Raw genomic sequence first — 48,623 nt, 5'->3', positions numbered from 1 at the left:
CGGGACTCGAACCCGAGAAGCGCGTGCAGGTCAGAGACATTCGTGCTGGTCAGAGGCCCGACCCGACACGAGCCAATGTGCCCCCAGTACGGCCAGACCATGAAAAGTGTGCCCCCAGGGCACGCCCTGGACTAACCGACCGACCGCAGATCGATCGTCGAGCCGATGAACAACCATGACTTGTTGATCCACGCCGGGACCACGACCTGGAGCGCTTCCGCAACCTCACACACGGTCGAGTCCTGCGCCATGAGCACAGTCGTCTCGTCAGCCTTCTGCACCAACTGGACGTGCGTCCCCGGTGGCAGCTCCGACGTCGCCTCGTAACGGACCTCGATGTCCTGGCCGATGTGCATCCACGACGAGTCGACCCAGTCCCGCACGAGTGGGTCGAGCGCCGCGGCAACCTCAGCCACCGTTGCAGACGCGGACAGTAGGCCCACAGATTCGCACTCGCCCTCGACGATCACCGCTGCCACATCACAGGGCAGTTTGGACGTTGACTCGAACCTGACTCGCACAGACTTTCCTCTCCTTTGAGGGATCTCCGGCGGAGAGTTCCCCCGCCTTTGGATCACCTTGAGGTTAGGGCTCAGGTGTGACATCTGCGGCATCCTTGGTGCGATCGTGACCTTTGCGTGGCGGCAAGTGCACTTTGCCTGCACGCTTCGTTTTCTTGGGTTCACCCTTGAGGGTGGTTATGGGGGCGGGATACTGCGCATTGCCCATCAACTCCTCTGTCTGTAGGTAGCCGGCGTCGGTCAGTGCAGCGTTAAGCACGGTCAGGTATGGGACCCGAGCGAGCGACGCCAAGGCCCTCAGGTTCTCCGGTCGCGGCAACTCCCTGACGCCCGACTCCCAGTTGGTCACGGTCTGCCTGGAGACGTCGAGCTTCTTCGCTACCTGCGCCCGGCTGATGTCCCAGTCCTGGTTGTCCAGGAAGTCCTGGATCAGCTGCCCTAGACGTGTCGTCATGCTGCACCTCCCTTCGTCGTCTCGTTGTGTCCCTGGACTGTCTCCCGCCACTGGACACGACCGCAACACGCCTGGGGACCCGGCCCACACCCCAAGTGGCCCAAACGTGGGGACCCATCCGCATGTCTGCTCATCCCCCGATCCTTGCAGGTCAGCACCATCACGCAGAACTTGACGTCCACCACGGTTGACACACGTGGGGACCTTCGCTTACATTCATGTCCAGAGGTACTGGACATCAGCGAGAGTGAGGACTACTGTGAGAGCAACCCAACCAAGACACCCGCGTAAGGAAGTCTGGATGAAGCTCATCGACCACAAGCGGCTCGCGAAGCTGATGCTGATCCAAGGCATCTCCGCCCGGACACTCGCCTCGGAGGCCGGCTGGAAGTCACACACCTACATGGCGAAGCTGGCCAAGGGGACCGAGAGCACACTCAAGGTCGAGCCCGCCTGCCTCATCGCAGACACGCTCGGCGTCGGCGTCGACGATCTCTTTTTGGTCCAGACGTCCAGTGAGACCGAACACATCGTCAAGCACAACCGACGGAAGGTCGCGGCATGAGCGACATCCCCAACGGTTGGCTCACCCCCGACCAGTTCGCCGCCAGTCTCGAGCGACCAGTTCGCTGGGTGCAGGACCACATCCGCACCGGCGCCATCCCCACCGTCCCCATCGGCCGCTACCGGTACATCACCCCCGCGTGCATCGAGCAGATGGAACGCAACGCCCTCGGTGGCAGCAGCGAGATGGGCGACGACTGGGGCCGCGTCACCCGCGGCACGAAGCGCGGTGCCGCATGAACGTCTACAGCGAGCGCGAGAACGACTACTCCCTGGTGAGCCTCCGCACCGCACAGCGCATCCCCTTCTGGAATCACGTCGACTCGGCCCCGCGCTGGACCCCCGGCTGGGCCAAGGCGCTGGACGACTCCGAGCCGTGGTCCGCCACCCGCGAGGATGACTTCTGTCTGGCGATGAACAGCAACCGGGAGCGGTGCGCGAATCCGTCCGACCAGGGTGCCCCACTTTGCGGGTTCCACACGAAGAGGGCAGTGGAGTGGTTCCTGTCCTACGCCGGCCGGTACGTCCTTGCCAACTGGGAGCGAGGCGTGGAGCAGCTATCGCGCGACGCTGACGCGCTCTTCCGTGCAGTCGAGGCGCTGGAGAAGTCGCAGCACACGGGCCGCGAAGACCGTGTCTACTTCTACCTGCTCCCCGAGTCTGGTCTTGTCAAGATCGGCACCTCTCTGCAGCCCAAGGTTCGAGCCAAGATCTTCGCTCAGGGGAAGGGCTGCACCTGGCCCAAGGGTGCGTCGCCTGAGGGCGGTCACCTTCTCGGCACGATCCCGGGTGGGCGCATCGTCGAGGGTTCGCTGCACCTGGAGTTCCGGGGGTCACGCGTCGCGGGCGAGTGGTTCCGCTACGAGGAAGTACGGCCCGCCATTGACGTCCTCTTGTCTGCCGAGCTGGCCGAGAGCGAGGTCGCGTCATGACCCCCACAGCTACCCGTACGTGTCAGTGCGGTGTCCCGGCTGACTCTCCTGGCCCGTTTGTCATCTGTTCCCACTGTGACGTGCCGCGCCGTTGTCTCGCTGATTGCGGCCCGTGTCGCGTGCTGTCGAAGAAGACGGGTATCGGCCCGCGCCCCTAGTCCGGGTTGCGTCGGCGCGTGAACCGTACCGGCGCACCCGCCCCACCCCCACCGAATAGCCGAGCGGCTGCCAGAGCCCGGAAAGCACGACAGCCGCTCAACCCAACAAGGAGAGTATGACATGTCACATGATTTCAGCCCTACGTTTCCAGCGCTGCTACGTCAAGAGCGTTCGCTGCACGAGGACGGTTCCGACGAGGCGGTCGCGCTAGACCGGATGCTCGCCGAGTCCGATGAGCCCATGCCCACCGGCTGGGTTCTCGAGCACATCGGCGGGCAGTGCAGGCCGGGCTACTCCGGGCCGATCTACCAGCCGCACTGGTATGAGGATGGCTGGCTCTGGCCGGACAACTCTCCGGGGTTCAGCGACAGTAAGAGCAGGGCCAAGAAGGTGGAGCGCGCTGACCTCAAGCGCCTCACCCCCCTCCGCTCCGTGCTCGGCGTCCCCGAGATCGAGGTGCCCGCATGAGCGCCATCCTCAGCGGCGCATCTGAGTCGCCAGCGTCGGCAGTGTTCGCCCTGGCCCTCATTGCGGTGACGTTCCTGTACCCGTGGTTCGCGGCGTCGTATGTCCCGGAGCGTCCGCCGTCGCAGGACGAGGTGGCCCGGTGAGCACCATGAGGAAGTCCACCGCGCTGGCGATCCAAGCGGGCAAGGGCTGGTACTGGCCAACCAACACCCGGAAGGCCCACTACTACCTCGCCGACAACCGCACTGTATGCGGGAAGGGCGTCGTCCTAGTCCTCCCGGAAGACCTGGCGGGGTTCGGCACCTACCCCTCGCCGGATGACTGCGTGGGATGTACCCGAAGGGTCGCAGCCGCCAAGTCGGCTCTCGCGGTCGAGGGCGGTGCGTCATGAGCACCGCCACCCAGCTCGATACCCGTCAGCAGGCGAACCGGTTCCGTACGGCCTTGGATTGGGTTGACGATAACGCGGATTGGTTGCCGCCTGGTTGGTTGATCAGCCGTGAGGGTGAGCTGGTGTGGGGCCGCAAGTCAAACCGCCTCGCTGTCCTCGAGTCCGTGGCCCACCGCCTCGGACCGGCAGAAGGGCGCGCGTCGTCGTCGTACTGGCCGCGTGAGGGTTCCCGGCCCGCGTTGAGCATCCAGTGGGGGCAGCCATGAGCAGCGCGCGGAGGCTCAGGGACGCCGCGAAGGTGCTCCGAAAGGGTGCCGAGAAGGCGACGTGCGGGCCGTGGCGCGTGGTTGGGGCGTTGGTCGGGTCACCCATTGGCGACGTCACCTACTACGCCGACGACTCCGACGCGGTCTACATCGCGACCATGCACCCGGGCGTCGGTCTGGCCCTCGCCGACTGGCTCGACGACGAGTACATGCAACAGAACGGCCCCACCGAACACGCCATCACGATCGCTGACCTCATCTTGGGCGGCAACCAGTGAGCGTCTACTACCACGACGAAAGGGTCACCCTTTACCACGGCGACTGCATCGAGATCCTGCCCAACCTAGACATTGAGGCCGCAGCCCTCCTTACGGACCCGCCCTACTTCAAGGTCAAGCAGGACGAGTGGGACAACCAGTGGGACAAAGCAGGGGAGTTCCTGTCCTGGCTCGGGTCGTTCCTGGACGCGGCGAAACCCCTGCTCGCTGCGAACGCGTCCGTGTGGGTGTTCGCCTCCCCGGCCATGACGCCATCAGTCGAAAGGCTGGTCGCTGACCGGTTCCGCGTGCTCAACAGCATCCGCTGGGTTAAGGAAGCGGGCTGGCACCAGAAAGCCGAACTAGCCGCGATGCGCTCATTCCTGACCCCCTGGGAGGGGATCATCTTCGCCGAGCAGTTCAGTGAGTCCGCCCGGTCAAAGGCGCTCGACGAGGCCAAGGAGGCTTGGGCAGGAATTGGCTCCCGCCTCATGGCCGCACGGCAGTCCGCCGCACTGTCTCGCGAAGATGTGGCGTCTTCGTTTGCTGATGAGCACAAGAATCTCGCTGGAGCGAAGGCTCGAGTCAGTGCGTGGGAGATTGGGAATGAGCGGATCGCGCGCCACGCATTCGACGCCCTATCGGGAATCTGCGACCTCCCCTGGGATTCGCACTCCACACTCGTCTCCGAGTACGAGAGCGCAGACCGGCGGCGCCGGGTCGAACTGGAAAGGACTCGCCGCCCCTTCACCATCGCGGGCCGCGCACAGTCGACCGACGTCTGGTCGTTCCCCACGGTCTCTCCCTACCCAGGCAAGCATCCGTGCGAGAAGCCTGAGACCAAGGCGAGCTCGACTTCGGGAGCGCGTCGTGACTCTCACTGCGATCGCCCACCCGGAGTTGTCGCGGGTCGAGCTAATCGACGCGGCGGGTCGGACGGTCGCCGAGTACACGACTGGCGACGCACTCGACCTCGCCGACCACATCCGCGACGTCGCCTACACCACTGACGACCCCCAAGCACTCGCAGCCGCAACAGGCCGCTACGAAACGAGGACCCCATGAACGACAAGATTGTCCGCCACGAAGACCTGGACGTGCTCCGTGCCCTGCGCAACGGAGAGGCCGTCAACACCCCGGACCTTGACCCCATCCTGGACCGCTACATCCGGGCAGCCGAGGCCGACAAGCCCGCGCTGCCCGAGGGGTGGGTGCTGGTTCGGTTTGAGTCCGGCAACCACGGGGCGTACTGGCACAAGGACGGAAACCTCTACTGCAACGACGGCGCCAAGGTCTATGGGCTGGCCTATGAGGTGGGCGAGACAATCGACCGCGACCTGGTCACCCTCCGACCGTCGATCACCGGCACCGATGTGGCTGCCGCTGTGGACATCCTGCTTGATCGCCAGCCGGATGAGGCGTGCGGCGAACTGGTGCGGGACATGTTCCGTGCTGCCGGGGTCGAGGTGCAGTCATGACCGGCCTCCCACCAACCTGGCACGTCGACGAAGACAACGACGGCATCGCCATCTTCGAAGGCCCCGGCGAATACCGCAAACTCATCCTCCGCCGCTGGCAACACGAAGCCGTGTTCGACGTCCTCCGCGACCTCATCGTTGAGCGCGACGCAACCAGGGGGCGGGCATGAGCGCCACGACTCTCGGGACCGCCGTCATGCTCGGCAGCTCGCCCGACCGCAGCAAGGAGTGGCACGCGATGCGCGCCGGCCGCCTCGGTGGCTCGGAGATCGCGGCAGTCATCGGCCTGTCGAAGTGGGAGTCCCGGTTCTCCCTGTGGCACCGCAAGCGCGGCGAACTCGGGGAGAAGGAAGCGAACCCCGCGATGACCGTCGGACAGTACGTGGAGGCCGCGACCCTCGCGTGGTGGGCCGACCAGCACCCCGAGCTGAACATGCAGTCTGCGAAGGGCACCTGGACCCACAAAGATCGGGACTGGCAGGTCGCCAACCTCGACGCATGGGCGGCCGGCAAGACGAAGCGTGACGCGTCCGTGGTGGAGGCCAAGTTCTCCGTCCGCGACGACGAGTGGGGCGACGAGGGCACCGACGAGATCCCGCCGTACTACCGGGCGCAGGTGCTCTGGTACCTCGACGTCACCGGCCTCGCCCAGGCGTACGTACCCGTCCTGTTCGGCGCGTCCGGCCGGTTCGCGGAGTACGTGGTGAGGACCAGTAGGGCCGAGCAGGCATACCTGCTCTACGAGGGCCGCACGTTCCTGGACGAGGTGGAGCAGGACATCCGCCCGAACCTCGACGCGCACACCGCCACGTACAGCGCCGTCAAGGAGCTCCACCTGGACATCGACGGCGAGACGGTCACCACCGACCCCGAGGTCCGCGACGAGTGGCAGGCCGCGAAGGCCGCCCTCGAAGCGGCCAAGACCGAGGAGCGCCGCACCTCCGCCGTCCTCCTCGACCTCATGGGCGACGCCAAGTTCGCCCAGGTCGACGACGACACCTACGCACGACGCCAACCCACCGGACGCGGCTCCGTCGCGCTCTACCCGGTGACCCCGAAGCCAGCCAAGGAGAAGACAGCATGACCGCCATCCAGAACGCCGTCGCCCGCCAGCAGAACACCCCCGGTGCGATGGTCCAGCAGTACCGCTCCGACTTCGCCGCCGTCCTCCCCTCGCACATCAAGCCCGAGACGTGGGTGCGCGTCGCACAGGGTGCCCTCAAGAAGGGCCGCAAGCAGGGACAGCAGTTCGAGCTGGAGATCGCCGCACAGAACAACCCCGGCGTATTCCTCGCATCCCTCCTCGAGGCCGCCCGGCTGGGGCTCGAGCCAGGTACGGAACAGTTCTACCTCACGCCCCGCAAGGTCAAGGGCCAGCTCGAGATCCTGGGGATCGTCGGATACCAGGGCCACATCGAACTGATGTACCGCGCCGGGGCCGTGTCGTCCGTCGTGGCTGAGGTCGTCCGCGAGCGGGACACGTTCCGCTACCAGCCCGGTCAGGACGCCGTCCCCCACCACGTCATCGACTGGGACAGCGACGACCGGGGCCGCCTGCGCCTCGTCTACGCCTACGCCCGCATGAAGGACGGCGCGACCTCCCGGGTCATCGTCCTCAACCGCGCCCAGATCGAGACGATCAAGGCGTCGTCGCAGGGCGCGAACTCCGACTACTCCCCGTGGCAGAAGCACGAGGAAGCCATGTGGCTGAAGTCTTCCGTGCGCCAGCTCCAGAAGTGGGTGCCGACGTCTGCCGAGTACATCCGCGAGCAGATGCGCGCCGCCCGCGACGTCGCCTCTGAGCCGATCGGGTCCACCTCCCTGCCCACCGCCGAGCCCGAGCCGGCGCACAACCCGGACACGGGCGAAGTGGTCGACGGTGAGGTCATCGACGAGCCCGCCCCCTGGGACGAGCAGGCCGACTGATGGGCCGCCGCTACGTCACCCTCGACTACATCGACCCGCACACGGGCCGCGAACTCACGGTCGACCCGGGCGACTACGAGGACCACGACCAGGGCGTCATCGACCTCTGGTGCCCCGGGTGCCGCACACCCGAGTCCCGCTGCCGACCACCCGGCTGCTGCGACACCTGTGCCGAGCGCGCCACCACCTGCCCCAGCGGCCGCCACCAAGCAGGCTTCGGCGACCTCGACCACGAACGCGGCACCTGCGACTGCCGCACCACCCGCAACGCACACCGGGACGCGTCATGACCTACTTCCTCGCCGCCGCAACCCTCACCCTCCAAGCCGGTCTCATCCTCGGACTCACCGCATTCGCCTACGGGGTGTGGGCGCTACTCACCACGCCCTGGGACGACACCCGCCCCGCACAACACGGCGACACCTCCGTGCTCGACCACCACGCCGGCATCGGAAGAGGTGGACGGTCATGAAGCTCTTGGATCTGTTCAGCTGCCAGGGCATCGGCTCAACCGGGTACCACCGTGCCGGCTGGGAAATGACCGGCGTCGACATCGACCCCACCCACGGCCGCTACTACCCGTACGAGTTCATCCACGCCGACGCCCTCCAGTACCTCATCGACCACGGCCACGAGTACGACGCGATCCACGCTTCGCCCCCTTGCCAGGCGATGACGAGGGGCAACGCGGGCAGGGTCACGAACCACGTGAACCTCATCCCGCAGACGCGCATGGCACTCGTCGCCACCGGCCGACCATTTGTGATCGAAAACGTGGAGCACGCCAAGCGCCACCTCATCGACCCCGTCACGTTGTGCGGGTCCATGTTCGGCCTCACCACCCAAGACGAAGACGGGTGGCCGCTGTGGCTCCCCCGCCACCGCCTGTTCGAGACCAACTGGGGACTCGCCGCACCCCCGCACCCGGCACACAACACCGTCCCCGGCTGGGTCGCGGGCGTCTACAACGGCGGCCGCGCACGCAAGGCCGGCGCCACCGCAGCCGAGCACCGCCACGACTGCAGGTACGTCCGCAAGGGCGGGTACGTGCCCCGCGACCACGACGTCAAGCGCCGCCTCCTCGGGGTCGACTTCCCCACCACCGTCAAGGCGCTCACCGAGTGCATCCCCCCGGCCTACACCGAGTTCATCGGCCACCAGCTGGCCGCCCACGTCAAGGAGAACGCAGCATGAACGACTCGACCGAGCTCATCCGACCAACCTGTGCCTGTGGATGGGAAGGGTCACTCGCACCCACCGAAGCCGAAGCGAACGGGCGAGTCGGCAACCACCAACGGTCCAAGGCATGCCCGTACGCGGACACCAGGGACCTGCCCCCGGCAGGCGACTGGCGGGACGGGCCCGTCGCGTGCCGGCCCATGCTCGACGACCTGTTCTTCCCCGACACGTACTCCACCAAAGCCGAGATCGAGGAGGCGCTGTCAGCGTGCCGCCGCTGCCCCGTCCAACGCGCCTGCCTCGACGAAGCCCTCGCAACACCCGAGGAGCACGACCACGGCATCCTCGGTGGCGCAACGGAGAAGGACCGGCGCCGCATCCGCAAACTCAACCTCACCGGGCAGGCAGCCGCGGACTGGGTTGAGGACCGCCACCCCCCGCTGCTCGTGGACGCATCATGAGCGAGAGCTGCGACTACTGCTACACGTCCGAGAGCGACGCGTTCTACCTGCGGGCGATCGGGTTCACCGAGTACGACGGATACCGATCCCCGCTGGTCAAGGCGTGGTGCGGGAACTGCGAGCCCGACGAGCCGACCGACCCCGAAGCCACCGCCGCCATGTGGAAGGCCGTCAAGGCACAGCGCCGAGGTGCGTCATGAGGTCCCGCCCCGTGTCCGTGCCCACCAAGAGGGTCCGTGCGCACATCGCCCCGTTCATCGACGCCGGCTACTCCCGCAACGTCATCGCCGCCGCCGCAGCAGTCCACCCCAGGACCGTCAACAGCGTCATGGCCCTGAAGCACCGAACAGTCAAGGCAGGCACCGCCCAGGCACTCCTCGCCCTGTCGTGGGGGACCGTCGCGGCACACTCCCACACCGCCGCGTACGTGCCCAGTGTCGGCACCAAGAGGCGTGTCGAAGCTCTCGTGTGGGCTGGTTGGCGACTCGACAAGATCGCCGAACACGCAAGCATCAACCGGACCACGCTCGACCGGGCGATCCACGGCCGCACCCACCGCATCAACGGGGCCAACGCAGCCACGATCGCGGCCACGTTCGACCAGCTGTGGGACAAGAAACCCGTCGGAGTCGACTACAAAGACCGCCGCGCCATCACCCAAGCACGCAACCGGGCACGCCGACTCAACTACCAACCGGCCCTCGCGTGGGACCAAATCGACGACCCCACCGAAACCCCCGACACCGGGGCCGTCGAACCCCGCACAAACGGACGCCCCGCCCACCTCCGCATCGAAGACATCGAATGGGTCCTCAACACCGCCGGCCCCTGGACATGGGACGGGCTAGCCGACCGCCTCGAAACGAAACGGAACACCCTCGAGCGGGCACTCATCCGCCACAACCGGGGCGACCTGTTGCGGCGGATTAGGGCAGAAAGGACGGCGGCGTGAGCAGCCCCAAAACCCGCAGAAAATGGGGGCAAGAATGGTAGAATTTGAGGAGCCGAGAGCCACGAATAGACCCCCGCATCCTGCGGCTAACAGGACCGGGGGCGTGGCCGAACAGGATCGTAAGGAGTTGTTCGACATGCGAAGTCTATCCCAACACAGCTTCCCCCGTGCCACCCCTGGCGGTGCGCCATGAGCGTGCAGGCAGTGGCGTGGGCCATTGACGCCGAGAAGACCGGCCCCCTGTCCGCTGAGGCGCGTTTGGTCCTCGTAGTGATGGCCGACCGTGCCGACAAGGAGGGCCGCAACGTCTACCTGTCCGCCGGTCGTATGGCACGCACGTTGGGGACCACTGACAGGTCCGTCCGCCGACACCTGTCCGCGTTGCGCAAGGCCGGTGTCATCGTCCCGGGCGACCCCGAAGTCATCCCCGACTACTACCGCCACGACCGTCGACCAGTGGTGTACAACCTGCCCATCAACCGGGAGCTGGCGTCCAAGCGTTTTCTCGCGGGCATCGTGCCCCCGGACGACTGGAACGCGGAGGAGGGTGAAGACATTTGGGCGGAGGAAGTCAAGCCTCGCCAGAACATGCCGAGGGAGTGGATGGCGTCGTTCGAAGCCACTGCACGACCTGACAGCAATGTCATCCCGTTGAGGGGTCACGGGGTGACAGCAGTGACCGGACGACCTGACAGCACTGTCCGCCACGGGGTGACAGCAGTGTCACCCAAGACAGTATTTGATCCTCCATCAATCCCAACGTCGCTTTCGTCATCATTCATCCTCACCTGCGTAAGGCGAGCGATCGGAAGCTTGGACTTGGGGAGCCTCCGCAACGACATGATGCCGCTACGCGCAGGGGTGATGGCATGAGTAACCAGCCAGGAACACCGCTCGGCGTCGCAGGCCACCTTCCCAACGTCCCAATGTCGGGCGGGGTGCCCCCGTGGTGCTCGTGCGGCTACCGGTGGGACCGACGCGACCCGTCCAGTGAACTCGTCGGCCAGCACATGGCACGCCTCGCCTCCGAGCTTGGTGTCGAGCAGAACGTGCCGGGGTGGCTCCGATGAACCCGGTCCCGTACTACGCGCAGGGTTCGACCACCTTGCACCACGGGCGCGACCTTGACGTCCTCGAGGCCATGCGCGACGAGTCGGTCGACATCGTGGTCACGTCGCCGCCCTACAACATGGGACTCGTCCCGGGCGGCAACGGGCGCGGCATGTACCGGCCTGGCGCCAGTAACAAGGGCGGCAGGTTCCGCGACGGGTACGGCGAGCACGACGACGCTATGCCGCAGGACGAGTACGACGCGTGGCAGCGGAAGGTGCTCGCTGAGTGCTGGCGCGTGTCCCGGCTGGCCGTGTTCTACAACCACCGTCCCCGCGTCGAGCACGGCGTCCTGCGGGACCCGTTGAGCAACGACTTCGGTGGCATCCCGCTCCGGCAGCGCATCATCTGGAATCGCAAGACCGGCATCGACGTCAACCTCCGCACCTTCTGCACGCGCGGCGAGTACGTCCTGTTCTTCGCCAAGCCAGACATGCGCCTCGCGAGCCACTCCGCGTCGGGCATGGGCGACATCTGGGATCTCGGTATGGAGGTCGGTGTCAAGGACCACCCGGCCCCGTTCCCCATCTCGCTCCCCCTCCGCTGCATCGAAGCGACAGGGGCGGCCAGTGTCCTCGACCCCTACGCCGGGTCCGGGTCAACGCTCGTCGCCGCCCAGCTCGCGGGCATCACCGGCATGGGCATCGAACTCGAGGAGAAGTTCTGCGACCTCGCTATCTCACGCCTCGCACAGGGTGTCTTGGACTTCGGTGAGGCGTCATGAAGCTCACCCAATCCACAGGCAAGGCCCTGGTCCAGCTCGTGGCCCACATGCGCCGCGACTGGCAACCAGCCGGTATCGAGGCCGCCATCCGCAAAGCAGCCGCCGACGCACCGGCCTTCGACGTGTGTGTCGCGGCAGTCAGGGCAGCAGCCGACCCCGAGGCCAAGACGCCCGGCCTGATCCCAGCACCCGGGCCGCACTGGGCCACCACCGCAACCGGGCGGCGGACACCACCAACCATGTGCGGCGTCCACCCCGACCACCGCGCCGCGTTCTGCCCCGACTGCGCCCTGCCAGACGAAGAACGACCAACACCCGAACAGATAGCCGCCATCAGAGGAAAGGCAAGCGCGTGAGCAGCATCACCCTAGAAAAGGTCCACATGACGATGGGCTACTACGAGCCGGACGGGGGCCGCGTCCTAGTCAACACGAGCGGCTATGACGTCGTCGCAGGTTTCACTGCCGACGAGGTTAGGCAGTCCCTGGTGGACAAGGCCACGGACGCACTCGCGGGCCTACTCACCTCTACAGGCACAGAGAACCGCGCCGTCCTCGGCCGAATGGTCGACGTGACTGTTATGACATGGGATTCCGGCGAGAAGTTCTTTGAGTTCTGGATCGACAGGCCGCAGCACGAAGCCCACACCGAGGAGAACCCATGAGCCACATCGCCAAGGCCCGCGAACTGCACAACGCCTACCTAACCGCGAAGCAGCCCGACATCATGTTCGACCGGCTCGAACTGCTGCTCACGGCACTCCCCGACGCGCTGGACGAAGCCGAGGTGCACGAGCGTGGACGCGCCAACGCTGTCCGGCAGCTAGGGGAAGCACTGGACCGTGCCGAGCCCCTAGCGACCGTCTGGCAGGACGGCTACGAAGCCGGCCACCGCGACCGGTCTACGGCCGACGAGATCGACGCCGACTGGGACCCCACACCCAACCCACACGAGGGGGAATCGTGATCGACCGCCTCATGGACTGGCTGGCGCACGTCATCCTCGCGGCCGCCGCACTCGGGGCCGCCATAACCGTCCTCTACGTCCTCGCACTGATCGTCTGGAGGGAACTCGCATGACCACCACCGCCTACGACGCCCTCCGCCTCGAACGCCTCCACACCGCACCCACAGAAGCACAAGACATGCCCGCAAACGAACGCATCGGGGCAGCCATCCGCGAAATCTGCCGCCTCCTCGACGAAGACACCCGCAACCGAGCACAAGCACGACGACACCACGACCGCACACCCAAGGAGACCCAGTGAACTTCCTGCGCGCCACCCTCACCGCGCTCGTGGACCGCCTCATCGAACGTCGCGCCATGAACCACCCCTACTTCGTCGCCGAAGACCAGTTCGGCCAGTTGGCGATCTGGGTTGACCAAGGCACCCGCGCCACCCCGCTCTGGTGGCGAGCCAGCGGCACGCCGTCACAAGTCGAACGACGCGCCCTGTTCGACCACCTCACCGCAACCATGCCCCGCCGCGACCGCCAGGAGAACGCATGAACAACACCCCCATCACCATTGTCGGCAACCTGACGCAGGACCCCGAGCTGCGCTTCACCCCGTCCGGTGCGGCCGTCGCCAACTTCACCGTCGCGTCCACGCCGAAGAAGTTCGACAAGCAGGCGCAGGAGTTCAAGGACGGCGAGACGCTGTTCATGCGCTGCTCGGTGTGGCGTGAGGCTGCCGAGCACACCGCTGAGTCGCTGCACCGTGGTGACCGCGTCGTCGCAACCGGCACCCTCGTCTCCCGATCCTGGGAAAAGGACGGCGAGAACCGCACCGTCATGGAGATGCAGGTCGACGAGATCGGCCCCTCACTCCGGTACGCCACCGCCCAGGTCACCAAGGCCCAGCGCAACGACCAGCGTCCCGCCCAGCCCGCCCAGGCCGGGTGGGGCGGCCAAACCCAGCAGGGCGACCCCTGGGCAGGCGGCGGGAGTGGGCCGGCGAGCAGCAACCCGGCCGACGACAGCCCGCCCTTCGCCGCATGAGCGCCGCCGACGTCAAGGAGTACCGGCGCAGGATCGAGGCGTTGGAGGCCGACTGGAACATGGAGCGAGACCGACGTCAGGCAGCGGAGGCCGCACTGGCGCGGGTTGAGGCGCTGGCTGCTGCGTTTGAGGCACCCGGCGTCGGCTACCGCGGTGTGGCACTCGCCATCCGCGAGGCTATGGGGGGCACGCCATGACCTACACGATGACGCTTGCTGCGGGTATGGACTACCTCAACGCGAATCACCGCACCCACTGGGCGGCGAAGGCGAAACGGACCCGGTACTGGCGGGACCGCGCACGTCTCGAAGCACGACGCGCAGGCATACCGGCACTCGACCGGGCGCACATCACCGTCACCATCCACAAAACCCGCGGCGGGCGCTACGACCCCGGCAACCTCGCCCCCACAGCGAAGGCCATCGTCGACGGCCTAGTCGACGCAGGCGTGTTAGACGACGACGACGCCACGAGGGTCATCGGCCCTGACATGCGGGCCGGCGAGAAACGTGACGTCCGCCAACTCGTCATCACCATCGAAGCACTACCCGAGGAGAAGACCGCATGAGCCAGCACCAAGTCACCGTCACCTACGACTTCACGAGCGTGGAGGTGTTCACGGATCGACTCGACGCGATGATCGACCTCCTCGACGCCCGTCTGCCTGTAACCACCCCGCCTGGCACCCTGGGCGCCCCCGTGGACGACGTGGAGCAGTCCGGCGGGTCCGTGGAAGGTGTAGGCGCCAGCGAGCCTCCTGTGGGCTCTCAGGTGACCGACACGGATGGTGACATCTGGGAGCGGCGTGAGAATGGCTGGCACCTCCTGGACCCCGTCGGCAGCGCATGGGACACCATTCAGCGCCACGGCCCCCTCCGCCACAAGCCGACCCCGCCCCTGCCTGTGGCCCAGGACGACGAGGTCATCGTCAAGCGCACCGACCTGGAGAACGCGCTCTACCGCAACAACGCACCCAGGGCCGAATGGACCCGCACCATCACCAACCTCCGTGCTGCTCTTGACCGGGGGCAGGGCGCATGAGCTGGGACCACGAAGCACGCGAGGTTCTGGTGCAGAGCTTGGACCCGTACAACGTCGACCACACCCGGACGCACGGCGAGCGCCTGGACGACGTACTCGACTCCCTGGCCCCGGTGGTCGCCCGTGAGGTCGCCCGCGCCAAAGCCGAAGCGTGGGACGAGGGGTATAGGGCGGGCGTCAACGACGAGCGCACTTCTAGCGAACTAGGCAGGATCGCTTCACCCAACCGCGCCAACCCTTACGACACCGACACCGAGGCGGGCGGGTCATGAGCGGCACCGAAGTGGCTATCTCTGCGGTGCTCATCCTGGTCGCCTACTTCGCCATCGGCTGGTTCACGGCATGGGAGGTGGCGCGAGCAGGGCTAAGGCTCCGACCCACCTGCCGCCGATGCATGGACGGAGTGCCGACCCACGGATGCAAGCGGGGCGGCAAGGCCACCACATGTGAGAGCTGCAACGAGTACGCGTGCTCAGAGCACAGCACTGGAGGTGTGGAGATCCTTGTTGTGGTGTGGCCCGCTTACCTCATCGCCGGGGCCGTCTTCATCCTCCAGGGTGCAGCAGCTGCGATTTCTCCCACCCGAATAGCGAAGGCGCAGGACGAGAAGTCCCGGATGACGACCCTCATCCCAGGCAAGCACGCGGAGGACTCGTGAGCGCCCACGACCACTGCACCAACTGCCACTCCCCCGACCACCACCTCCCCCTCATCCCCCGCGACGGCGACCACCGACCACCAGCCAACAACGAAACCACCCAGGAGCAGTGATGACCGAGCAGCGCCTAACCGAAGACGAACGCCTAGAGATCGCCTGCGCCTGGAGCGACTTCCGCAAGGACTACGGCGCGAGCTACGACGACGAGACCATGCGCCTCGAGCACCGGGCGTTCAAGGCCGGGTGGGAAGCAGGACGCCACGGAGACCAGAGCGGCGTACTCCGATGAGCGGCCCAACGATCGAGCCCTGCACGCCGGAAGATTTCTGGGGCGACCCGGGACCACTCATCGGCCACACACGACCCCTGCCCGTCACCCAGCCAGCAGCACAGACCGACGCACCCGACCTACTGCAAGCGCTCCTCGACTCACTAAACCGGACACGCACCAAGGAGGGCACATGAGCGAGACCTGGCTGACCAGCGACCTCCACCTCGGCCACGAGAAGGTCGCCCAGATCCGCGGATTCGACAGCACCCGCGACCACGACCGGGCAGTCCTCAACGGACTCACCCGCCGCATCGGACTCAACGACAACGTGTTCCTCCTCGGCGACCTCGCAATGGGCCCTGACAAGGACAGCCACCTCAGGGCCATCCGCGACGCAGCCGGCCACGACGCACACATCACCGTCGTCCTCGGCAACCACGACCGGCCCCACCCCATGCACAACAACGGCCACCGGCAACTGTTCAAGTGGTTGCACCTGCTCGCTGACGCCGTAGTCACCACCGCCACGATCAAGCACGCCGGACAGGTCCACCTCATGTCCCACTTCCCCTACGACGGCGAAGGTGCAACCCGGCCCGACGCAGTAGACCGCGACACCCAGTGGCGGCTCAGAGACGAAGGCACCCCACTCATCCACGGCCACGTCCACGACACCGTCAGGGCACGCACCAGCCGCCTAGGGACGCCCATGTACCACGTCGGCCTAGACGCATGGGACCTCGCGCCCGTCACCATCCACGAACTGACGCAGGAGACCCCGTGACTGACCCGATCGAGCGCGCCCACCTCGTCGCCACCACACGCACCCGCATCCGCCACCAACTCGAAACCGCCCTCGACCAAATCGCCAACCACTGGCACGGCGCCCAGAACCCACCACCCGCAGCAGCAAGCACCGGGTCCAAGAAGCCCAAGCCCGGGTCACGCCTACCCATGCCACTCGACCCAGCCTCAGCAGTCGACGAAGCATGGCGCACCCTCCGCTCATGGGGCCAGCTCGTCATGGAAGAACGCGGCGTCACCGTTGGGCCACGCACCGGACACACACCGTCCTGCAGTCGCGGGTGCACCGAGAAGCACGGTCCGACAGGTAAGCAGATCGCACAGTGGCTCGCCCTCCACGCTGAATGGCTCTCCGCCCACGACGCTGGTGAGTACGCCGCACACGAACTCGCCCGCCACGGCAGACGACTCCGCGACATCGACCTCGGGTACAAATCACGCCGCTTCCAAATCGGCCCCTGCCCCGAAGAAACCATCACCGACGAGATGGGCGTCACCGAGGCCTGCACCGGTGGGCTGTGGGCGCTCATCCGCGAAGAAGACAACATGCTCCCCGACCGAGTCGTCTGCGACCACAACGGAGACCACACCTGGTCACCCAGCCAATGGGCTGCGCTAGGCCGGCGAATGGGCAACCCTAGTGCTGACGAGATGCACCGAGAGATGACACGCATGGCAGGACACACCAGTCAGGAGACAGCATGAACATCACCGAGTTCCTACGGGCACGGCTCGACGAAGACGCGAGCGACAAGTCTCTTTGGGTGGACTACGTACCCATCGGGTCCGACAACGTAGCCACCGACGCCGAGTGGGCCCGCGTCCAAGCCCAACATGAAGCGCTAGAGGAGCGGGTGCGCCGCGAGATTGCGGCCAAGATGGTCGCCTTGCTGTACTACGAGGAGCACGACACCGACAGCCTGGCGGCGATCGTCGAAGCAATGGCGTGCGTCTACTCAGACCACCCCGACTTCAACCCAGCCTGGGCATGAACACCACCTACATCACCGCTGACCTGGCCGCCTCGTGGCTGCGTGTGTCCAGGCGCACCGTGCACCGTTGGGCCAAGCGCGACGGCTGGTCAACCAGGGGCCGCAACCGGCACACCCAGTACCTACTCGACGACGTCTCACGCACCTACGAAACCGAACACACCCAACTCCTACAGGAGAAGTAGCAATGACGCGGTGGATGTGATAAGGTCGCTATGCGAGTGTGATGTATTCACCCACAACCACTCCCCCACGACAGCCCCCGACCATCACTGGCACGGGGGCTTCGTCGTACCCCCACACGTCCCGTTCGGGGCTGTCACCATCACAATCACTATCACCCCCAGGAGTAACCATGTCCAACTACCAGGTTGTTACCGTCGCCGACGAGACAGTCACCGTCGATGCCGACAAGTACACCATCGACGAGCACGGCATCCTGCACCTGTACGTCTCCTCCGGTCCCCGCGCCGCCTTCGCCCCCGGCCGGTGGTCATCCGTGGTTGAGCAGCAGGGCTGACCCAACCCCCCACACGTCCTGCCAGGTGCCGCCCGAGACCACCCAAGGCCACCCACCGTGGTGCGCACACCGCCCGGGCCGAGCACCCCAGGACCACACCAACCCCCTCGCCCAGCCACACACCAACCACCAGGGGCACACGACCATGAGTCGCAGCCACCACCTTGGGTAACGGCGCTGGAGCAGGGGACACGCGGGAGGCGACGGCATGGGTGCATCACGACGGTGCCTCACCCGCCCTGCTGCCCCCGTAGGCAGTAGTGCAGCACCCGTGCGCCCACGCGGACAGGGCCACGCCCTAGCGGCCAGCACGCCGGCCCAGCATCAGCACAAGGTCGCACCAAGCGTCACACACCGTGCGTCACCACCCGTGCGCGCCCACCATGCACCCCGCCGCCCAGCACGCACCACACCCAGCCACCCACGCGCGCACCCAGTCACCACACGGTCGGCACCCGCACCGCATGGACACAGCGCATGACAGGCTGGCAAGGCTGGACCAGACGCAACGAGCTGCCAGCCGACTGGGAAGCACGCCGCGACGCCGTCCGCACCCGCGCAGGCGGCCAGTGCGAGGCCACAGACCCAGCCACGGGCACACGCTGCACCACGACCGGCTGCGAGTGCCATCACGCAGGCCGCAGGGACGACCACAGACTCAGCGCCCTCCAATGGCTATGCACCGAATGTCACGCAGTCATCACCTACGAGCAAGCAGCGACCGTTCGAGGAGCACAGCAAGCGAAACGCGAGCACCCAAACCGTCGAAACCCCGGACTGATCGCATAGTCATACATCACTTCGGATGATTATGCACCCAAGGGTGGCCACCACCCCCCACCCCCGGTGACTCAAAGGACAGTTGGGTCCTGCTGCTCGGGCTGGCTACGGGTCTCCCACTTTTCTGATCCTGCATAAGTATGCAGTCCGCTCCGCCGCCACGGTGGTCTGGACCATCGACACACCCGACATGGGAGGTCACATCATGGCTGGTCGCGGCCCCGCACCGAAGGATTCGAGCCGTCGCGCTCGGGCCAACAAGGACCCGATGGCGCTGCGTGTCATTCACGCCCAGCCGACTGAGCAGCCTGACCTGCCGGACTTCGATGTCCAGGTCGAGGTTGATGGTGAGCTGTCGTCTCGGTCGTTTGTGTGGCCGGCTCGGACTCGCGAGTGGTGGGCGATGTGGGGTGAGTCTCCGCTTGCGGCTGAGTTCACGTCCACGGACTGGGACTACCTGCTCGACACTGCCCTGCTGCACGCTCGGTTTTGGAATGGTGATCACAAGGTTGCCCCGGAGTTGCGGCTGCGTGTCGCGAAGGTTGGCGCGACCCCCGAAGACCGTGCGCGTCTGCGGATCCAGTTCGCTCAGGCTGATGAGGCTGACGAGAAGCGGACCCGCCCATCGGCCCGTAGCCGCCACGCTGGCTTGAAGCTCGCGGAGTAGCCCGGTGCCCTGGAGGCCAGGGTTCCCCGGTGAGCGGCCCACGCTTGGTCATGCTGCGATCGAGTGGCTGGAGGACAACCTTGCGACGCCGGACCGGGTGGACTATGAGCCTCTGGTCTTGACTCGGGAGCAGGCTGAGTTCCTGCTGCGCTTCTATGAACTGGATCCGGTGACGGGCCGGCGTGTTGTCCGTCGTGCTGTCCTTTCGAGGCCGCGTGGTTGGGGCAAGTCGCCGTTCGTCGCTGCGGTCTGCATCCTCGAGGCGCTGGGTGATGTCGTCCCGGATGGTTGGGATGCAGACGGTCGCCCGGTTGGGATGCCGTGGGCTGAGGTTCGGACGCCGTTGGTGCAGATTGCCGCGGTATCTGAGGACCAGGTCATGACGAACACGTGGTCTGCGGTCAAGGAGATGTTGGACGCCGACTTGGCGCCGCCCGTGTTCGACAACTACTACGGCATTGAGCCGTTGGACACGATGGTGAATCTGCCCCGCGGCAAGATCCTGCCGATCACGGCGTCTGGCGCCACCGCAAAGGGTGCCCGGACTGTGTTCTCGGCTTGGGATCAGACGGAGGAGTGGACCCGCACTAATGGCGGGTTCAAGCTGCGCCGGATCCTGGCGGACAATGCGGCGAAGGTCGGCGGTTCGTACATCGAGACGCCTAACGCGTTCACCCCTGGTGAGTCTTCGGTGGCCGAGGAGTCGGCGCAGGCTTGGGCGGCGATCAAGGAAGGCCGCGCACGGGTCGACAAGCGGCTGCTGTACGACCACAGGGAAGCACCACCCGAGACTGACCTGACGGAGCGCGAGTCGCTACTGGAGGGCCTGCGGCACGCCTATGGTGACAGCTCGGCGGATCCCCGCGGGTGCGTCATCCACGACCCGCCGTGTGAGCCTGGGTGGGCTGACCACGAGGAGCACATCGGCCGCATATGGGACCCGGACGCTGACGAGCAGGATTCGCGTGCGAACTTCCTGGGTCAGATCACTCACGCTTCGGACTCTTGGCTGTCGGCCCCGGACTGGGGTGCTTGTTACAGCGAGAAGCAGGACAAGCCGGTGCCGCCATTGTCGGCCCGCGACGTCATCACTCTCGGCTTCGATGGTTCCCGTGGTCGCGCTAAGGGCAAGCCGGATGCGACGGCGCTGATCGGGTGCCGCGTCTCCGATGGTCACATCTTCCAGGTGCAGGTTTGGGAGGCGTCGGACCGCAAGGAGGAGTGGCCTGACTGGACTCCTCCGATCCCGGAGATTGAGGCCGAGATCGAGGCGTGCTTCAAGCGGTACAAGGTCGTCGGGTTCTATGCGGACCCTGGCCGTGACTGGCGGTCTCACGTGAACGCGTGGGAGGCCCGTTGGGGCGGCCAGGTGCCCGACAAGATGAAGGCCACCCGGGATCACCCGTTTGAGTGGTGGATGACTGGCGGTAGGGCCGTGAAGGTGGAGCTGGCTGTTGAGGCGCTTGAGGGTGCCGTGCATAACCAGGACTGCACCCACGATGGTGCCGCTGCATTGACCCGCCACGTTCTGAATAGCCGTCGTCGCTTGTCTCATGGGCGTCTAGCGCTCGCCAAGTCTTCCCCTGCGTCCACACGCAAGATCGACGCTGCCGTGGCTGCGGTGCTGGCGTGGCAGGCCCGTCTCGATGCTCTGGCTGCCGGCTTGGGTCAGGCGCGCAAGAAGTCCACTGTCCGCCGTGTCCGTTAACCACCGAGGGGAGGGCCTACCTGTGACCATCGACGTCAAGACCAAGGACTCCCCCGGCTGGTATCTCAAGCGCCTGTCGGACAAGTTGCATGAGCGTCAGCCGTTGCTCACTGATCTGTTCGACAGGTATGAGGGCAACGCACCGGTCCCGTCGTCGCTGAATAGTGCCCCGGAGTCTGCTCGTGCTTTCTTCAAGGCGAGCCGTACTGCGTTCGCGGAGATGGTCGTTAAGGCGGTCAAGTACCCGTTGAAGCTGCAGGCCGTGACGACCGCCGCCGATGACAACGAGACTGGCGATACAGCTGCGTGGCGGATGCTGGTGCGCTCTGGCATGTTGTCTGAGGCCGACGACGTGGTGCGCACGATGCTTGTCGCGGGCGATGGGTATGCCTTCACTTCGATGCATGAGGGTCAGCCGACGTATACGGCTGAGGATCCGCGTCAGGTCGTGACGATCCACGACCCGGTGGTGCAGGCGAAGATCATCGCGGCGGGCAAGTTCTTCTACCACCCTGAGGATGAGGCGTCTTACGCGTACCTGTACCGCAAGGGCCGGGTGTGGCGTGCTGTTTACCCGGGGCGTCGTACGACTGGCGCGATCCGGTTCGGGCCGTCTTGGTCGTGGGATGAGACCTACGGCGGCGTGGAGGGCACGGCGCTTCCTGACGCGGAACTGATGCCTGTTTTCCGGTACCGCAACGAGGAGGGCGTGGGCGAGTTCAAGCGTCACCGTGACCTGCTCGACCGGATGGACCACATGGTGCTGCAGGGCATGTCGATCGCGACTTACCAGGCGTTCAAGCAGCGTGCGATCAAGATCGACGACGAGGACCTGGAGGACGAGGACGGCGACGAGGTCGACCTGAACGATGTCCTGTCGGCGGATCCTGGCGCAGTGTGGAAGCTTCCTTCGACTGCTGAGCTGTGGGAGTCGGGGAACGTCGATCTGACCCCGGTGTGGACGGGCATGGAGAAGTTCATCCAGCAGCTGTCCGCGGTGACGTTCACTCCTCTGGCGATGTTCTCCCCTGATGGGCAGAATCAGTCCGCTGCGGGTGCTGCATTCGCTCGTGAAGGGCGCACTTTCAAGATTGAGGACAGGCAAGCACGGGTTGGTTTCGTCCACGCCCTCGCCTTGTCTGCGCTGTTCCGCTTGGGTAACGACGCCGATCGCACCCCGGTCGAGGACATTGAGATCGTGTGGCGGCCGGCGGAGCGTTACGGGCTGTCGGAGAAGGCGGACGCGGCGACGAAGTACAAGGCTGCGGGCACGCCGTGGCGGACGATCATGGGCGAGGTGCTGCAGTTCACTCCGCGTCAGATTGTGCGGATGGAGTCGGAGCGGTTGGACGACGAGATGTTGGTGGCGTCGTTGGCGATGTCGGGGGCTGAGCAGGCTGCTGACGATCAGGTGTCCGCTGAGGATGTCGCCGCGATCAAGGCTCGCGCTGACGCACTGGGCACGTTGATTCGTGCCGGAGTGGATCCGGTGCAGGCTGCCCAGCAGGCTGGTTACTCGACTGGGTTGCGCTTCACTGGTCGCCCGGTTGCGCTGCAGAAGACTGACGCGGAGTCCTGATGGATGCCCGGGTTGTTTCCCGGCTGCTCGACGCGCAGGCGACCGCTCAGGCCAGGATCGAGGACCAGGCCGCGCGGGTTGTCCGTGCGGAGTTGCAGCGGTTCACGGGTTGGTACGACGAGGCCGCGGTGACTGCGATCGCCGTCCGTATCGGGCAGCGCGTGATGGCTGCGCAGCGGTCGTCTGCTGCGCTCACTGACGCTTACTTGTCGCGGGTGCTGTCGGAGATGCTGGGTGGCCCCGTGAAGCCTGCTGGGGTGCTCAGGATCACCGGTCCACTTCGCCGGGGTGTCACTGATCACGCGCAGGTGTATTCGCGCCTTGGTGAGACGTACCGGTACTGGCGTTCGGTCGGTTACCCCGACGACGCGGCCTTGTCGCAGGCCATTGACCGGCTTGACGCGATGGCTCGCATGGACGTGGAGCTGGCGCGGCGTGAGCAGACTCACGAGACGTTGGTGTTGCGCGGCGAGGTGACGGGGTATCGGCGGATGATTCGCCCTTACCTGTCGAAGGGTGGTACGTGCGGTCTTTGTGTGGCTGCGTCGAATCGGGTCTATTCGACTGACGAGCTGATGCCGATCCACGACCGGTGCAAGTGCATTGCGCTTCCGGTGACTCGACTGCACGACCCGGGTGTCACGATCAACGACGCTGACCTTGGTGAGTTGTACGAGGCTGCCGGGTCCACTGAGGCTGCACGGTTGAAGGAAGTCCGGGTCCGCGTCGAGGACCACGGGGAGCTTGGCCCTCGCTTGGTGGATGTTCGTCACCGCTCGAAGACGCCTGGCTTGATCCGTGAAGCCCGGGATGCTGCGGGGCTGGACCCGCGACGCCGTCCTGACACTGCCGAGCGTGAGCGCGCCTACCGCGACCTGGCGCGACGCGCCCGCGACAACGCCCTCTGATCCCACCGTCCCGACACGGGCCGGCTTTGTAGACCCCACCACACCCGACACGGGAGACAAGATGAACCGCACCACCCTGCCGACGTCCAGCCCGATCCTGACCGCGATGCACCCCGGCAACCCCCACGGTCTCCGCTACGCAGAGGGCGATGCAGGGGAGGCCGGTGGAGAAGGCGGCAGCCCGACCGGCGAGGCGCCCAAGGCGCCCGCTCTCAACGAGCACGGCTACCCCGACGCCACGCCCGTCAAGGACATGTCCGTCGACCAGCAGCTCGCGTACCACCAGCACCACTCCCGCAAGTGGGAGCAGCGTGCCAAGTCTCGTGAGGACTACGACGACATCAAGGCTGAGCGTGACCGGCTGAAGCAGGCCGGTATGTCCCCGGACGAGAAGGCTCTCGAGGACGCCAAGCGCGCCGCCGCCAATGCCGCCCGGGCTGAGGTCACTGGCACCTACGCCTCCCGGCTTGTCGCCGCCGAGCTGCGCGCCGCACTGGCCGGGAAGGTGCCCGCTGACAAGGTCGCGGGCCAGGTCCAGTTCCTGGACCACAACAAGTTTCTCACCGAGTCCGGTGAGGTGGACGCCGACAAGGTGTCTGCGTACGCCGCTGGGATCACCCCGAGCAGCGAGCAGTGGCCCGACATGGGCCAGGGCAACCGCGGAAGCCACGCCGCAGAGAAGGGCGTGGGTGCAGGTCGAGACCTGTTCCGCGATCGCAACAAGAAGTAACCCCCACCACCAACCCCTTTAGGAGGGATCATGCCGCGTCTCACTACTGAGACCTACGGCGGCGGTGACCAGTCCTGGCTCGGGTCCGCGCATGGTATCGGCAACTGCCGCACCGGCACGCTCGACGTCTCGACTTTCACCGCTGGCACGCACTACCCGGATGGTTACATTCCGTCCGGCACCCCCGTTGACTGCACTGATGAGGGCGCTGTCGCTCCCTGGGCCGGTACCGGCCAGCTCGGGTTCGTCTTCACTGACCAGCGGGTCTCCGGGCCTGCCGACCTGCCTGCGCCGATCTTCCGGCACGGGATCGTCAAGGCCGATCGCATCCCGGGCGACTTCGAGTACCCCGCGACCGGCCACAACTTCACGTTCGTCGGTGGCACTGCCGCCGTTGAGGGAGGCGGTGTCTGATGGCTCTTTGGACTGACGTCATCGACCCGGCCAGCCTGACTGGCTACGCCCGGGAGTCCCTGTCCGACCAGGAGGCCCGTCGCGGCACCCTGGCTCAGTTCCTGCCGAACCGTGAGGTCGCTGACGTGGCCGTGCGGTTCGTTCAGGGCGCGTTTGGCCTGGTGGAGGAGGCGCAGTTCCGCGCTTACGACGCCGAGCCTGAGATCGGTCGTCCCCAGCACGGCAAGCGCGTCATGCTGGAGCTTCCCGCGATCGGGCAGAACATCCCGGTCAGCGAGTACCAGCAGCTCCGCACCCGCGGTGCCGACGACGAGGCTGTGCGGAACGCGATCCTGCGTACCACCGATCAGGTTGTTCGTGCGGTCGCCGACCGTGTCGAGCGTCTGCGCGGCACCGTCCTCGCCACTGGCCGCGCCACCATCGACCAGGACAACTTCAAGACCGACGACGACTTCGGTCGTTCTGCAGGTCACGACGTAACTGCTGCTGACCTGTGGTCCGCTTCCGACGTCGACCGGATGGCGTACCTGGAGACGCTGATGGACACCTACCGTGAGACCAACGGTGAGGACCCGGGTTCCCTGCTGATGAGCACTCGGGTCTTCCGTGCGCTCGCCAGCGGAGACCAGCTGCGCGTTCAGCTCGTCAACGGTGCGTCGCGTCCCGCGACTGCCGCTGATGTGCGGGCGATCGTGACGGGTGCCGGCCTGCCGGACATCACCCTGTACGACCGTCGCACCTCTGGTGGCCGCGTGCTGCCTGATGACACGCTGCTGCTGCTGCCGGCCCCGGTTGGCACTGACGACTGGGCTGGGTCGCAGCTCGGTGCGACGTTCTGGGGTCAGACCCTGACGTCGACCGATGCGCGGTACGGCATCGAGGCGTCGGAGCAGCCGGGAATCGTTGCGGGTGCGTACCGCAACGAGAAGCCGCCGATGATCGCTGAGGTCATCAGCGACGCGATCGCGCTTCCGGTGCTGGCGAACGCGAACCTGAGCCTCGCGGCGAAGGTTCTCTGATGGCTCGGCTCGCTGCGAACGTTGTCCTTCGTGACCCGCTTGGGTCGCCCGTGGTGCTGGTTGCTGGACAGGATCTGCCCGGTTGGGCGGACGGTCTAGTGGGAGCCCACGCGCTGAAGGATGACGTTCGCAGCGAGCCCGCCGAAGCGCAGGCCCCTGACGGTTCTTGGTCGATTGCGCGCCTGCGAGAGGTTGCCGCTGCCCGAGGGGTTGACCTGGGCAAGGCCAAGAAGAAGACCGACATCCTTACCGCGCTCGGCTAGGAGGGCACCGCCATGCAACTCCCCCTTGTCGACCCGGACGATATCCGCCTCGCTGCCTACGGCGTCAGGATTCCCGAGGGCAACGACGTCGACGACCAGCTGGCTGCCCTGATCGCGAAGGCTGGCCGGGAACTTCTCAGTAGGGTACCGAACCTCGCTGACCGGGTCGCGGCTGGCAAGGTCACCGACGAAGACATCAAGGATGTCATCGAGGCGATGGTTGTCCGGGTGATCCGCAACCCGAGCGGTTACCGGCAGGTCGGCATTGACGACTTCCAGGCCACGATCGACACGACTCTGTCTGCAGGCGGGTTGTACCTCTCGGACGACGAGAGGGAGAAGCTGGCTGGTCGACGCAAGGCGCGACGGTTCGGCACGGCTCGGCTGTCGCTCCCCCCTTGGCGGATCCCGAATGTTTGATGTGGAGGGAATCCGAGACCGCGCACGGCATGCCGCTGAGCAGCGCCTGTTGGACGTGGTTGAGGTTACCGTCGACAACCCGCACCCGGGTGAGCCGGTGCGAGACCCGGTGACCGGTGAGGTCACTTACCCGTCACCGCGAGTCATCATCTACGGCCCCACCGTTGAGCCCCACCGCGGCAAGGCGAGGGTTCGCATGGCGAACGCTTCGGCTTCTGTGATGCAAGGACCTGACGGGCAGGTCGCGCTCACCCTGTCGAGCGTTGTTGTGCCGGCCGATGTCGTCCTCAGGAAGGGCGCTGACGTGCGCGTCGTCGTCTCAGACAACCCGGCTGCGGTCGGTGTGTCTCGCACGATCCGTGCAGTGCACACCGGCTCTCAGCAGTCCACCAACCGGTACGGCTTCGAGGAGGTCAACTGATGGACAAGGTGACCTTCGACACGACTGAGCTGGACGCCTGGGCCGACCACCTTGTGAAGCACAACAGCATCGTCCGCAACGAGACCACGGCCATTCTGCGCCGTGCTGGTCGCGCGGCCGTGCGTGACTCGAAGAAGTGGGTGAACACGTCCGGGCGGTACACGAAGCACTACCGGCGTGCTATCACGATGACGGAGATGCCTGGTGGCCTCGCGGTCGAGTACGGACCGGAGATCGGCTACAAGCAGTCGTTCCTCGGCAAGATACTCGAGTTGGGGACGGTCAACAACCCGCCCCACCCGCACATGATCCCTGCTGGTGAGACTCAGGCGCCGATCATCGAGGGCGCCGTGGCGCGCGCGGTCCTGCGCGCGTTGAAGGGCTGACGTGGACGCCGCTGACCGGGTCCTGACGCTCGTGCGCGAGGCGGTCCCGACGCTGACTGTCTTCGACAGCAAGGTTCCATCGGTGGATCAGCGTCCCAGCCGTTTCGTGGTGGTCTACATTCCGCCTGGCCTGCGGGAGGCGGGCAACGTTGGTGGTGTCGCTGACCGTCGCCGTGTGACATGGCAGGTGACTTCGCTCGCGACTGGCGACGACCCGGGGAAGATCAACGACTTGGCTTGGCAGGCACGTTGGGCCGCGACCAAGATCCGTGACCATCTCGTCGCTAACAGGATCACCCCTTCCGGGTCGTTGATCGGGCACACCCTCTCAACGCGGCAGGGCGACGACGACCAGCTCGTGACGACGCAGGCCGTCGGGATGGTCGATCAGTACGAAGCCCTCGCCTGACCCACACGCCCCCGACCGGAGGAGATCCCGTCATGCCGTCTAACCCGAAGCTCGTCAAGGTCTACCGCAAGTCGACCGGGCAGAGGCTCAAGCATCCGATGAACCCCGCGGACTTGCGGTACAACCCTGACCTGGCTGTCGTCCCGTCACACCGCGACGCAGCAGCGGCCGCCGCACCCGACGACCTTGACTCGATGAAGGTCGACGCGCTCCGCAACCTCGCCGCTGAGCAGGGCGCCGACGTTCCAGCCAAGGCACGCAAGGCCGACATCATCGCGGCCATCCAAACTTCCCCCGACCTGGGGGAACAGCAGACCCAGCCCACCCATAACGACCCCACGGGGTCAGACACACGAGAAGGAGCACGCGCATGAGCGCACGCCTCGCTGACTCCGACATCACGACCCTCTGGGTTGTGCCCGGCGGAATCGCTGACATCAACGCTGGACCCACCGTGACCGAGCTGGAATCTGCCCTGAACATCACCTGCGCGGTGGTTGAGGGTTACGAGCTTGGCATGACCGCCTCCGACGCCCGCGACTCTGCCCGGTCCGTCTGTGACCAGGGCAACGTCACCGAGTTCGGTGCTGCCAACTACGCCGGCAACCTGACCTTCCTTCGGGAGGGCGACGTGGAGGCCGTGGAGAACGACTCGGCCTACCTTCGGGCTGCTGGATTCTTCGACGACCGCAACAAGCGGTTCGACCTGGTCCGGCGCGGTGCTGTCCCTGACAGCGTCGAGTCGATCAAGTCGCACGACGAGGACGCGGTTGAGGGGGACATGGTCGAGGTCTATGGCTTCGTGACCGACTACCCGCAGTACCGGTCGGGCCAGAACGCCAACTCGGACGCGACCTTCACTGTCCCGCTCGGCCAGCAGTCGCGGTTCAACACCCGCGTGGCTGTCCAGGCTGCCGGCGTCTGACCCACGATCCCCCGGTGGGGCAGGCATGGGTCTGCCCTGCCCCACCGGGTTTTACCTGCACCGCAGACCCGCGACCCAAGACCCAGGAGCAGGCCCATGAGCGACAGCATCACCATCCCCGACCCTGACGAGACCCCCACTGACCACCTCGGTGACCCCGATGACTTCGCCCTTGACGAGTGGCTAGAGGGCGCCGACCCTACGCACCGCTCAGTCGACGTTTACGCGGCGGGCCGGATGGTTGCCCAGCGTGACGACCTGGAGCGGCAGATCAAGGCTCACGAGGCGCCTGCGGTGCGTGCCCTTGGTGGCAACCCGGCGGATGACCTGCGCCGGCAGTGGCGCGAGCTGACTGACAAGATCCTTGCCTCGAAGCTGACCGTGGAGATTCGTGCCCTGTCGAAGGAACGGATTCGTGAGGTCACCGAGGAGTACCGCAAGGCCCACAAGATCAAGGACGAGTGGATGCCCGTCGGGCCGCGGGCCATGTTCGACCCCATCAAGATGAAGAAGTGGGACCACGAGGGCCAGCAGCAGGCGGCTGTCCTGGACGCGGTCGTCGCGCTTGTCACTCGTGATGGTCGCCGGATTGAGCCTGCGTTCCGTGACGCGGAGCAGGCTCAGGTGTTCATCGACAAGATCGGCCCGGCGCAGTGGTCGATGGTTGAGCAGGCGTTCGAGGATGCGGTGAGCAAGTCGCCGGTGATTGGGGTGGATTTCTCGCCCGCGTCCTCCTCGGACGACGATGGCGAGGAGTCCTAACCGACGTCAGGCTCGCTAGCTCGCTGGGTTGGACGCCGTCTGAGTTCTATGGCGGCGAGCGGGGTGCGGCGGTCACGGACCGTGACCGCATGCTCCTGCGGGCGGTCGACCTGGCGGAGCGTTCGATGCACTCGTGCGGTCACTCGTTGCTGGTCACGACCCGCATTGAGGACATGGGTCACTTCAAGGTGGAGACGGAGTATTGCGAGGCGTGCAAGAAGCGCGGCTTGTTTGACGCGACGGCTGGCGAGGACAAGGTCGGTGGTCGCGTGAACTACGTGGTCGACCGGCGCGGGTCGGAAGGTTAGGCGTCGAGGCTCACGGTGACCCCCGCCTCTTGGCACGCATCCTCGAGTTGTCCCATCAGTGTGATGTAGGCGACGCCGATGTCTTGTTCGGCTTGCTGCTGGTCAAAGTCGGACATCTTGTGCAGTCGGCTGAGGGCGATCTGCAGTTCGGGTGCTTCCGCGACTGACTGCGCCTCGGTGATCCTGTCGGGCATCCCTCGCATGAGGGAGATCAGTTGCTCGCGGTCGCGGTTATCGTCGTCCACCATCCGCGCCACGGCGTTGTCTGCGTCGATGACCGTCTCGCACGCGACGCGGTCCCCTTCGCTGGGGCCGCCGCTGCATCCCGCCAACAGCAAGGCGGCGGTGAAGGCGATCGCGGTGTTCTTCATCTCCCCATTGTGCCCTATATCACGCCTGTAGGAGGTGCCTCGCATGGCCGATCGGTCATTCTCTGTCAGGCTTGCTGCCGAGACCGCCGCGTATGAGCAGGCTATGGGCCGTGCGGAGCAGGCTACGCGTCGCATTGGTGATGCCGGTGAGAAGTCGGGATCTCTTGTTGGGCGCGCCCTTTCTGGTGGGCTGCAGGCGGTGTCGAAGGTCACGGCCGCTGCGGCTGCCGGTGCGACGATCCTGGGTGCGGCGGTCCTGAAGACGGGTGCGTCGTACAACACCCTGGAGCAGCAGGCGCGAGCTGCGCTGACGACGATCCTCGGGTCCGAGGAAGCCGCGAACCGGATGATGGACCAGGTTGCGGAGTTCGCCAAGACGAGCCCGTTCCCGCGGCAGGCGTTCATCCAGGGCACGCAGCAGCTCTTGGCGTTCGGCATGGAGGCCGAGCGCATCATCCCGACCCTGGGTGCCGTGCAGGACGCTGTCGCCGCTGCCGGTGGTGGGGCGCAGGAGATCTCCGAGATCGTCAACGTCCTCGCCCAGGTGCAGTCGTCCGGGAAGTTCACTGCCGAGACGCTGAACCAGCTTGGTTACCGGGGTGTGGACGCGGCGAAGCTCATGGGCGATGCCTTCGGTCTGACCGCTGGCGAGATGCGCGACGCGATCTCCGAGGGGACCTACGACGCGAACACGCTGCTGACGACCCTGACCGAGCAGATGGCCGTCACCTACGGTGGCGCGGCGGAGAACGTGAAGAACACGTGGATCGGTGCGACCGACCGGATCCGCGGTGCCTTCCGTGACATCTCGTCCATCATTGTTGAGCCCTTCATCTCGAAGGGTGGTGGCGGTGTTGCGCTCGACTGGGCCAACGCCCTCGCGGACTCGATGCGTGGCATCGAGGCCCAGATCGGTCCGCTGTCTGAGGCGCTGGTCGGCCGGCTCGGGGGTTCCCTAGACTCTGTCACGAGCAAGCTCCAAGGGCTGCGGCCGGCCGTCGACGACTTCGACCTGTCCGTCATCCTGGACAACCTTGACGAACTGGTCAAGTACACGCCGCTGATTGCTGGTGTGGGCACGGCGCTCACGATCATGGGCGCGAACAGCATCCCCATCCTGTCGTCGCTTGGCCTTGCGGGGATCAACCCCGTCGTGGCTGGGCTGACGGCGCTCGTTGCGCTCCACCCAGGACTGCGCGGTCTGCTCGGTGACTTCCTGGCCGACCTGCAGCCACTGCTTCCCGCACTGCAGGACACTGCGCTCGGGTTGCTGGACGCTGGCTCCGCGATCATCGACGCGCTACTGCCGGGCATCGAGTCGATTCTGGGGGTGGCGGGACCGGCTGCGGTGGCGCTCGGTACGACCCTTGGTGGGTCTGCCGTGGTGCTGGCTCAGGCGTTGGTGCCGGTCGCGGATGCCGTGTCTGCTGTCTTGGGGGTGCTGGATTACGTTCCCGGGTCGGTGACGACTGCGGTCTTGGCGTTCGCTGCTTTCCGTGGCGTGAACATGGCTGGGATGTTGACGCCGCTGCGTGGCGTGACTGAGCAGATCGCTCTGCAGCAGACTCTCGCGCGTAACGCTGGCGTGCAGGTCGGCTTCATGGGTGGCGCGATGGCTACGGCGTCGGTGTCGGCGCAGCGGCTGGGCACGTCCCTCAAGGGGATCTTCCTGTCGAACCCGATCGGGTTGGCGCTCGCGGGCATCACGACTGCGGTTGGCCTGTGGTCGAGCGCGCAGGCGAAGGCTCGCCAGGAGATTGAGGACAGTTCGTCCCGCGTGGACCAGTTGTCGGATTCACTGGACGAGAACACGGGTGCTTACACCGAGAACACCCGCGAGCTGGTCTACAACGACCTGCAGCGGCGCGGGATGATCGAGACCGCGGCCGAGCTGGGTATCTCTGCCCGGACCTTGGTCGACGCGGTGCTCGAGGAGGGCGACGCGCTGCGTGAGGTCACGACGGCCTACGACTCTGCCCGCGAGGCGCACCGCCAGGATGCGGTGGCTCGTGGTGGGGCGACTGTGGAGACGAGGGGTCAGCTGAGCGCCCTCCTCGACTTCGCTGAAGGAATGGGCATCGTCACCGAGGAGACGCGGCGCTCTGTCGACGAGATGCGCGAGAGGGAAGCGGCCGTTGCTGAGTCCACTCGCACGACTGAGCACCTTTCTGTCGAGACGCGCCGGCTCCAGGGTCAGGCGGATGCTTATGCGGCCTCTCAGGAGGCTGCGAACGCGGCGGCGGATAACTGGATTCCTCGCGCGGAGCGCATGGCCGAGGCTGGCGAGGACGCGGCGAAGGCATACGTGGACCTGATCCAGGAGACCGCGGCGGCGTCGCAGTCGTTCGTGGACTACAGCGGCGCGATGACGAACGTTCAGGACGCGACCAAGGAATGGGCCGAGAGGCAGGCGGAGGCGTTCAACGAGGCCGCTGAGGCGCACACGGAGATGGTGCGCGAGCAGGCCCAGGAGCGTGTCGACGCGGGCGAGAAGACGCAGGAGTGGGCGGATAAGCAGGTTGAGTCCACCGAGACTGCCAGCAAGTCGTGGGAAGACTACTACGACGGGCTCTCTGTCAGCGCGGACGACTGGCTGACCGAGATGGAGGAGATGCAGCAGGCCCAGTCTGACTGGGAAGTGAACATGCTCATCCTCTCCTCCCGTGCGTCTACCGGCGTGATCCAGGCGTTCGAGGACATGGGTCCGCAGGGTGCTGCCCTGCTTCAGGACTTCCTTGATGGCGGCGTTGAGACGCTGCGCCGGGGCGAGTCCGTTCTCGGCGACGAGGGCCAGCGGGGTGCTTACGCGTACGCCGAGGGGATGGCCGACAGCGACGTCCTCAGGGCTGCTGCTGCCCGTTGGGGCGACGACATCGCGGAAGGGCTCGCGGCCAAGCTGGAGGCCGGGGAAACCACGGTCGCCCAGATCGTGTCAGACTACGACCTGGCAGCGACGATCGAGCTGTTGGGTGACCCCGCCGCGTGGGACGAGACGCTGAACACGTCCCTGCGCATCGGCAACGATTCGTATGCCACGGCCGACATCCTGGGTGACTCCACCGAGTTCGGTCTCGAGCTGGGGTCGGCGCTTGGTTCCGCGGACGAGGCGGACGCTACTTCCGACATCTTCGGTGACAGCGACCCGTTCATGCTGGCCCTCGACCTGGCCCTCGCGCTGGGCGACGACGAGACGTCCACCCCGGACATCGACGGCAACCCGACCAAGTTTGAGCGGGTCCTGAACCGCTGGCTCGGCATCGCAGACGACGAGACGGGCACCCCCGATCTCGACGCCGACGACGACCCCGCCCGCGGCATCTTCCGACGCTTCCTCAACGCCGTGAACAACGCGGAACCCGTCATCGACGTGGACGCCGACACCAAGAATGCGGACTCTGCGATGCGCGGGTTCTTCACCCGGCATGACGGGAAGACCATCAAGGTCGGTATGACCTACGGGTCGGCCGATGGTGGCTACGCGGACGGTGGCATCGCTGATGGCGGCGCCCACGTTTCCCGTCAGCCGATGATGGGCGGCCCTGCGTATGGGCGCACGAACATCCGTTGGGGCGAGCCGGAAACCGGCTGGGAGGCGTACATCTCGGGCAAGCCTGGGATGCGCCGCCGCAACATCGGCGTGCTCGAGGAGGCTGCGCGGCGTCTCGGCATGACGGTCCTTGACAACTTGGGGACGCAGCAGTTCGCCAACGGCGGGTTCTCGTCGGCGATGGACCTGACCGTCGACACCCGGATGGACGACACGTCGAAGTACAGTGCGGCGCTGGCGAAGGCCGCCGAGGGCATGGGCGGTCGCGGTGGCGTCCACTACCCCGGCCCTTACGGTCAGCACCCGACGGGCATGCACTTCATGCAGATCTGGCGGATGATCAAGTCGGTCGTCCCTGAGGCGATCATGACGTCGGGGCAGCGTGGCCCGGGCAACACGGCGTCGGGGATCCCGTCGCTGCACGGCCGCGGCCGTGCCGTGGACTGGGTCATCCCTGACATGTTCAACCGGATGGGCGAGATGGTCGCCGCGTTCAACCGCGTCGGCAGCATCATGCCTTGGAGCCAGCACTTCCTGACGCAGGCTGGACCCGGATCCCAGCACGGGTTCGTGGATGCGACGATCCGCCGCACGCACCGTGACCACGCGCACACTGCACTGGAGGACGGCGGGATCATCGAGGCGCTGACCCGTGCCCCGAAGATTGCTGACACTGGCCGGCTGTCCCTGAGTCCCGGTTGGAACCCGCCCACGTACAACGGGCTGGGCCGGTACGAGCACATGGTCGACGTCGCGAAGTTCGCGCCGGCCCCGGCCCTGGCTTACGCGGGCAAGTCGCCTGACGTGTCTGGTATCACCACGCAGGTTGCCGAGCTGGCGTCTGCGGTGGCGTCGATGCCGGGCCGGATCGAGGCCGTCGTGGAGATGGATTCGCGCGTCGTTGCTCGTGGTGCGCGTTCTGGTGCTGATCGTTTGGGTGCTCGTGCTGATTGGTCGTCTGGTCCTCAACTCGGAAGGCGTTCCTGATGAGTGTGTGGGTTGGGCAGCTCGGCTCGATGGTGGAGACTCTGTGCGCTAGCGATCTGCCGACGGATACGGATAACCGGTGGTTGTGGTCGGGCGGTGAGGGGACCCTGGCGCCGGCTGAGGCGCTGATGGTGTCTTCATTCGGTGGCGGCGCCCGTGCGTGGTCGTTTTCTCGTGGCGCGCACCATGCTCACGAGGCGAACGCGCTTGTCTCTCTGGCGCGTGCTCAGCGCCGCACGGGCATGGGCCTGCGGATGGTGCCGTGCAACGGGCCGTTCATGAACATGCTGACGCCGGGTGGCTCTGAGGAGTTCGCGGGCTGGTCTGGGGTGACTCCAGGCATGGTCGCTGGTCCTGCTGTTGGTGTGGAGCCGGTGTACTCGACGCAGCGTGTGCCGGTGGCGGGCACGGTGCTCGAGCCGGGCACTGTGCTTGATGAGGACACGATCCTGACTGGCCCTGGTTGGGGCACGGCGGAGGTCTCGGCGGACGAGAGCGTGTACCCGGGCACGACGCTGCTGCTTCCTGGTGGTTCGTCGGTGACGTCTCCGGTTGTGCCGTTGCTGGGTGGGTTCACGGCGGCCCGGTTTGGTGCGTTCGTGCGCCGTACGGGTGGCCTGGGGACGTTGGGTGTGACGATGGAGGCGGTGAATGCTGCCGGTTCGGTGGTGATGTCGTCGACTGGTCCGACTGCTACTGGGACGACGTTGCGGCGGGTCGTGTGGGAGTGGGACGCGATCACGCATTCGTCGGCTGCTGGTGTCCGGTTCCGGTTCGCGCCGACCGTGTCTCACGTCATTGCGTGGCCGTCGATCACGTTGGGTGATCAGCGCCGTCGTTGGTTCCCGGGCCAGGCCGCGGAGTCCGTGGTGTTGTCGCCGCCGTCGCACTCGCCGATCCTGCTGACCCCTGAGCGGTCCCTGATAAGCACCGGGTACACGGCGCGGGAGGACGGTGTCTGATGCCTCGTCGCGCGACGGTCACGGCCCGCACTGGGCCGGTGTACACGGAGACTCCGGTAACTGAGGTCACGTGGGACCACTCGATTGCTCTTGGTTCGGGGCAGATCATGGGCATGGACGGGTCGGTCACGTGGGCTGACCCTGCCCAGCCCTCCCCGTTGGATGGGACGTGGACCCGTGAGGCGGGCCACTACGTCGAGGTCGACTGGGCCGAGGAGGGCCGCGGCACGACGCGCCTGGTCACTGGCCGGGTAGACGAATCCAGTGGTGGCACGGATCAGGTGCAGGCGCGGTCGACGTTGACGGACTGGACGTCACGGCTGGAGTCCACGTTGCCGTTGCGGCCGGTCGGGTACTGGATGCCGGCGAACCCGTTGCTGTCTGGTGGTGTGCGCCGCAAGCCTGGCTTGTTCTCGTGGTGGTTCACTCACCAGGCGCTCACCCGGGCCGGGTTTTACCCGTCGCAGGCGGTGATGACGTCGTCGGTGCTGTACGTGTCGATGTGTGGGTCTGCGTGGCCTGTGCCTGACCTTAAGCACGCGTACTCGCCGTTGGGTGAGGCGAGGCAGATTCACCGGGTCGGCGCTAACGACCAGTCTCCGGTGCCGGTGCAGGGTGATGACTGTCCGTGCACCGCGAACGTGTACGGGCTGTATCTGACGCGCACGGCGACGTCGTCGCAGCCGTGGCAGCTCACGGCCGACCTGGGCACCCGCTCACCCTCTGCGGGTGACACGGGCCGGGTGCGGATGCGTGTGCACCCGTCGGGCACGTCGAACGGTATCGGCCTGGACTGGACGCAGACGCACGTGCGGGTGTACCGGTGGAACGACGGCGGCACCATGACGCAGCTCGGGTCGTACGCCCGTCTGCGGGGCGGTCAGCAGCGGATGCGGTGGTCGCTCATTGCCCGTTCCGACGGGACCGCCCGGCTGCTGTGCGAGGACGACACCAGCGGCAACCGCACCTTCGATCAGGTCGCCACTTTCGCCTCGACGTCGGTGCCGATGCCGACGGGGTCGACCCGTTGCTCGGTCATCGTGGAGTCTGAGGGCATCATCGGCGCCGTCCAGGTGTCCCGTGGCGAGTCCACCGCCCACGTCGCCCGCATCGTCGGCGCCAAGATTATCCGCGACGACTCAATGTTCAACGTGTCGACCCGCTCGCTGGGCGCGTGGGACTACGTGGAGCCGACGCAGGCCGGCGCGATCCTCACGAAGCAGGCCGACGCCGAGCGGGGCCTGCGGGGCATGCCGTTGTGTCAGTGGATCGACGAGAACGGCAAGTTCGTGCAGGCCGACTTCGCGTCCCTCGCTGCCGGTGCGCTCAACCCGTCCGGTGACCCGGTGGAGCACTGGGTCGGCCCGGACCAGAACACGAAGCTTCACAACTTCCGGTGGGCCGTCCCCGGGAAGGGTCCGTGGCGCTCCCAGGTCGTCACTTACGTGGGTATGCGCCGCCTCGGCGACGGGGCCACCATTCCGACGTACCTGCTCGGCCAGGGGCGCCAGGAAACGGTGGAGCGCGGCACCCAGTTCGAGACGATCATCCACCCGTCGGAGGACGAGATCTGGTTGGAGCCGGAGCTGCGGCCCTACCTCGCCGGTAACCCGTACCCCTCGGAGACGTACCCGCACCCCGCGGGCCTGTCGAAGTGGCTGGACCGTGGTATTGGAACGATCGTCGGTGGTTCGCGTCGCGACGAAGATGGCAACCCGACTGGGTGGATCGTCCCTGGTGATGTTCCTGAGTGGTCGTTGACGTCGACAGGCCACATCACTGGGGCGTTGCGGATGGTTGATCCGCGCACGGTCGTCGTCTCCGGGACTGCGGCGACACCTTCGGGGCTGGACATGTCCACGATGCCGTCCGAGGCTTCACCGACGTTGCCGGAGCCGCGTAAGCAGCAGCCGCTACCTCAGTTCCGGGGGTACTCCAAGGCGGTCCGTGAGGACCGGACGGTTTCTGTGTCGGTGACTGGTGACGAGCGGCACCCGGACGCTGTGCATGACGCGGGGATGTGGGTGCAGGGCGATAACTATGCCGCTTACATCGCTTCCGAGTTGGCCGAAGCGTTGACGGACCCGGTGGAGATCGTGCAGGTCGACTGCTCCCTGGACCCGTGGATCAAGGTTGGTCAGGTCATTGAGGCGCACCAACGGAAGGTTGACGGGTCGGTCACCCAGGTCCGCGGTGTCGTTGTTGGCGCGCGTGGTTCGACGTCGTCGGCGTCGATGTCGCTTGACGTGGCTGTGACCGCGAAGGCTGTGCAGGAGCCGGAGGACCCACCTGAGGACATGTCACCCCCGGTGAACGCCCCGCCGCGGACTATTGACCCGCCGCCGGGGTACGAGCCGATCCCGTACGAACCGTCCTAGCGGCGGCGCACGTAGCGCACGAGGGCTTTGCGGATGACGTCGGACAGGTTCTCGCCGCGTTCGGCTGCAGCCTCCTTGGCGGCTGTCCAGACGTCGTCGGGTATGCGGATTGTCCGCTGCGGGGTCTCCGGCATCGTCCAGCACGTCGCCGCCGGGCAGCGCGTCATCGTGGTCCTCGCGACCGACGGTGGCGCGGCGCACGTCCCGCACGTCGACAAGCATCTCGGCCGAGACGCCACCGCTGAGGAGATCACCGCCCACCGGGACTTCGAGTTTGGGTGGACCGTGCAGAACCTTGGCGCACAGTGGGTCATCCCCCCGGTGCGCGGACGTGACGGTGCGCTCGACGACACAGCCGCCGACAGGGTCCTCGCGTGGGTCAAGGCACAGTACGGCGCTGACGTGCGCATCAAGACGCACTCGATGTACGACACCCACCCCGACCACGCGAGCCTCGGTCGCGCCCTGCAGCGCATGTGGGACGCCGACCGTTCCACCGACGCACGTTTCTACCTGGCCCCGCACAAACCAGGCTGACCCGTTGACCTTCTCGCACAAACCCATCGGCTGACCGCCCAACCCGCAAGCCCCCGTCCGGTTCACCTGGCGGGGGCTTCGGTATACCCAGGAGGCCCCATGCCCAACCTGCCCCCGCTGCCGACGACGACCTCCTGGCCCACGCTGCGAGCGTGGGCTAACGCCGTGAGCGCGCGCGTGGAAACCCTCGGTGGTGTCGATTTGGACCCGCTGCCCGAGGTGATCGAGTGGGACGACCTGCGTCCGTGGCTCGACGCGATCGAGGACCGTGTCGTCGTGGCCGAGCAGGAGGACGCACGGCTGGGCGTCGTTGAGGACGTTGCGGCTGCTGCGGAGACGCCGCCCGGTGCGCAGGCGAAGGCGAACGCTGCGCTGAATGCGGCGAAGGCGTACACCAACGGGTACGCCGAGACCCCTGCGGGCGCGCAGGCCAAGGCCAACGCCGCGGAGGCGGACGCCAAGGCATACGCCGGCACACTCGCGTACGGCACCACCCTGGAGGCGACGAACGCTGTCATCGACGCCCGCACGGGCAGTGGTGAGCGGCCGGTTGGTCGTGACGAGCTCGCCGTGAACGTGATGGACCGTGGCGCTGTCGGTGATGGTGTGACGGATGACACGGCGGCTATCCAGGCTGCGGTGAACGCCGGCGCGACGTTTGGTCTGCCCGCGTTCTTCCCTGCTGGCCGGTACCGGCTGACGTCGCTGGTCACCCTTCCGTCTGGTGCGTCGGTACGTGGTGTCGGTGCGGGGACGGTCATCGACATTGTGGGGTTGGGTTCGTCGACGGCCTCCCCGAAGACCGCGTTCCAGGCGGCCGGCACCATCGAGGCGGCGCAGGCGATCTCGGTGGACGTGCCGAAGGGCGCGAAGTCGGTGACCCTGGCCGCGTCGACAACCCTGGTGCGCGGCGACTTCGTGAAGCTCTCGTCCGACCAGCTCTTCCACGTCACGGCCAACCTCCGCCGCGGCGAGATCAAGCGCGTCGAGGCCGTCTCCGGGACCGTCGTCACGTTCGAGGACGCCACCTACGACTCCTACGCCGCCGGCTCCGGGGCGAAGCTCCAGCGCATGGTCCCGGTCCAGGACATCACCCTCGCGGACTTCACCATCGAGGGCACCGACGACGACAACCAGGAGCGTGGCGTCTTCATCGACCGCGGCGACAACATCCGCATCACCGGGGTCACGTTCAACTACACCGACTGGAACTCGATCAACCTGCGCGACGTCACCAACTTCAAGGTGACCGAGTGCACGTTCCGCAACGTCGACTGGGTCAGCAACGGCCCGAACTACTACGGCCTCGTCGTCGAGAACGCGTCCGCGCACGGTGTCTTCGCGAACAACCACGGCACCAAGTGTCGGCACCTGTTCACCACGGGGTACACGCAGACGGTGGCGGGTGTGGCCCGGTTCGTGGTGGTTGAGGGCAACGTTGACACGTACTCCCAGTCCGCGTCGTATGACACCCACGACGGGTCTGAGTTCATCACCTTCGCGAACAACACGTCCTCGTACTCTGAGGCGAACGGCATCAACTGTGAGGGTCGGGAGACGATCGTCACGGGCAACCAGATCATCGGTCACGGCACCACTGGGATCTACGTGCGCGGTGGCGCGGAGAACATCACGATCAGCAACAACCGTGTCGGCAACCCCACTGGGGCAGTGGCCTACTCCATCCTCGTCACGAAGACCCACGCCACGCATGTTCCCCGCCGCATCTCGGTCGACGGGAACATGCTCAGCAACGCCGCCACCCACGCCGTCTACGCGCAGAACGTCGAAGACCTCACCATCGGCAGCAACACGTTCGCTGGGGTCTTCACCACGTACGCGATCCGCGTCCACAACGGGGTCCGCACCAAGATCACCAACAACACCGGCTCCGGCGGCACGAACTCGTTCATCGCCATGCAGGACTGCGTCCGCACTATCATCGCGAACAACAGCGCGGGCACCCACAACTCCGGTGTGCGGATGCTCGAGACGGCGACCGGGCTGACTCAGGACACCGTCATCATCGGCAACGACCTGTCCGTGCCGAACCCGATCCTCACACCCAAGGGCACGCGCAAGGTCGTCGGAAACCTCGGCGTCGCAGACTCGAGCGCCTGATGGAACGGTGCCCCACCCCGCTCCCGATGTACATGTGGTGGAACGTCTCTCCGGGGGTCAGGCGCGTCCTGACCATCGAGGTGAGACAGGACGGCGAGTGGGCCGAGACGCTCACGACCGAGACGCACGACCCCGCGCGCGTGGCTGCGATTGTCGACGCCCTGTCATTCGGCCTTGGGGTCGCGGACTCAGCCGCCTGACCCCTGGTCGGGTTCGCCGCCGTAGTGCGCGTCACTGCACGCGTCGGAACAGTACGCGCCCGCCCCCGGCATCCCGCACGTCACGCACGGATTGTCGTCCAAGAAGTCCTCGTCGACGTCTTCCACCCCGGTCACCATCCACGCACCATACCCAAGTAGCGCCCTCACCGCACGGCTGGCACCAAGCGGCGAGGGCTAACGACCGACCACGGGAGGCCGGACGCTATGAGCATCCAACACCACACGACCACCCCCACACCAGGGGGCCACTGATGGACTGGCGATGCAGGATCGGCTGGCACAACTGGCAATGGTTCCGGGGCCTGTTCGGCAGGTACCGGATGTGCGTCCGCAACCCGAGCCATCGGTAAGCCGTGAACTTCCTAGCCACGGCGTTCACCAGCGTCTCCGGGCAGGTCACCGCCAGCGCCATCCTCATCGCCATCGGCGTCGCAGCACTAGCCGCGCTAGTCGTCGCGTACTTCGCCGACGAGAGGATCGCCAACATGCCCGAGGGAACCATCACCCCCTCACCCGCCCGCACCGCCGCACTCCTCACGTGCGTCTTCGTGTGGGGCCTCATGGCCGCAGGTGTCGCCGAAGGACTCGGGTCAACCAACCCCGACACGTGGCACACCCGCATCCCCGGTTGGGCCAGCGCCGCAATCTGGGGTGTCCCCGCCGCGATGGCCCTATGGACCCTCATCACCCGCCGCGGGGCGTGGGCGACCGTCGCACTCCTCGTCATCGGCCCCGTCGTCCGAGTCCTCTCCTACGGGTGGGCGTGGGTGATCTACCTCACCGCCGACGAAGGGCGAGGCTCAGAAGGCGGCTACTACTACGCCGGCCTGCACCTCGCAATGGTCGGCATCGTCATCACCACCGCCTACCTGACCCGGGAAGACCGGGCGGTCAGGGGTGGCCCATGAACTGGTTCGGTCCCATCGCCACCGTCGCCGGATTCCTCATCACTGGTGCTTTCGCCGTGTGGGTCGCCAGGATTCAGCGCAAGGAAACCCCGTATGACGCCCTGTCTAACCGGGTGATGCGCCTGGAGTCCTCGGACGCCGAGAAGGGCGACCTGATCCAGTCCCAAACCCGCCGGTTGCGGATGCTCGAGGAAGACACCCACATGCTCGTGGACGCCCTCACCGAGCAAGAGGACTGGCAGGAAGCTGGCGCCGACCCGCCCCCGCCGCGCATCGACCGGCGCGTGCTGGAGATCCTGCGACGCCACCGCAAGGAGCGCGCCCGCCTGGACGAGCAGGCACGCCTCACCCCGCACGCCGCCGACTGACCCCGACTTCCCCGCACCCCGGCCACCACCGGGGCCTCACGCAACCCCTGGAGGACCCGTGTCAGACATCTGGCTCAACACCGACTATGCCTGGTGCGTCCGCCAGTCGTGGTCCCGCAACGGGCGCGACTTCTGGCCGTCAGACCTACAGAACACCGGCTTCCGGCTGGGCGTCGGACACTCCACTGAGACCACCGGCTTCCCGGGGTACAACGGTGGCGCGGCTGCACCCCACTTCACAATCGACCTCGTGTCCGGTGAGGTCCGCCAGCACGTCCCCCTCAACTGGGGCTCCCGCTGCCTGGCGATCTCCGCTGGCGGCATCACGGACCGGACGGTGAACATCACGGGCGTGGTGCAGGTCGAGGTCATCGGTGCCGTCACCCCCGGGTACCCGGCCCGGTACGGCCACTACGACCTGCCGGGGAAGTTCCCCACCGACACCAAGGCCCAGTACCACCTCGCCCGGCTGGTCCGCGCCATCCACGACGCCACGGGCATCCCGATGGAGGTCAGCGGCTACGCCCACTACCAGGCGTACCCCGCGTCCTACGGCGCCCGCAACGCCCGCCGCCTGTCGAGCGCCGAGTACCGCGACGCGATGGGCTGGATCGGACACCAGCACGCCCCGGCCAACGACCACGGGGATGGCCTCTACGGGCGCGTGGTGAACGGCAAGGCAGTGGACTTCGAGAAGGCACTGGAGCTGGCACGCACGATGGGGACTGCCCCGACCGAGCCCCCGAAGTACGAGGACGGGCCGAACCCGGACAACAACTTCGGCTTCCCCGAAACCCACGTCCTGGAGTTCCAGGGCTGGCTCAACGTCCTGCACCGCATCGGCGCGATCGACCTGGCCGCGCCCCTCAAGGAGGACGGCGTCCTCACCACCAAGACGATGGCCGGCGTCCGCTCGCTGCAGGCCACCCTCGGCTTCCCCAAGGCCGAATGGGACGGACTCCCCGGACCCAAGACCACAACCCGCACGGAGGCACTGATGACCACCATCGAGAAGAACCAGGCCGAGATCCTGGAGCTGCTGCGACCGCTGTCCTACAACATGCGCCGGATCGACCTGTCCGTCGACGACCGGGCCACGCTCGGCACCCCGCTGGAGACGATCAGCCCGGCCGGCCTCATGAAGCTCTCCGCAATCCGGGCCGCCCAGACCCGGAAGCTGCTCATCGCGGCCACCGAGGAGGAGCGGGCACACGTCACGGCGGAGGCTGACCGCGCCATCGCCGAGCTCACCGCAGAGGAGGCCGTGTGATGGCACCCGTGATCCCGGACTGGGCTGACATCCAGCCGAAGGTGACCGCCGCCGCTCTGGCGTACGCGGGTGCGACGGTCGTCATGTCTGTCCTCGAGCATGAGGCTGGCCTGGAGATCTCCGCGACCACATCGACTGGTGCGTCCGGGTTCGCGATGCTGCTGTTCGCATACCTCATGCCGAACGGACGCCACGCCCCGGCCAAGCACCGTGACGCTGATGCTGATGGTGTCGCGGACGTGACCCAGGGCTGATGGACCCCGTCCTGGTGGCCGCAGCGTTGGTCGGATTCGCTGCGGTCACTTGGTGGGTCGTGCCTTGTGCCTGGCACGCTCTCCACGACTTCGACGCCCGGTACTTCATCACCTCCCGCTACTAACCCACGCCCCCGCACGACATTGCCCCCACTGGGCCTCCGCTTGGAGGTTCGGTGGGGGCATTCTTGCGTGTCCGGTTCAGGGCATGCGACCGCCCACCCCCAACCAAAACCCGCAGAAAACGCACAACAATACGCTAGAATTTGGGTACAACAAGACGGTCGCCCAACACCGACCAAACCGGGTCGGGCGACCTACGACCACCACTGAGAGAGGCCGATATGTCCAACGTTACCCCAGCCAGGCCAGCAGCGGTAGAGGCAACATGAGCCGCATCGGGATCGACCTCGACGGGGTCTGCTATGACTTCGGCTCATCCGTCCGCGAATACCTCGTCCGCGAGAACATTCGCACCCACCAGGACTGCCCCGACCCCCTCCGCTGGGAGTTCTACGAAGACTGGGGCATCAACCTCCGCGAGTTCCTAGACATCTGCCACGCCGGAGTCGACGCCGGGATCATCTTCACCCACGGCGACCCCTTCCCCGGCACCCGTGAAGCATTCGAACGGATCAAGGACGCCGGCCACACCATCCACATCGTCACCGACCGATCCTTCGGCAAGGCAGGCGCGTCCGTCGCAGCAACCGGCGCATGGCTCCACCGCCACGACCTCCCGTTCGACTCGCTCACGTTCTCCGCAGACAAGACCGTCGTCAAGCTCGACGCGATGGTCGACGACAAGCTCACCAACTTCCGCGACCTCGACCACGCAGGCGTACCCACCTGGCTCTACGACCGGCCCTGGAACCACACCCCCACCGAATGGCTACCCCGAGTCGCCACCCTCAACGACTACGCGGAGGCCGTCGCATGACCGAAGAAGTCCGCCTCACCAGCGCCACCGGAGGACAGAAGGGCAGCAAGGAAGCCCGCTACGACCTCATCCCCGCCGACCCGCTGCGGACCCTCGCCGAACTCTACGGGGCTGGCGCACGCAAGTACGCCGACCGCAACTGGGAGAACGGGTACGACTGGTCCCTCTCATTCGCCGCGCTCAACCGGCACCTGTGGCAGTTCTGGGGCGGCGAAGACATCGACGAGGAGACCGGCAAGCCGCACATGGCGTCCGTCGCCTGGCACGCCCTCGCGCTGCTGGAGTTCATGCAGACGCACCCCGGCTACGACAACCGGCCCGGAGGTGCAGCATGAGCACTCTCGCGGCTGCCCTCGCTGAAGCGCCAGCACCCCGACCAGGACGCCGCTGCGAACTCTGCACCGTCCTCCCCACCCTCACCGACGAAGACCGCGCAGCACTCACCGAACACATCATGTACAGGGCCGACCGGAACTACAGGCTGTCGCAGGTCAAGGTCGCTGAGATCATCACCACCATCGCCGGCCACAAAGTCTGCGACGGCGCAGTAGGCAGACACCGCCGCGCCGAATGCGAAGGGGCCAAGGCATGAAGTTCCCCCTAGTCAGCCGAGCCTGGGCGGCGCGCGAGATCCGCGGTTACTCAGCAGCCCTCGAACAGCTCGAGCACAGCGGCGAACACGCACAGAACGCCATCGCCCTCACCCGCAAGATCATCCGCGAGATCGCCGACCGCCACAAGCCCAGCCCCGGCGAGTGGGCGCGGCTAGGGAACAGCATCGGCGGAAACACCGAGTGGTGGTGCCAGGGCTGCCACAAGCCGTGGCCCTGCCGCGACTGGCGAGAAATGCGCCGCCTCTACTCGGCAACCCACGGGACAGAGAGCGACCTCATGCCGCCCCAAAGCATCACCATGCAGCCCGCAGCACCGGCAAAGCAGACAGTCCTGGGAGTGAACGGATGACGACGATCGCGGAAGCACTCCAGGCAGTCGAAGCCGCCCAGCCCGTGCGCGTCCCCACACCCAAGCACCCCAAAGGCTGGGAGCCCGGCCACGAATGGGACGGCACCCAAGGCACCATCACCACCCCGCCCCGCGCCGAGCGCCCCACCACCTGGGATAGATACATCCGTGAGTCTGGCCTAGACCCGGCTGACGTAGAGGTCATCGAGCCGGTGCAGGTCCGCGGCTGGCAGAACTACGACGGGGTGTGGCTGCACTACTTCCGCCTCACCCTCCGCAAGCGCCACGGCGACGGGATGCCCGACCTCCAAGCCCTCCTCAAATCCGCCCGTGCATCGAGAGCCAAAACCAAGACACCACCCGAGACCGTCGAGTCCGCGATGGTCGTCTGCTGGGCCGACCCCCAAGTGGGCAAGGTCGCGCGCCGCGGTGGCACCCCCGAACTCATCGCCCGCGTGGCTGAGTACCAGGCCAAGATCGACGCCCTAGCCAAGGCGTGGAAGTGTGACGCCGCCTACCTCCTAGACCTCGGTGACAGTATCGAGGGGTTCGAGTCCGGTGGTGGCCCGATGGCACAAGCCGTCACCAACGACTTGTCACTCATGGACCAGGTGGACGTCGCCGCCACGCTCGAGTTCGAGCTGCTACGGACGTTGGCCCAGACGCACTCACGCGTGGTCCTAGCCGGCGTCGGGTCCAACCACTGCCGGTGGCGCGCCGGCAAAACGAACCTCGGCAACCCCGGCGACGACTGGGGCATCTTCGTCCTCAAACAAATCCACCGCCGCATCCAAGACATGCCCGAAAAGTTCGGCCACGTCTCCGTCACCTGGCCCGACACCCACGAAGAAACCCTCTCCCTAGACATCGCCGGAACCATCGTCGGACTCACCCACGGCCACCAAGCAGGACGCGCCGACAAAATCCCCGACTGGTGGGCCAAACAAGTCCACGGCGGCCAACCCACCGCACACGCAGACCTCCTCATCTACGGCCACTTCCACCACCTCAACATCAAACCGTCCGGCATGAACCCCCACACCGGCAAGGCGAAGTGGGCCATCGGTGCACCGACCTGCGACAACGGGTCCGACTGGTACCGCATGACATCCGGCGCCGACTCCGACCCCAACCTCCTCGTCTTCCGCGTCACCAAGAACGGGTGGGACAGGCTGACACTGCTATGAGCCGCACCGACAAGGACACACCCGCCTTCCGCCGATCCGGCGCCGCCTGGTCCATCTACACCCCCTCCTGGTTCCATCGCATAGGCCGCCGAGCTGACCGCCGCCGAGCCAAACAACACCTACGCGCCGGCCAAGAACCCGAACCCCGCTACCCCGGCTACCGCGCCTACTGGTGGTAGGCCCTCATCCACCCCGCAAACTACCCAACCCGGACCCCCATTAGGTAGATCGCCCCGTTATACCTGTCTTACCGGAACCAGCCACAACCGGTAACACCACCGCCCCCACCACGGCCACACGGCCGCGAATGGGGGCGGTCTGTCAGGTCCGGCTGGTATCATATAAGCAAGTGCTGATCTCGTCGCATGGCGAGGGTAGGCGCTTCCCGGTGGCGGTTGCCGGGGTGACCCGGATTCGCGACGGCGGATCACCTCCTCGGAGGACGGCCCCCGGAACCGCGCACCTACCGCCTTCGCCCCGCACTGGTCTGCGGGGCGTTGCGCGTTCACGGGTCGAGCGTGAGCAGGTCACCCTCAACGATGTCCGGGACGATCTCCGCGAACTGGTCCAGGTCCGCCCGGAAGATGTGCCCGTACGTGTCACTGGTCGTCTTGATCGACTGGTGCCCCATGTGCCGCTGGATCGACGTCAGAGACATGCCCCGGGCGATGGCCCACGACGCGAACGAGTGCCGCAGGTCATGGATACGGGGACGCTCCCCCGTGCCCTGCCCGTCCCACATCATCCGCCTCGTCGTCGGGTGACGCCCGGTCGGCTTGTCACCAGCGAACGTGGCAACGGTCGGCACCCACACATTCAGGCGGAACGGTGAGTGACGCACCGGGCCACCCTTGGAGTTGATGAACAGGAACTCCCGCGGCGCCCGGCCGGACAGCTCACGCAGGTCGTCGCGGGCACGCTTCGGCATCGCGACCGTCCTCGACTGCCTGCCCTTTGTGACACCAAGGTCCGGTTGCGCCTTCCCCGACCGCTTCCACGCCTGCCTGATGCGGACGGTTCGCCGGTCGAAGTCAAGGTCTGAGATGGTCAGCGCGGTCGCCTCGCCCCACCGCATGCCAGTCTCGGCGAGAACCGTGACCAGCGGACGCCAACGTTCAGGGGCGCACTCCCGCAGGTGCATGTACTCGTCGCGGGTGAGGAACACCATCTCTTGTGTCGTGAGCGTCGACGGCATCCGCAGGCCCTTGACGACGTTCTCGGGTATCTCCTTGTCCCACACGGCCTGAGTGAGCGCCGCCGACAGGAGCGAGTGATGGTTGCGGATCGTGCTCGCTGCCATCCCTGTCCGGGTGAGCGCGTTGAGCCACCGTGCGCCGGCCTGCCGGTCGAGCATCGTGACGGGTAGTGCACCGACGTGGGGGACGATGTGACGTGCCGCCATCCGGTTGTAGTCCTGCCGGGTGCCCTCGGTGATGCCAGTCAGGTGCTCGATGTGGGCGAACACCAGCTCACCCACGGTCGGCGCCGTGGACGCCTCCGGTTGCTCGAGCGCGGCCACTGCTTGCGCGGGGCCTACCGCATCGAGGAGCCGAAGCCACCTCTCCGCGGCCTCACCCGTGGCGAAGCTCTGCACCCGCTGCTTGCCATCGACCCGGTAACGGACCCGGTATCTGGTGGCCCCGGACGCCGTGAGACGCCTCTCGATTGTTGCCATTCGTACCCACTCGTGTGCCCTAGGTGTGCCCTCGTACTCTTTCGTAGAGGGTGAAACGGCCTCTGACCTGCAAGTATACACGGTGCGCTCGACGGGACTCGAACCCG

The 48,623-nt window shown here is 66.4% G+C and carries 72 protein-coding genes; 67 read left to right on the top strand and 5 right to left on the bottom strand.

The annotated features are described in order from the left end of the window. Positions 1-131 precede the first annotated feature (131 nt). Together ACI3EY_RS16855 and ACI3EY_RS16850 are read right to left on the bottom strand one after the other, a co-directional pair. Positions 132-479, bottom strand: coding sequence for a hypothetical protein (locus tag ACI3EY_RS16855; protein WP_405041215.1), 348 nt, complete (start codon positions 477-479; stop codon positions 132-134). Between the two features lie 106 nt (positions 480-585). Next, complete coding sequence (locus ACI3EY_RS16850) at positions 586-975, bottom strand: helix-turn-helix transcriptional regulator (RefSeq protein WP_405041214.1); 390 nt, start codon at positions 973-975, stop codon at positions 586-588. Positions 976-1,276: 301 nt separating this feature from the next. Here ACI3EY_RS16850 and ACI3EY_RS16845 point away from each other — a divergent pair, with 301 nt between their 5' ends. From ACI3EY_RS16845 to ACI3EY_RS16585, 53 genes are all read left to right on the top strand, one after another. Beyond that, positions 1,277-1,540, top strand: a complete 264-nt coding sequence (locus tag ACI3EY_RS16845) for a hypothetical protein (protein ID WP_405041213.1) — start codon at positions 1,277-1,279, stop codon at positions 1,538-1,540. Then, positions 1,537-1,779, top strand: a complete 243-nt coding sequence (locus ACI3EY_RS16840; protein WP_405041212.1) for a helix-turn-helix domain-containing protein — start codon at positions 1,537-1,539, stop codon at positions 1,777-1,779. Before ACI3EY_RS16845 ends, ACI3EY_RS16840 begins: the two co-directional genes overlap by 4 nt. Next, positions 1,776-2,471: a hypothetical protein gene (locus tag ACI3EY_RS16835; RefSeq protein ID WP_405041211.1), complete on the top strand. Its 696-nt coding sequence runs from the start codon at positions 1,776-1,778 to the stop codon at positions 2,469-2,471. The genes ACI3EY_RS16840 and ACI3EY_RS16835 overlap by 4 nt, the downstream gene beginning before the upstream one ends. Positions 2,472-2,750: 279 nt before the next feature. Then, positions 2,751-3,098: a hypothetical protein gene (locus ACI3EY_RS16830; protein ID WP_405041210.1), complete on the top strand. Its 348-nt coding sequence runs from the start codon at positions 2,751-2,753 to the stop codon at positions 3,096-3,098. Continuing rightward, a complete protein-coding gene (locus ACI3EY_RS16825; RefSeq protein WP_405041209.1) occupies positions 3,095-3,241 on the top strand; it encodes a hypothetical protein in 147 nt (48 codons plus the stop codon). Before ACI3EY_RS16830 ends, ACI3EY_RS16825 begins: the two co-directional genes overlap by 4 nt. Beyond that, the gene (locus ACI3EY_RS16820) at positions 3,238-3,489 is read left to right on the top strand and encodes a hypothetical protein (RefSeq protein ID WP_405041208.1); all 252 of its coding nucleotides are present in this window, start codon (positions 3,238-3,240) and stop codon (positions 3,487-3,489) included. The genes ACI3EY_RS16825 and ACI3EY_RS16820 overlap by 4 nt, the downstream gene beginning before the upstream one ends. Further along, positions 3,486-3,755: a hypothetical protein gene (locus ACI3EY_RS16815; RefSeq protein ID WP_405041207.1), complete on the top strand. Its 270-nt coding sequence runs from the start codon at positions 3,486-3,488 to the stop codon at positions 3,753-3,755. The genes ACI3EY_RS16820 and ACI3EY_RS16815 overlap by 4 nt, the downstream gene beginning before the upstream one ends. Beyond that, positions 3,752-4,033, top strand: coding sequence for an ead/Ea22-like family protein (locus ACI3EY_RS16810; RefSeq protein WP_405041206.1), 282 nt, complete (start codon positions 3,752-3,754; stop codon positions 4,031-4,033). The genes ACI3EY_RS16815 and ACI3EY_RS16810 overlap by 4 nt, the downstream gene beginning before the upstream one ends. Continuing rightward, complete coding sequence (locus tag ACI3EY_RS16805) at positions 4,030-5,022, top strand: DNA methyltransferase (protein WP_405041205.1); 993 nt, start codon at positions 4,030-4,032, stop codon at positions 5,020-5,022. Before ACI3EY_RS16810 ends, ACI3EY_RS16805 begins: the two co-directional genes overlap by 4 nt. Positions 5,023-5,073: 51 nt before the next feature. Continuing rightward, entirely contained in the window at positions 5,074-5,490 is a 417-nt protein-coding gene (locus ACI3EY_RS16800; protein WP_405041204.1) for a hypothetical protein, read from the top strand. Beyond that, on the top strand, positions 5,487-5,660 hold the full coding sequence (locus tag ACI3EY_RS16795) for a hypothetical protein (RefSeq protein ID WP_405041203.1): 174 nt from the start codon (positions 5,487-5,489) through the stop codon (positions 5,658-5,660). The genes ACI3EY_RS16800 and ACI3EY_RS16795 overlap by 4 nt, the downstream gene beginning before the upstream one ends. After that, positions 5,657-6,574: a lambda-exonuclease family protein gene (locus ACI3EY_RS16790; RefSeq protein ID WP_405041202.1), complete on the top strand. Its 918-nt coding sequence runs from the start codon at positions 5,657-5,659 to the stop codon at positions 6,572-6,574. Before ACI3EY_RS16795 ends, ACI3EY_RS16790 begins: the two co-directional genes overlap by 4 nt. Then, positions 6,571-7,416, top strand: a complete 846-nt coding sequence (locus tag ACI3EY_RS16785; protein WP_405041201.1) for a recombinase RecT — start codon at positions 6,571-6,573, stop codon at positions 7,414-7,416. The genes ACI3EY_RS16790 and ACI3EY_RS16785 overlap by 4 nt, the downstream gene beginning before the upstream one ends. After that, a complete protein-coding gene (locus ACI3EY_RS16780; RefSeq protein ID WP_405041200.1) occupies positions 7,416-7,706 on the top strand; it encodes a hypothetical protein in 291 nt (96 codons plus the stop codon). The genes ACI3EY_RS16785 and ACI3EY_RS16780 overlap by 1 nt, the downstream gene beginning before the upstream one ends. 178 nt (positions 7,707-7,884) lie before the next feature. Beyond that, positions 7,885-8,610: a DNA cytosine methyltransferase gene (locus tag ACI3EY_RS16775; protein WP_405041199.1), complete on the top strand. Its 726-nt coding sequence runs from the start codon at positions 7,885-7,887 to the stop codon at positions 8,608-8,610. Continuing rightward, positions 8,607-9,056 (top strand): WhiB family transcriptional regulator, encoded by a 450-nt coding sequence (locus tag ACI3EY_RS16770; protein WP_405041198.1) that lies wholly within the window; start codon positions 8,607-8,609, stop codon positions 9,054-9,056. Before ACI3EY_RS16775 ends, ACI3EY_RS16770 begins: the two co-directional genes overlap by 4 nt. After that, entirely contained in the window at positions 9,053-9,256 is a 204-nt protein-coding gene (locus ACI3EY_RS16765) for a hypothetical protein (RefSeq protein ID WP_405041197.1), read from the top strand. The genes ACI3EY_RS16770 and ACI3EY_RS16765 overlap by 4 nt, the downstream gene beginning before the upstream one ends. Before the next feature lie 11 nt (positions 9,257-9,267). After that, positions 9,268-10,008 carry a hypothetical protein gene (locus tag ACI3EY_RS16760; protein WP_405041196.1) on the top strand — a complete coding sequence of 247 codons (741 nt, stop codon included), beginning with the start codon at positions 9,268-9,270 and terminating at the stop codon, positions 10,006-10,008. A gap of 189 nt (positions 10,009-10,197) precedes the next feature. Next, positions 10,198-10,881: a winged helix-turn-helix domain-containing protein gene (locus tag ACI3EY_RS16755; RefSeq protein WP_405041195.1), complete on the top strand. Its 684-nt coding sequence runs from the start codon at positions 10,198-10,200 to the stop codon at positions 10,879-10,881. Positions 10,882-11,074: 193 nt separating this feature from the next. Next, positions 11,075-11,842 carry a DNA-methyltransferase gene (locus ACI3EY_RS16750; protein WP_405041194.1) on the top strand — a complete coding sequence of 256 codons (768 nt, stop codon included), beginning with the start codon at positions 11,075-11,077 and terminating at the stop codon, positions 11,840-11,842. Continuing rightward, the gene (locus ACI3EY_RS16745; RefSeq protein WP_405041193.1) at positions 11,839-12,198 is read left to right on the top strand and encodes a hypothetical protein; all 360 of its coding nucleotides are present in this window, start codon (positions 11,839-11,841) and stop codon (positions 12,196-12,198) included. The genes ACI3EY_RS16750 and ACI3EY_RS16745 overlap by 4 nt, the downstream gene beginning before the upstream one ends. Continuing rightward, complete coding sequence (locus ACI3EY_RS16740; RefSeq protein ID WP_405041192.1) at positions 12,195-12,506, top strand: hypothetical protein; 312 nt, start codon at positions 12,195-12,197, stop codon at positions 12,504-12,506. The genes ACI3EY_RS16745 and ACI3EY_RS16740 overlap by 4 nt, the downstream gene beginning before the upstream one ends. Beyond that, positions 12,503-12,808 (top strand): hypothetical protein, encoded by a 306-nt coding sequence (locus ACI3EY_RS16735; protein ID WP_405041191.1) that lies wholly within the window; start codon positions 12,503-12,505, stop codon positions 12,806-12,808. The genes ACI3EY_RS16740 and ACI3EY_RS16735 overlap by 4 nt, the downstream gene beginning before the upstream one ends. A 109-nt stretch (positions 12,809-12,917) precedes the next feature. Next, complete coding sequence (locus tag ACI3EY_RS16730) at positions 12,918-13,109, top strand: hypothetical protein (RefSeq protein ID WP_405041190.1); 192 nt, start codon at positions 12,918-12,920, stop codon at positions 13,107-13,109. Next, positions 13,106-13,351, top strand: coding sequence for a hypothetical protein (locus ACI3EY_RS16725; protein WP_405041189.1), 246 nt, complete (start codon positions 13,106-13,108; stop codon positions 13,349-13,351). Before ACI3EY_RS16730 ends, ACI3EY_RS16725 begins: the two co-directional genes overlap by 4 nt. After that, the gene (locus ACI3EY_RS16720) at positions 13,348-13,842 is read left to right on the top strand and encodes a single-stranded DNA-binding protein (RefSeq protein ID WP_405041188.1); all 495 of its coding nucleotides are present in this window, start codon (positions 13,348-13,350) and stop codon (positions 13,840-13,842) included. The genes ACI3EY_RS16725 and ACI3EY_RS16720 overlap by 4 nt, the downstream gene beginning before the upstream one ends. Further along, the gene (locus ACI3EY_RS16715) at positions 13,839-14,039 is read left to right on the top strand and encodes a hypothetical protein (protein ID WP_405041187.1); all 201 of its coding nucleotides are present in this window, start codon (positions 13,839-13,841) and stop codon (positions 14,037-14,039) included. The genes ACI3EY_RS16720 and ACI3EY_RS16715 overlap by 4 nt, the downstream gene beginning before the upstream one ends. Beyond that, positions 14,036-14,410: a RusA family crossover junction endodeoxyribonuclease gene (locus ACI3EY_RS16710; protein ID WP_405041186.1), complete on the top strand. Its 375-nt coding sequence runs from the start codon at positions 14,036-14,038 to the stop codon at positions 14,408-14,410. Before ACI3EY_RS16715 ends, ACI3EY_RS16710 begins: the two co-directional genes overlap by 4 nt. Beyond that, the gene (locus ACI3EY_RS16705; protein ID WP_405041185.1) at positions 14,407-14,883 is read left to right on the top strand and encodes a hypothetical protein; all 477 of its coding nucleotides are present in this window, start codon (positions 14,407-14,409) and stop codon (positions 14,881-14,883) included. The genes ACI3EY_RS16710 and ACI3EY_RS16705 overlap by 4 nt, the downstream gene beginning before the upstream one ends. Beyond that, entirely contained in the window at positions 14,880-15,155 is a 276-nt protein-coding gene (locus ACI3EY_RS16700) for a hypothetical protein (RefSeq protein ID WP_405041184.1), read from the top strand. The genes ACI3EY_RS16705 and ACI3EY_RS16700 overlap by 4 nt, the downstream gene beginning before the upstream one ends. Continuing rightward, entirely contained in the window at positions 15,152-15,541 is a 390-nt protein-coding gene (locus tag ACI3EY_RS16695; RefSeq protein ID WP_405041183.1) for a hypothetical protein, read from the top strand. Before ACI3EY_RS16700 ends, ACI3EY_RS16695 begins: the two co-directional genes overlap by 4 nt. A gap of 112 nt (positions 15,542-15,653) precedes the next feature. Continuing rightward, positions 15,654-15,830: a hypothetical protein gene (locus ACI3EY_RS16690; protein ID WP_405041182.1), complete on the top strand. Its 177-nt coding sequence runs from the start codon at positions 15,654-15,656 to the stop codon at positions 15,828-15,830. 172 nt (positions 15,831-16,002) lie between these two features. After that, entirely contained in the window at positions 16,003-16,596 is a 594-nt protein-coding gene (locus ACI3EY_RS16685) for a hypothetical protein (protein WP_405041181.1), read from the top strand. Further along, the gene (locus ACI3EY_RS16680; RefSeq protein ID WP_405041180.1) at positions 16,593-17,321 is read left to right on the top strand and encodes a hypothetical protein; all 729 of its coding nucleotides are present in this window, start codon (positions 16,593-16,595) and stop codon (positions 17,319-17,321) included. The genes ACI3EY_RS16685 and ACI3EY_RS16680 overlap by 4 nt, the downstream gene beginning before the upstream one ends. Further along, complete coding sequence (locus ACI3EY_RS16675) at positions 17,318-17,608, top strand: DUF6221 family protein (RefSeq protein ID WP_405041179.1); 291 nt, start codon at positions 17,318-17,320, stop codon at positions 17,606-17,608. The genes ACI3EY_RS16680 and ACI3EY_RS16675 overlap by 4 nt, the downstream gene beginning before the upstream one ends. Beyond that, positions 17,605-17,793, top strand: coding sequence for a hypothetical protein (locus ACI3EY_RS16670; protein WP_405041178.1), 189 nt, complete (start codon positions 17,605-17,607; stop codon positions 17,791-17,793). The genes ACI3EY_RS16675 and ACI3EY_RS16670 overlap by 4 nt, the downstream gene beginning before the upstream one ends. A 170-nt stretch (positions 17,794-17,963) precedes the next feature. Then, complete coding sequence (locus ACI3EY_RS16665) at positions 17,964-18,128, top strand: hypothetical protein (RefSeq protein ID WP_405041177.1); 165 nt, start codon at positions 17,964-17,966, stop codon at positions 18,126-18,128. 970 nt (positions 18,129-19,098) lie between these two features. Then, positions 19,099-19,575: a phage terminase small subunit gene (locus ACI3EY_RS16660; protein ID WP_463671348.1), complete on the top strand. Its 477-nt coding sequence runs from the start codon at positions 19,099-19,101 to the stop codon at positions 19,573-19,575. Between the two features lie 118 nt (positions 19,576-19,693). After that, positions 19,694-21,283 (top strand): hypothetical protein, encoded by a 1,590-nt coding sequence (locus tag ACI3EY_RS16655; RefSeq protein WP_405041175.1) that lies wholly within the window; start codon positions 19,694-19,696, stop codon positions 21,281-21,283. A 22-nt stretch (positions 21,284-21,305) separates the two neighbouring features. Continuing rightward, entirely contained in the window at positions 21,306-22,862 is a 1,557-nt protein-coding gene (locus ACI3EY_RS16650) for a phage portal protein (RefSeq protein WP_405041174.1), read from the top strand. Next, on the top strand, positions 22,862-23,770 hold the full coding sequence (locus tag ACI3EY_RS16645; protein WP_405041173.1) for a hypothetical protein: 909 nt from the start codon (positions 22,862-22,864) through the stop codon (positions 23,768-23,770). Before ACI3EY_RS16650 ends, ACI3EY_RS16645 begins: the two co-directional genes overlap by 1 nt. 61 nt (positions 23,771-23,831) lie before the next feature. Beyond that, a complete protein-coding gene (locus ACI3EY_RS16640) occupies positions 23,832-24,500 on the top strand; it encodes a hypothetical protein (RefSeq protein WP_405041172.1) in 669 nt (222 codons plus the stop codon). Between the two features lie 30 nt (positions 24,501-24,530). After that, on the top strand, positions 24,531-24,914 hold the full coding sequence (locus ACI3EY_RS16635) for a hypothetical protein (protein WP_405041171.1): 384 nt from the start codon (positions 24,531-24,533) through the stop codon (positions 24,912-24,914). Next, a complete protein-coding gene (locus ACI3EY_RS16630) occupies positions 24,914-25,933 on the top strand; it encodes a major capsid protein (protein ID WP_405041170.1) in 1,020 nt (339 codons plus the stop codon). Before ACI3EY_RS16635 ends, ACI3EY_RS16630 begins: the two co-directional genes overlap by 1 nt. Further along, positions 25,933-26,196, top strand: a complete 264-nt coding sequence (locus ACI3EY_RS16625; RefSeq protein ID WP_405041169.1) for a hypothetical protein — start codon at positions 25,933-25,935, stop codon at positions 26,194-26,196. The genes ACI3EY_RS16630 and ACI3EY_RS16625 overlap by 1 nt, the downstream gene beginning before the upstream one ends. A 12-nt stretch (positions 26,197-26,208) precedes the next feature. Continuing rightward, entirely contained in the window at positions 26,209-26,616 is a 408-nt protein-coding gene (locus ACI3EY_RS16620; protein ID WP_405041168.1) for a Gp19/Gp15/Gp42 family protein, read from the top strand. After that, positions 26,609-27,037 (top strand): DUF6093 family protein, encoded by a 429-nt coding sequence (locus ACI3EY_RS16615; RefSeq protein WP_405041167.1) that lies wholly within the window; start codon positions 26,609-26,611, stop codon positions 27,035-27,037. The genes ACI3EY_RS16620 and ACI3EY_RS16615 overlap by 8 nt, the downstream gene beginning before the upstream one ends. Further along, positions 27,037-27,423, top strand: a complete 387-nt coding sequence (locus ACI3EY_RS16610; protein WP_405041166.1) for an HK97-gp10 family putative phage morphogenesis protein — start codon at positions 27,037-27,039, stop codon at positions 27,421-27,423. Before ACI3EY_RS16615 ends, ACI3EY_RS16610 begins: the two co-directional genes overlap by 1 nt. Before the next feature lies 1 nt (position 27,424). Then, on the top strand, positions 27,425-27,832 hold the full coding sequence (locus ACI3EY_RS16605; RefSeq protein ID WP_405041165.1) for a hypothetical protein: 408 nt from the start codon (positions 27,425-27,427) through the stop codon (positions 27,830-27,832). Positions 27,833-27,864: 32 nt separating this feature from the next. Beyond that, positions 27,865-28,206 carry a Rho termination factor N-terminal domain-containing protein gene (locus tag ACI3EY_RS16600; RefSeq protein WP_405041164.1) on the top strand — a complete coding sequence of 114 codons (342 nt, stop codon included), beginning with the start codon at positions 27,865-27,867 and terminating at the stop codon, positions 28,204-28,206. Next, positions 28,203-28,757, top strand: coding sequence for a phage tail tube protein (locus tag ACI3EY_RS16595; RefSeq protein WP_405041163.1), 555 nt, complete (start codon positions 28,203-28,205; stop codon positions 28,755-28,757). Before ACI3EY_RS16600 ends, ACI3EY_RS16595 begins: the two co-directional genes overlap by 4 nt. Positions 28,758-28,853: 96 nt before the next feature. Further along, positions 28,854-29,519, top strand: coding sequence for a hypothetical protein (locus ACI3EY_RS16590; protein WP_405041162.1), 666 nt, complete (start codon positions 28,854-28,856; stop codon positions 29,517-29,519). Between the two features lie 89 nt (positions 29,520-29,608). Next, complete coding sequence (locus tag ACI3EY_RS16585) at positions 29,609-29,827, top strand: hypothetical protein (protein ID WP_405041161.1); 219 nt, start codon at positions 29,609-29,611, stop codon at positions 29,825-29,827. Here ACI3EY_RS16585 and ACI3EY_RS16580 read toward each other — a convergent pair. Beyond that, positions 29,824-30,198: a putative periplasmic lipoprotein gene (locus ACI3EY_RS16580; RefSeq protein WP_405041160.1), complete on the bottom strand. Its 375-nt coding sequence runs from the start codon at positions 30,196-30,198 to the stop codon at positions 29,824-29,826. The genes ACI3EY_RS16585 and ACI3EY_RS16580 overlap by 4 nt on opposite strands. Before the next feature lie 43 nt (positions 30,199-30,241). Between ACI3EY_RS16580 and ACI3EY_RS16575 the strand changes: the two genes are divergently transcribed. From ACI3EY_RS16575 to ACI3EY_RS16565, 3 genes are read left to right on the top strand one after another with little or no spacing between them, the layout of a single operon-like run. Then, positions 30,242-34,732 (top strand): tape measure protein, encoded by a 4,491-nt coding sequence (locus tag ACI3EY_RS16575; protein WP_405041159.1) that lies wholly within the window; start codon positions 30,242-30,244, stop codon positions 34,730-34,732. 29 nt (positions 34,733-34,761) lie between these two features. Next, a complete protein-coding gene (locus ACI3EY_RS16570) occupies positions 34,762-35,694 on the top strand; it encodes a hypothetical protein (protein ID WP_405041158.1) in 933 nt (310 codons plus the stop codon). Between the two features lie 38 nt (positions 35,695-35,732). Further along, positions 35,733-38,072 carry a hypothetical protein gene (locus ACI3EY_RS16565; protein ID WP_405041157.1) on the top strand — a complete coding sequence of 780 codons (2,340 nt, stop codon included), beginning with the start codon at positions 35,733-35,735 and terminating at the stop codon, positions 38,070-38,072. On the opposite strand, the gene ACI3EY_RS16560 is transcribed toward ACI3EY_RS16565, so the two are convergent. Next, the gene (locus tag ACI3EY_RS16560) at positions 38,069-38,206 is read right to left on the bottom strand and encodes a YlcI/YnfO family protein (protein ID WP_405041156.1); all 138 of its coding nucleotides are present in this window, start codon (positions 38,204-38,206) and stop codon (positions 38,069-38,071) included. The genes ACI3EY_RS16565 and ACI3EY_RS16560 overlap by 4 nt on opposite strands. Between ACI3EY_RS16560 and ACI3EY_RS16555 the strand changes: the two genes are divergently transcribed. The 11 genes from ACI3EY_RS16555 to ACI3EY_RS16505 all read left to right on the top strand — a co-directional run bounded on the left by ACI3EY_RS16555 (position 38,175) and on the right by ACI3EY_RS16505 (position 46,841). Beyond that, positions 38,175-38,609 (top strand): PIG-L family deacetylase, encoded by a 435-nt coding sequence (locus ACI3EY_RS16555; protein WP_405041155.1) that lies wholly within the window; start codon positions 38,175-38,177, stop codon positions 38,607-38,609. The genes ACI3EY_RS16560 and ACI3EY_RS16555 overlap by 32 nt on opposite strands. A 99-nt stretch (positions 38,610-38,708) precedes the next feature. Beyond that, positions 38,709-40,730, top strand: a complete 2,022-nt coding sequence (locus tag ACI3EY_RS16550; RefSeq protein WP_405041154.1) for a right-handed parallel beta-helix repeat-containing protein — start codon at positions 38,709-38,711, stop codon at positions 40,728-40,730. 574 nt (positions 40,731-41,304) lie between these two features. After that, on the top strand, positions 41,305-41,859 hold the full coding sequence (locus ACI3EY_RS16545) for a hypothetical protein (protein ID WP_405041153.1): 555 nt from the start codon (positions 41,305-41,307) through the stop codon (positions 41,857-41,859). Continuing rightward, a complete protein-coding gene (locus ACI3EY_RS16540) occupies positions 41,856-42,227 on the top strand; it encodes a hypothetical protein (RefSeq protein ID WP_405041152.1) in 372 nt (123 codons plus the stop codon). The genes ACI3EY_RS16545 and ACI3EY_RS16540 overlap by 4 nt, the downstream gene beginning before the upstream one ends. A gap of 58 nt (positions 42,228-42,285) precedes the next feature. Beyond that, positions 42,286-43,497, top strand: a complete 1,212-nt coding sequence (locus ACI3EY_RS16535) for a hypothetical protein (protein ID WP_405041151.1) — start codon at positions 42,286-42,288, stop codon at positions 43,495-43,497. After that, on the top strand, positions 43,497-43,751 hold the full coding sequence (locus ACI3EY_RS16530; protein ID WP_405041150.1) for a hypothetical protein: 255 nt from the start codon (positions 43,497-43,499) through the stop codon (positions 43,749-43,751). Before ACI3EY_RS16535 ends, ACI3EY_RS16530 begins: the two co-directional genes overlap by 1 nt. Positions 43,752-44,139: 388 nt before the next feature. Beyond that, entirely contained in the window at positions 44,140-44,691 is a 552-nt protein-coding gene (locus ACI3EY_RS16525; RefSeq protein ID WP_405041149.1) for a 5' nucleotidase, NT5C type, read from the top strand. After that, entirely contained in the window at positions 44,688-45,026 is a 339-nt protein-coding gene (locus ACI3EY_RS16520) for a dATP/dGTP diphosphohydrolase domain-containing protein (protein WP_405041148.1), read from the top strand. Before ACI3EY_RS16525 ends, ACI3EY_RS16520 begins: the two co-directional genes overlap by 4 nt. Then, positions 45,023-45,283 carry a hypothetical protein gene (locus tag ACI3EY_RS16515; protein WP_405041147.1) on the top strand — a complete coding sequence of 87 codons (261 nt, stop codon included), beginning with the start codon at positions 45,023-45,025 and terminating at the stop codon, positions 45,281-45,283. Before ACI3EY_RS16520 ends, ACI3EY_RS16515 begins: the two co-directional genes overlap by 4 nt. Then, on the top strand, positions 45,280-45,654 hold the full coding sequence (locus ACI3EY_RS16510) for a hypothetical protein (RefSeq protein WP_405041146.1): 375 nt from the start codon (positions 45,280-45,282) through the stop codon (positions 45,652-45,654). The genes ACI3EY_RS16515 and ACI3EY_RS16510 overlap by 4 nt, the downstream gene beginning before the upstream one ends. After that, positions 45,651-46,841: a hypothetical protein gene (locus ACI3EY_RS16505; protein ID WP_405041145.1), complete on the top strand. Its 1,191-nt coding sequence runs from the start codon at positions 45,651-45,653 to the stop codon at positions 46,839-46,841. Before ACI3EY_RS16510 ends, ACI3EY_RS16505 begins: the two co-directional genes overlap by 4 nt. Positions 46,842-47,346: 505 nt before the next feature. Here ACI3EY_RS16505 and ACI3EY_RS16500 read toward each other — a convergent pair. Next, positions 47,347-48,435, bottom strand: coding sequence for a tyrosine-type recombinase/integrase (locus tag ACI3EY_RS16500; RefSeq protein WP_405041144.1), 1,089 nt, complete (start codon positions 48,433-48,435; stop codon positions 47,347-47,349). Between the last annotated feature and the right edge of the window lie 188 nt (positions 48,436-48,623).

It is taken from the genome of Serinicoccus shuyuelongi (assembly GCF_045032955.1).
Taxonomy (GTDB): domain Bacteria; phylum Actinomycetota; class Actinomycetes; order Actinomycetales; family Dermatophilaceae; genus Ornithinicoccus.
The sequence above is the reverse complement of the archived record's forward strand: the minus strand, read 5'-3'. Positions and strand labels throughout refer to the sequence as shown.

Coding starts and splice junctions, on each gene's coding strand:
- ACI3EY_RS16850 (WP_405041214.1), bottom strand. CDS start 975: ATGACGACACGTCTAGGGCAGCTGATCCAGGACTTCCTGGACAACCAG.
- ACI3EY_RS16845 (WP_405041213.1), top strand. CDS start 1,277: ATGAAGCTCATCGACCACAAGCGGCTCGCGAAGCTGATGCTGATCCAA.
- ACI3EY_RS16840 (WP_405041212.1), top strand. CDS start 1,537: ATGAGCGACATCCCCAACGGTTGGCTCACCCCCGACCAGTTCGCCGCC.
- ACI3EY_RS16835 (WP_405041211.1), top strand. CDS start 1,776: ATGAACGTCTACAGCGAGCGCGAGAACGACTACTCCCTGGTGAGCCTC.
- ACI3EY_RS16830 (WP_405041210.1), top strand. CDS start 2,751: ATGTCACATGATTTCAGCCCTACGTTTCCAGCGCTGCTACGTCAAGAG.
- ACI3EY_RS16825 (WP_405041209.1), top strand. CDS start 3,095: ATGAGCGCCATCCTCAGCGGCGCATCTGAGTCGCCAGCGTCGGCAGTG.
- ACI3EY_RS16815 (WP_405041207.1), top strand. CDS start 3,486: ATGAGCACCGCCACCCAGCTCGATACCCGTCAGCAGGCGAACCGGTTC.
- ACI3EY_RS16810 (WP_405041206.1), top strand. CDS start 3,752: ATGAGCAGCGCGCGGAGGCTCAGGGACGCCGCGAAGGTGCTCCGAAAG.
- ACI3EY_RS16800 (WP_405041204.1), top strand. CDS start 5,074: ATGAACGACAAGATTGTCCGCCACGAAGACCTGGACGTGCTCCGTGCC.
- ACI3EY_RS16795 (WP_405041203.1), top strand. CDS start 5,487: ATGACCGGCCTCCCACCAACCTGGCACGTCGACGAAGACAACGACGGC.
- ACI3EY_RS16790 (WP_405041202.1), top strand. CDS start 5,657: ATGAGCGCCACGACTCTCGGGACCGCCGTCATGCTCGGCAGCTCGCCC.
- ACI3EY_RS16785 (WP_405041201.1), top strand. CDS start 6,571: ATGACCGCCATCCAGAACGCCGTCGCCCGCCAGCAGAACACCCCCGGT.
- ACI3EY_RS16780 (WP_405041200.1), top strand. CDS start 7,416: ATGGGCCGCCGCTACGTCACCCTCGACTACATCGACCCGCACACGGGC.
- ACI3EY_RS16775 (WP_405041199.1), top strand. CDS start 7,885: ATGAAGCTCTTGGATCTGTTCAGCTGCCAGGGCATCGGCTCAACCGGG.
- ACI3EY_RS16770 (WP_405041198.1), top strand. CDS start 8,607: ATGAACGACTCGACCGAGCTCATCCGACCAACCTGTGCCTGTGGATGG.
- ACI3EY_RS16765 (WP_405041197.1), top strand. CDS start 9,053: ATGAGCGAGAGCTGCGACTACTGCTACACGTCCGAGAGCGACGCGTTC.
- ACI3EY_RS16755 (WP_405041195.1), top strand. CDS start 10,198: ATGAGCGTGCAGGCAGTGGCGTGGGCCATTGACGCCGAGAAGACCGGC.
- ACI3EY_RS16750 (WP_405041194.1), top strand. CDS start 11,075: ATGAACCCGGTCCCGTACTACGCGCAGGGTTCGACCACCTTGCACCAC.
- ACI3EY_RS16745 (WP_405041193.1), top strand. CDS start 11,839: ATGAAGCTCACCCAATCCACAGGCAAGGCCCTGGTCCAGCTCGTGGCC.
- ACI3EY_RS16735 (WP_405041191.1), top strand. CDS start 12,503: ATGAGCCACATCGCCAAGGCCCGCGAACTGCACAACGCCTACCTAACC.
- ACI3EY_RS16730 (WP_405041190.1), top strand. CDS start 12,918: ATGACCACCACCGCCTACGACGCCCTCCGCCTCGAACGCCTCCACACC.
- ACI3EY_RS16720 (WP_405041188.1), top strand. CDS start 13,348: ATGAACAACACCCCCATCACCATTGTCGGCAACCTGACGCAGGACCCC.
- ACI3EY_RS16715 (WP_405041187.1), top strand. CDS start 13,839: ATGAGCGCCGCCGACGTCAAGGAGTACCGGCGCAGGATCGAGGCGTTG.
- ACI3EY_RS16710 (WP_405041186.1), top strand. CDS start 14,036: ATGACCTACACGATGACGCTTGCTGCGGGTATGGACTACCTCAACGCG.
- ACI3EY_RS16705 (WP_405041185.1), top strand. CDS start 14,407: ATGAGCCAGCACCAAGTCACCGTCACCTACGACTTCACGAGCGTGGAG.
- ACI3EY_RS16700 (WP_405041184.1), top strand. CDS start 14,880: ATGAGCTGGGACCACGAAGCACGCGAGGTTCTGGTGCAGAGCTTGGAC.
- ACI3EY_RS16695 (WP_405041183.1), top strand. CDS start 15,152: ATGAGCGGCACCGAAGTGGCTATCTCTGCGGTGCTCATCCTGGTCGCC.
- ACI3EY_RS16690 (WP_405041182.1), top strand. CDS start 15,654: ATGACCGAGCAGCGCCTAACCGAAGACGAACGCCTAGAGATCGCCTGC.
- ACI3EY_RS16685 (WP_405041181.1), top strand. CDS start 16,003: ATGAGCGAGACCTGGCTGACCAGCGACCTCCACCTCGGCCACGAGAAG.
- ACI3EY_RS16675 (WP_405041179.1), top strand. CDS start 17,318: ATGAACATCACCGAGTTCCTACGGGCACGGCTCGACGAAGACGCGAGC.
- ACI3EY_RS16670 (WP_405041178.1), top strand. CDS start 17,605: ATGAACACCACCTACATCACCGCTGACCTGGCCGCCTCGTGGCTGCGT.
- ACI3EY_RS16665 (WP_405041177.1), top strand. CDS start 17,964: ATGTCCAACTACCAGGTTGTTACCGTCGCCGACGAGACAGTCACCGTC.
- ACI3EY_RS16660 (WP_463671348.1), top strand. CDS start 19,099: ATGGGAGGTCACATCATGGCTGGTCGCGGCCCCGCACCGAAGGATTCG.
- ACI3EY_RS16645 (WP_405041173.1), top strand. CDS start 22,862: ATGGATGCCCGGGTTGTTTCCCGGCTGCTCGACGCGCAGGCGACCGCT.
- ACI3EY_RS16640 (WP_405041172.1), top strand. CDS start 23,832: ATGAACCGCACCACCCTGCCGACGTCCAGCCCGATCCTGACCGCGATG.
- ACI3EY_RS16635 (WP_405041171.1), top strand. CDS start 24,531: ATGCCGCGTCTCACTACTGAGACCTACGGCGGCGGTGACCAGTCCTGG.
- ACI3EY_RS16630 (WP_405041170.1), top strand. CDS start 24,914: ATGGCTCTTTGGACTGACGTCATCGACCCGGCCAGCCTGACTGGCTAC.
- ACI3EY_RS16625 (WP_405041169.1), top strand. CDS start 25,933: ATGGCTCGGCTCGCTGCGAACGTTGTCCTTCGTGACCCGCTTGGGTCG.
- ACI3EY_RS16620 (WP_405041168.1), top strand. CDS start 26,209: ATGCAACTCCCCCTTGTCGACCCGGACGATATCCGCCTCGCTGCCTAC.
- ACI3EY_RS16615 (WP_405041167.1), top strand. CDS start 26,609: ATGTTTGATGTGGAGGGAATCCGAGACCGCGCACGGCATGCCGCTGAG.
- ACI3EY_RS16610 (WP_405041166.1), top strand. CDS start 27,037: ATGGACAAGGTGACCTTCGACACGACTGAGCTGGACGCCTGGGCCGAC.
- ACI3EY_RS16600 (WP_405041164.1), top strand. CDS start 27,865: ATGCCGTCTAACCCGAAGCTCGTCAAGGTCTACCGCAAGTCGACCGGG.
- ACI3EY_RS16595 (WP_405041163.1), top strand. CDS start 28,203: ATGAGCGCACGCCTCGCTGACTCCGACATCACGACCCTCTGGGTTGTG.
- ACI3EY_RS16590 (WP_405041162.1), top strand. CDS start 28,854: ATGAGCGACAGCATCACCATCCCCGACCCTGACGAGACCCCCACTGAC.
- ACI3EY_RS16585 (WP_405041161.1), top strand. CDS start 29,609: ATGCTCCTGCGGGCGGTCGACCTGGCGGAGCGTTCGATGCACTCGTGC.
- ACI3EY_RS16580 (WP_405041160.1), bottom strand. CDS start 30,198: ATGAAGAACACCGCGATCGCCTTCACCGCCGCCTTGCTGTTGGCGGGA.
- ACI3EY_RS16575 (WP_405041159.1), top strand. CDS start 30,242: ATGGCCGATCGGTCATTCTCTGTCAGGCTTGCTGCCGAGACCGCCGCG.
- ACI3EY_RS16570 (WP_405041158.1), top strand. CDS start 34,762: ATGGTGGAGACTCTGTGCGCTAGCGATCTGCCGACGGATACGGATAAC.
- ACI3EY_RS16555 (WP_405041155.1), top strand. CDS start 38,175: ATGCGGATTGTCCGCTGCGGGGTCTCCGGCATCGTCCAGCACGTCGCC.
- ACI3EY_RS16560 (WP_405041156.1), bottom strand. CDS start 38,206: ATGCCGGAGACCCCGCAGCGGACAATCCGCATACCCGACGACGTCTGG.
- ACI3EY_RS16550 (WP_405041154.1), top strand. CDS start 38,709: ATGCCCAACCTGCCCCCGCTGCCGACGACGACCTCCTGGCCCACGCTG.
- ACI3EY_RS16540 (WP_405041152.1), top strand. CDS start 41,856: ATGAACTGGTTCGGTCCCATCGCCACCGTCGCCGGATTCCTCATCACT.
- ACI3EY_RS16530 (WP_405041150.1), top strand. CDS start 43,497: ATGGCACCCGTGATCCCGGACTGGGCTGACATCCAGCCGAAGGTGACC.
- ACI3EY_RS16525 (WP_405041149.1), top strand. CDS start 44,140: ATGAGCCGCATCGGGATCGACCTCGACGGGGTCTGCTATGACTTCGGC.
- ACI3EY_RS16520 (WP_405041148.1), top strand. CDS start 44,688: ATGACCGAAGAAGTCCGCCTCACCAGCGCCACCGGAGGACAGAAGGGC.
- ACI3EY_RS16515 (WP_405041147.1), top strand. CDS start 45,023: ATGAGCACTCTCGCGGCTGCCCTCGCTGAAGCGCCAGCACCCCGACCA.
- ACI3EY_RS16510 (WP_405041146.1), top strand. CDS start 45,280: ATGAAGTTCCCCCTAGTCAGCCGAGCCTGGGCGGCGCGCGAGATCCGC.
- ACI3EY_RS16505 (WP_405041145.1), top strand. CDS start 45,651: ATGACGACGATCGCGGAAGCACTCCAGGCAGTCGAAGCCGCCCAGCCC.